The organism is Sphingobacterium sp. UBA7249 (genome assembly GCF_002472835.1).
GTDB classification, from domain to species: Bacteria; Bacteroidota; Bacteroidia; order Sphingobacteriales; family Sphingobacteriaceae; genus Sphingobacterium; species Sphingobacterium prati.
Window position 1 is genome coordinate 173,014 of record NZ_DKST01000004.1, and the last position, 56,606, is coordinate 229,619.

58 protein-coding genes, 3 tRNA genes, 1 pseudogene and 1 riboswitch (1 of these 63 running past the window's edge) are annotated in these 56,606 nt (G+C 40.5%); of the genes and pseudogenes, 35 read left to right on the plus strand and 27 right to left on the minus strand.

Annotated features, from left to right (window positions below; all coding sequences use genetic code 11):
• A protein-coding gene (gene katG / locus B4A24_RS03200) for a catalase/peroxidase HPI (protein WP_293942582.1) crosses the window boundary here: on the plus strand, positions 1 to 287 show its end. Its footprint begins 1,993 nt before the window's first position; only the last 287 of its 2,280 coding nucleotides appear in the window; its start codon lies beyond the left edge, outside the window; the stop codon is at positions 285 to 287.
• A gap of 110 nt (positions 288 to 397) precedes the next feature.
• Here katG and B4A24_RS03205 read toward each other — a convergent pair whose 3' ends face one another.
• Positions 398 to 1,144 (minus strand): YqjF family protein, encoded by a 747-nt coding sequence (locus tag B4A24_RS03205; RefSeq protein ID WP_293942583.1) that lies wholly within the window; start codon positions 1,142 to 1,144, stop codon positions 398 to 400.
• Between the two features lie 204 nt (positions 1,145 to 1,348).
• Between B4A24_RS03205 and B4A24_RS03210 the strand changes: the two genes are divergently transcribed.
• The 20 genes and pseudogenes from B4A24_RS03210 to B4A24_RS03305 all read left to right on the plus strand — a co-directional run bounded on the left by B4A24_RS03210 (position 1,349) and on the right by B4A24_RS03305 (position 17,892).
• Entirely contained in the window at positions 1,349 to 1,747 is a 399-nt protein-coding gene (locus B4A24_RS03210) for a hypothetical protein (RefSeq protein ID WP_293942584.1), read from the plus strand.
• Positions 1,748 to 1,838: 91 nt separating this feature from the next.
• Entirely contained in the window at positions 1,839 to 2,183 is a 345-nt protein-coding gene (locus tag B4A24_RS03215; protein WP_293942585.1) for a hydrogenase maturation nickel metallochaperone HypA, read from the plus strand.
• Between the two features lie 13 nt (positions 2,184 to 2,196).
• Positions 2,197 to 2,925, plus strand: a complete 729-nt coding sequence (gene hypB / locus B4A24_RS03220; RefSeq protein ID WP_293942586.1) for a hydrogenase nickel incorporation protein HypB — start codon at positions 2,197 to 2,199, stop codon at positions 2,923 to 2,925.
• An 81-nt stretch (positions 2,926 to 3,006) separates the two neighbouring features.
• The gene (locus B4A24_RS03225; RefSeq protein ID WP_293942587.1) at positions 3,007 to 3,486 is read left to right on the plus strand and encodes a hypothetical protein; all 480 of its coding nucleotides are present in this window, start codon (positions 3,007 to 3,009) and stop codon (positions 3,484 to 3,486) included.
• Positions 3,476 to 4,477, plus strand: a complete 1,002-nt coding sequence (locus tag B4A24_RS03230; RefSeq protein ID WP_293942588.1) for an ABC transporter substrate-binding protein — start codon at positions 3,476 to 3,478, stop codon at positions 4,475 to 4,477. Before B4A24_RS03225 ends, B4A24_RS03230 begins: the two co-directional genes overlap by 11 nt.
• Complete coding sequence (locus B4A24_RS03235) at positions 4,474 to 5,490, plus strand: FecCD family ABC transporter permease (protein ID WP_293942589.1); 1,017 nt, start codon at positions 4,474 to 4,476, stop codon at positions 5,488 to 5,490. The genes B4A24_RS03230 and B4A24_RS03235 overlap by 4 nt, the downstream gene beginning before the upstream one ends.
• Complete coding sequence (locus B4A24_RS03240; protein ID WP_293942590.1) at positions 5,487 to 6,311, plus strand: ABC transporter ATP-binding protein; 825 nt, start codon at positions 5,487 to 5,489, stop codon at positions 6,309 to 6,311. The genes B4A24_RS03235 and B4A24_RS03240 overlap by 4 nt, the downstream gene beginning before the upstream one ends.
• An 18-nt stretch (positions 6,312 to 6,329) precedes the next feature.
• Positions 6,330 to 6,995, plus strand: coding sequence for a GNAT family N-acetyltransferase (locus B4A24_RS03245; protein ID WP_293942591.1), 666 nt, complete (start codon positions 6,330 to 6,332; stop codon positions 6,993 to 6,995).
• Positions 6,996 to 7,142: 147 nt separating this feature from the next.
• Positions 7,143 to 9,581 carry a TonB-dependent receptor gene (locus B4A24_RS03250; RefSeq protein WP_293942592.1) on the plus strand — a complete coding sequence of 813 codons (2,439 nt, stop codon included), beginning with the start codon at positions 7,143 to 7,145 and terminating at the stop codon, positions 9,579 to 9,581.
• A 127-nt stretch (positions 9,582 to 9,708) separates the two neighbouring features.
• The gene (locus B4A24_RS03255) at positions 9,709 to 10,119 is read left to right on the plus strand and encodes a hypothetical protein (protein WP_293942593.1); all 411 of its coding nucleotides are present in this window, start codon (positions 9,709 to 9,711) and stop codon (positions 10,117 to 10,119) included.
• A gap of 157 nt (positions 10,120 to 10,276) precedes the next feature.
• Positions 10,277 to 10,579, plus strand: a complete 303-nt coding sequence (ureA, locus tag B4A24_RS03260; protein ID WP_293942594.1) for an urease subunit gamma — start codon at positions 10,277 to 10,279, stop codon at positions 10,577 to 10,579.
• 18 nt (positions 10,580 to 10,597) lie between these two features.
• Positions 10,598 to 10,903: pseudogene (ureB, locus tag B4A24_RS03265) on the plus strand (urease subunit beta); the annotation flags it as partial.
• A 65-nt stretch (positions 10,904 to 10,968) separates the two neighbouring features.
• Entirely contained in the window at positions 10,969 to 12,690 is a 1,722-nt protein-coding gene (ureC, locus tag B4A24_RS03270; protein ID WP_293942596.1) for an urease subunit alpha, read from the plus strand.
• A 156-nt stretch (positions 12,691 to 12,846) separates the two neighbouring features.
• Positions 12,847 to 13,431: an outer membrane beta-barrel protein gene (locus B4A24_RS03275; protein WP_293942597.1), complete on the plus strand. Its 585-nt coding sequence runs from the start codon at positions 12,847 to 12,849 to the stop codon at positions 13,429 to 13,431.
• 9 nt (positions 13,432 to 13,440) lie between these two features.
• On the plus strand, positions 13,441 to 13,947 hold the full coding sequence (locus B4A24_RS03280; RefSeq protein ID WP_293942598.1) for an urease accessory protein UreE: 507 nt from the start codon (positions 13,441 to 13,443) through the stop codon (positions 13,945 to 13,947).
• 45 nt (positions 13,948 to 13,992) lie between these two features.
• Positions 13,993 to 14,682, plus strand: a complete 690-nt coding sequence (locus B4A24_RS03285; protein ID WP_293942599.1) for an urease accessory protein UreF — start codon at positions 13,993 to 13,995, stop codon at positions 14,680 to 14,682.
• 12 nt (positions 14,683 to 14,694) lie between these two features.
• Entirely contained in the window at positions 14,695 to 15,333 is a 639-nt protein-coding gene (gene ureG, locus B4A24_RS03290) for an urease accessory protein UreG (RefSeq protein WP_293942600.1), read from the plus strand.
• A gap of 2 nt (positions 15,334 to 15,335) precedes the next feature.
• Positions 15,336 to 16,127: an urease accessory protein UreD gene (locus B4A24_RS03295; protein ID WP_293942601.1), complete on the plus strand. Its 792-nt coding sequence runs from the start codon at positions 15,336 to 15,338 to the stop codon at positions 16,125 to 16,127.
• Between the two features lie 42 nt (positions 16,128 to 16,169).
• Positions 16,170 to 17,051 carry an urea transporter gene (locus B4A24_RS03300; RefSeq protein ID WP_293942602.1) on the plus strand — a complete coding sequence of 294 codons (882 nt, stop codon included), beginning with the start codon at positions 16,170 to 16,172 and terminating at the stop codon, positions 17,049 to 17,051.
• A gap of 70 nt (positions 17,052 to 17,121) precedes the next feature.
• Positions 17,122 to 17,892 carry a DUF2490 domain-containing protein gene (locus B4A24_RS03305; protein WP_293942603.1) on the plus strand — a complete coding sequence of 257 codons (771 nt, stop codon included), beginning with the start codon at positions 17,122 to 17,124 and terminating at the stop codon, positions 17,890 to 17,892.
• Here the strand turns inward: B4A24_RS03305 and B4A24_RS03310 are convergent.
• The 12 genes from B4A24_RS03310 to B4A24_RS03365 form a co-directional block, all read right to left on the minus strand.
• Positions 17,889 to 18,776, minus strand: coding sequence for a helix-turn-helix domain-containing protein (locus tag B4A24_RS03310; protein ID WP_293942604.1), 888 nt, complete (start codon positions 18,774 to 18,776; stop codon positions 17,889 to 17,891). The two genes, B4A24_RS03305 and B4A24_RS03310, sit on opposite strands and share 4 nt — an antisense overlap.
• Before the next feature lie 282 nt (positions 18,777 to 19,058).
• Positions 19,059 to 19,589, minus strand: a complete 531-nt coding sequence (locus B4A24_RS03315; protein ID WP_293942605.1) for a DUF1572 domain-containing protein — start codon at positions 19,587 to 19,589, stop codon at positions 19,059 to 19,061.
• A 220-nt stretch (positions 19,590 to 19,809) separates the two neighbouring features.
• Positions 19,810 to 20,553 carry a GIN domain-containing protein gene (locus B4A24_RS03320; RefSeq protein ID WP_293942606.1) on the minus strand — a complete coding sequence of 248 codons (744 nt, stop codon included), beginning with the start codon at positions 20,551 to 20,553 and terminating at the stop codon, positions 19,810 to 19,812.
• A 232-nt stretch (positions 20,554 to 20,785) separates the two neighbouring features.
• Complete coding sequence (tenA, locus tag B4A24_RS03325; protein WP_293942607.1) at positions 20,786 to 21,439, minus strand: thiaminase II; 654 nt, start codon at positions 21,437 to 21,439, stop codon at positions 20,786 to 20,788.
• On the minus strand, positions 21,423 to 22,265 hold the full coding sequence (gene thiD, locus B4A24_RS03330; RefSeq protein WP_293942608.1) for a bifunctional hydroxymethylpyrimidine kinase/phosphomethylpyrimidine kinase: 843 nt from the start codon (positions 22,263 to 22,265) through the stop codon (positions 21,423 to 21,425). Before thiD ends, tenA begins: the two co-directional genes overlap by 17 nt.
• Positions 22,262 to 22,894 (minus strand): thiamine phosphate synthase, encoded by a 633-nt coding sequence (thiE, locus tag B4A24_RS03335; RefSeq protein WP_293942609.1) that lies wholly within the window; start codon positions 22,892 to 22,894, stop codon positions 22,262 to 22,264. Before thiE ends, thiD begins: the two co-directional genes overlap by 4 nt.
• Positions 22,884 to 23,687 carry a hydroxyethylthiazole kinase gene (gene thiM / locus B4A24_RS03340; protein WP_293942610.1) on the minus strand — a complete coding sequence of 268 codons (804 nt, stop codon included), beginning with the start codon at positions 23,685 to 23,687 and terminating at the stop codon, positions 22,884 to 22,886. The genes thiE and thiM overlap by 11 nt, the downstream gene beginning before the upstream one ends.
• A gap of 79 nt (positions 23,688 to 23,766) precedes the next feature.
• Positions 23,767 to 23,859, minus strand: a riboswitch (TPP riboswitch).
• A 244-nt stretch (positions 23,860 to 24,103) separates the two neighbouring features.
• Positions 24,104 to 24,934 carry a VanW family protein gene (locus B4A24_RS03345; RefSeq protein WP_293942611.1) on the minus strand — a complete coding sequence of 277 codons (831 nt, stop codon included), beginning with the start codon at positions 24,932 to 24,934 and terminating at the stop codon, positions 24,104 to 24,106.
• An 80-nt stretch (positions 24,935 to 25,014) separates the two neighbouring features.
• On the minus strand, positions 25,015 to 26,178 hold the full coding sequence (locus tag B4A24_RS03350) for a hypothetical protein (RefSeq protein ID WP_293942612.1): 1,164 nt from the start codon (positions 26,176 to 26,178) through the stop codon (positions 25,015 to 25,017).
• Between the two features lie 133 nt (positions 26,179 to 26,311).
• Positions 26,312 to 27,055, minus strand: a complete 744-nt coding sequence (locus B4A24_RS03355; protein WP_293942613.1) for a dienelactone hydrolase family protein — start codon at positions 27,053 to 27,055, stop codon at positions 26,312 to 26,314.
• Between the two features lie 167 nt (positions 27,056 to 27,222).
• Positions 27,223 to 28,071 carry an NAD(P)-dependent oxidoreductase gene (locus B4A24_RS03360; protein WP_293942614.1) on the minus strand — a complete coding sequence of 283 codons (849 nt, stop codon included), beginning with the start codon at positions 28,069 to 28,071 and terminating at the stop codon, positions 27,223 to 27,225.
• Between the two features lie 151 nt (positions 28,072 to 28,222).
• Positions 28,223 to 28,849: a Crp/Fnr family transcriptional regulator gene (locus B4A24_RS03365; RefSeq protein WP_293942616.1), complete on the minus strand. Its 627-nt coding sequence runs from the start codon at positions 28,847 to 28,849 to the stop codon at positions 28,223 to 28,225.
• Positions 28,850 to 29,219: 370 nt separating this feature from the next.
• Between B4A24_RS03365 and B4A24_RS03370 the strand changes: the two genes are divergently transcribed.
• The 3 genes from B4A24_RS03370 (at position 29,220) to B4A24_RS03380 (ending at position 33,571) form a co-directional block, all read left to right on the plus strand.
• Positions 29,220 to 31,832 carry a TonB-dependent receptor gene (locus tag B4A24_RS03370; protein ID WP_293942618.1) on the plus strand — a complete coding sequence of 871 codons (2,613 nt, stop codon included), beginning with the start codon at positions 29,220 to 29,222 and terminating at the stop codon, positions 31,830 to 31,832.
• Positions 31,833 to 31,919: 87 nt separating this feature from the next.
• A complete protein-coding gene (locus B4A24_RS03375; RefSeq protein WP_172394663.1) occupies positions 31,920 to 32,303 on the plus strand; it encodes a hypothetical protein in 384 nt (127 codons plus the stop codon).
• Positions 32,304 to 32,374: 71 nt separating this feature from the next.
• Positions 32,375 to 33,571: a tetratricopeptide repeat protein gene (locus B4A24_RS03380; RefSeq protein WP_293942621.1), complete on the plus strand. Its 1,197-nt coding sequence runs from the start codon at positions 32,375 to 32,377 to the stop codon at positions 33,569 to 33,571.
• A gap of 96 nt (positions 33,572 to 33,667) precedes the next feature.
• Here the strand turns inward: B4A24_RS03380 and B4A24_RS03385 are convergent, their stop codons facing one another.
• Together B4A24_RS03385 and B4A24_RS03390 are read right to left on the minus strand one after the other, a co-directional pair.
• A complete protein-coding gene (locus tag B4A24_RS03385) occupies positions 33,668 to 34,525 on the minus strand; it encodes a prephenate dehydrogenase (protein ID WP_293942656.1) in 858 nt (285 codons plus the stop codon).
• Positions 34,526 to 34,673: 148 nt separating this feature from the next.
• Positions 34,674 to 35,834: a pyridoxal phosphate-dependent aminotransferase gene (locus B4A24_RS03390; RefSeq protein WP_293942623.1), complete on the minus strand. Its 1,161-nt coding sequence runs from the start codon at positions 35,832 to 35,834 to the stop codon at positions 34,674 to 34,676.
• 270 nt (positions 35,835 to 36,104) lie between these two features.
• Between B4A24_RS03390 and B4A24_RS03395 the strand changes: the two genes are divergently transcribed.
• From B4A24_RS03395 to B4A24_RS03410, 4 genes are all read left to right on the plus strand, one after another.
• Entirely contained in the window at positions 36,105 to 37,928 is a 1,824-nt protein-coding gene (locus tag B4A24_RS03395; RefSeq protein WP_172394659.1) for an ABC transporter ATP-binding protein, read from the plus strand.
• A 134-nt stretch (positions 37,929 to 38,062) separates the two neighbouring features.
• Positions 38,063 to 39,262, plus strand: coding sequence for a radical SAM protein (locus B4A24_RS03400; RefSeq protein ID WP_172394658.1), 1,200 nt, complete (start codon positions 38,063 to 38,065; stop codon positions 39,260 to 39,262).
• A 17-nt stretch (positions 39,263 to 39,279) separates the two neighbouring features.
• Positions 39,280 to 39,906: a histidine phosphatase family protein gene (locus B4A24_RS03405; RefSeq protein WP_172394657.1), complete on the plus strand. Its 627-nt coding sequence runs from the start codon at positions 39,280 to 39,282 to the stop codon at positions 39,904 to 39,906.
• Positions 39,899 to 40,627: a menaquinone biosynthetic enzyme MqnA/MqnD family protein gene (locus tag B4A24_RS03410; protein ID WP_293942626.1), complete on the plus strand. Its 729-nt coding sequence runs from the start codon at positions 39,899 to 39,901 to the stop codon at positions 40,625 to 40,627. Before B4A24_RS03405 ends, B4A24_RS03410 begins: the two co-directional genes overlap by 8 nt.
• Before the next feature lie 88 nt (positions 40,628 to 40,715).
• Here B4A24_RS03410 and B4A24_RS03415 read toward each other — a convergent pair whose 3' ends face one another.
• The 6 genes from B4A24_RS03415 to B4A24_RS03440 form a co-directional block, all read right to left on the minus strand.
• On the minus strand, positions 40,716 to 42,020 hold the full coding sequence (locus B4A24_RS03415) for a DEAD/DEAH box helicase (protein ID WP_293942628.1): 1,305 nt from the start codon (positions 42,018 to 42,020) through the stop codon (positions 40,716 to 40,718).
• Positions 42,021 to 42,152: 132 nt separating this feature from the next.
• Entirely contained in the window at positions 42,153 to 43,160 is a 1,008-nt protein-coding gene (gene asnA, locus B4A24_RS03420) for an aspartate--ammonia ligase (protein WP_293942630.1), read from the minus strand.
• 292 nt (positions 43,161 to 43,452) lie between these two features.
• Positions 43,453 to 43,779: a HesB/IscA family protein gene (locus tag B4A24_RS03425; RefSeq protein ID WP_104382704.1), complete on the minus strand. Its 327-nt coding sequence runs from the start codon at positions 43,777 to 43,779 to the stop codon at positions 43,453 to 43,455.
• Between the two features lie 80 nt (positions 43,780 to 43,859).
• Positions 43,860 to 45,038, minus strand: a complete 1,179-nt coding sequence (locus B4A24_RS03430) for a cysteine desulfurase family protein (RefSeq protein ID WP_293942633.1) — start codon at positions 45,036 to 45,038, stop codon at positions 43,860 to 43,862.
• A gap of 26 nt (positions 45,039 to 45,064) precedes the next feature.
• Positions 45,065 to 45,490, minus strand: coding sequence for a DUF983 domain-containing protein (locus tag B4A24_RS03435; RefSeq protein ID WP_172394651.1), 426 nt, complete (start codon positions 45,488 to 45,490; stop codon positions 45,065 to 45,067).
• Positions 45,491 to 45,492: 2 nt separating this feature from the next.
• Positions 45,493 to 46,359 (minus strand): helix-turn-helix domain-containing protein, encoded by an 867-nt coding sequence (locus B4A24_RS03440; RefSeq protein ID WP_293942635.1) that lies wholly within the window; start codon positions 46,357 to 46,359, stop codon positions 45,493 to 45,495.
• 144 nt (positions 46,360 to 46,503) lie between these two features.
• Between B4A24_RS03440 and B4A24_RS03445 the strand changes: the two genes are divergently transcribed.
• Entirely contained in the window at positions 46,504 to 47,370 is an 867-nt protein-coding gene (locus B4A24_RS03445; RefSeq protein WP_293942637.1) for a mechanosensitive ion channel family protein, read from the plus strand.
• 145 nt (positions 47,371 to 47,515) lie between these two features.
• On the opposite strand, the gene B4A24_RS03450 is transcribed toward B4A24_RS03445, so the two are convergent.
• From B4A24_RS03450 to B4A24_RS03470, 5 genes are all read right to left on the minus strand, one after another.
• Entirely contained in the window at positions 47,516 to 48,490 is a 975-nt protein-coding gene (locus B4A24_RS03450; RefSeq protein ID WP_293942639.1) for a 2-hydroxyacid dehydrogenase, read from the minus strand.
• Between the two features lie 133 nt (positions 48,491 to 48,623).
• Positions 48,624 to 50,066: a serine hydrolase domain-containing protein gene (locus B4A24_RS03455; protein ID WP_293942641.1), complete on the minus strand. Its 1,443-nt coding sequence runs from the start codon at positions 50,064 to 50,066 to the stop codon at positions 48,624 to 48,626.
• A gap of 31 nt (positions 50,067 to 50,097) precedes the next feature.
• The gene (locus B4A24_RS03460; RefSeq protein ID WP_293942643.1) at positions 50,098 to 50,838 is read right to left on the minus strand and encodes a LytR/AlgR family response regulator transcription factor; all 741 of its coding nucleotides are present in this window, start codon (positions 50,836 to 50,838) and stop codon (positions 50,098 to 50,100) included.
• Entirely contained in the window at positions 50,831 to 51,877 is a 1,047-nt protein-coding gene (locus B4A24_RS03465) for a sensor histidine kinase (protein WP_293942645.1), read from the minus strand. The genes B4A24_RS03460 and B4A24_RS03465 overlap by 8 nt, the downstream gene beginning before the upstream one ends.
• Positions 51,878 to 51,881: 4 nt before the next feature.
• A complete protein-coding gene (locus tag B4A24_RS03470; protein WP_293942647.1) occupies positions 51,882 to 52,763 on the minus strand; it encodes a LiaF transmembrane domain-containing protein in 882 nt (293 codons plus the stop codon).
• 264 nt (positions 52,764 to 53,027) lie between these two features.
• Here B4A24_RS03470 and B4A24_RS03475 point away from each other — a divergent pair, with 264 nt between their 5' ends.
• Positions 53,028 to 53,363, plus strand: a complete 336-nt coding sequence (locus B4A24_RS03475) for a DUF3276 family protein (protein WP_104382695.1) — start codon at positions 53,028 to 53,030, stop codon at positions 53,361 to 53,363.
• Positions 53,364 to 53,461: 98 nt separating this feature from the next.
• On the opposite strand, the gene B4A24_RS03480 is transcribed toward B4A24_RS03475, so the two are convergent.
• Entirely contained in the window at positions 53,462 to 54,289 is an 828-nt protein-coding gene (locus tag B4A24_RS03480; protein ID WP_293942649.1) for an alpha/beta fold hydrolase, read from the minus strand.
• 187 nt (positions 54,290 to 54,476) lie between these two features.
• On the opposite strand from B4A24_RS03480, the gene B4A24_RS03485 reads away from it, so the two are divergent.
• The 5 genes from B4A24_RS03485 (at position 54,477) to obgE (ending at position 56,579) form a co-directional block, all read left to right on the plus strand.
• Positions 54,477 to 54,550, plus strand: a tRNA-Arg gene (locus B4A24_RS03485).
• Positions 54,551 to 54,579: 29 nt separating this feature from the next.
• Positions 54,580 to 54,654: transfer RNA gene (locus B4A24_RS03490), tRNA-Arg, on the plus strand.
• A gap of 171 nt (positions 54,655 to 54,825) precedes the next feature.
• Positions 54,826 to 54,900, plus strand: a tRNA-Arg gene (locus B4A24_RS03495).
• A 74-nt stretch (positions 54,901 to 54,974) separates the two neighbouring features.
• A complete protein-coding gene (locus tag B4A24_RS03500) occupies positions 54,975 to 55,544 on the plus strand; it encodes an adenylate kinase (RefSeq protein WP_104382693.1) in 570 nt (189 codons plus the stop codon).
• 36 nt (positions 55,545 to 55,580) lie between these two features.
• Positions 55,581 to 56,579 carry a GTPase ObgE gene (gene obgE, locus B4A24_RS03505; protein ID WP_293942652.1) on the plus strand — a complete coding sequence of 333 codons (999 nt, stop codon included), beginning with the start codon at positions 55,581 to 55,583 and terminating at the stop codon, positions 56,577 to 56,579.
• Positions 56,580 to 56,606: the final 27 nt, after the last annotated feature.

Here is a 56,606-nt window from a genome sequence, read left to right on the forward strand (position 1 = left end):
AACGCCCCGGACACTTGACCAATGATTTTTTTGTGAACCTATTGGATATGGGAACAGCATGGACAGCCATTTCTCAGGATCGGGAGCTGTTTGAAGGCACCCATCGTAAGTCTGGAACAAAGAAATGGGTTGCTGGACGAGCGGATCTGGTTTTTGGTTCTAACGCCGAATTAAGAGCAGTTGCTGAAATCTATGGTAGTGCTGATGCGAAAGAAAAATTCGTTAAGGATTTTATCGCTGCCTGGAATAAGGTAATGGAGCTGGATCGTTTTGATTTACACAGATAAATTGACCTGGCACTGCCTGTTAAAATAAGCTCAGAACACAAGGGCGGCATGTGACAAGCAATTGATAATGGGAGAGCCTGTACTTGATCGGAAGTACAGGCTCTTTTTTATTACAGAGATACGCGATCAAGACTAATCTCCATGGCTTCCCAGGCCAGTACAGGTACGCCGGGAGAGTAGTGTAAAAGTGCAATATTTTCGTTGTGGAGATGGATATCCCCTGTTATATAGTCCAGCTGACATTCCTGCAATTGCACGGAAAATAACGGCCATTCCGGATGATGGATGTCGAAACGATATATTCCATCTGGTTTGTCCAGGTAAAGACAATAGCGTTCAGTAAGCCAGCTGTCAAGGCTGGATTTTATTTTAATCTCATCGGTCACCTCAAATATCGTTTTCAACTTAAAACCTCTCTTTTGGTTAAGATTGTGGTATCCTTGGGCATCCCGTAGTATCATAGACTTTTCGTAAGGTAGCCCGGATAACTTTCTTGCGACTAATGCGGATAGATATTTACTCGCTTCAATATTGATAAAATAAACGCCCTTTTTGCCATCCTGATCAATGTAGGTGCGTACATTGATTTCATAAAAGTCCGAGATAGGCGAAAATGCAGGTAAATTTTTTGGGCGGATATCTTTCATTTTGAAAGCGACTAAAGATACATAAGAGCTGCCTTCGTGTTGATCAATCTGTAATTCGGCGGGTACTAAGGACCGCAACAGATCATAATCGACCTGAAAATGTAAAAAGAGCAAATCAAGCCATTCCTGATAGTACCGCCAGGAGCTAGTTGGTATAGGCCAGGGACGATGGCTATAATTGCTTAAAACTGTTTTAATTTTTTGTGCCAAAACCGTCAATTTATGCCTCTAAGATCATTTTAATCTGGCTTTAACCAAATTTTAATTTAATATATGAAGAATTATGGAATTTTCTTTGGGCTTTTCCGATTTTGTGTAATAAAATTCAAGATTTGTGCTACTTTTTGTTATTTGATCGGTAGTAACTTTGTATTGTTTTCAAAGGGAAACTTGTTACTTTGTTAGTTTGCAGTTATGTGGAAGCATTTTATTTTTCTAATTACAGTCCTGTTTGTTTCATTTATAAATTTAAGTGCGAACAGTATTGTACCGAAAAGTGATAGTTTTCAAACCAGCATTTCATCCTTTGGAACATCGCCTAGTAATACCGGTTTTCTGCTTTCAACCGATCAAGAAATAGACAACCAAGACTTACATCCTTTTTATCCATCATTACAATCTATTGCAGAATTGGATATCGAGAGTAATCAGGATTGGTTAACAGATCGCTGGTTAGTTACGATCGATCTGCTGTGGCACGACTTACTGCATTCGGTCTTGCAGGACGATTACCGATATCAGCATATTTTAGCTATTGAACCGATTCCCATCGCCCGATTCTTGCTTTTTGAGCAGATTAAAATTCCATTTTAACGATTTTTTTATTTTCCTTCTTATAGGAAATGGAGTAGAAAATCCTCACTTCTTTTCTAAGTTTATTTTATTGATTTCTTAACATATACCAATGCACGAGCTAAGTATAGTAAAGGATATCTTCGATACCTTGAACTCGCATTACGAGAACAGAGTGGATGATATCCAGAAAATTCAGGTGACAGCCGGATTATTATCCAATGTGCAACCTGTGCTGATTCAAAATGCTTTTGACGCATTTATCACAGAAAATACCCATTATAGGGATATGGAAATGGAAGTTGTGGTAAATGATATCATCGCCTATTGCGAGCACTGCCAGAAAAATTTTCCTGTTCATTTTCACCGATTTGTCTGCGATTGTGGACTGCCGTCGAGCACCATCGTTCAAGGAAATGAACTCTATATTTCAAAAGTAATTTTTAAACAAGATTAAAAAATCATTTATCATGTCAGACAATACTCAAAATCCTAAAAGCTTAGGTAACCGTGTCGGTTCAGTTCAATGTGAAAATACTACCCTGCATTTATTAAAAGCAAATGATTTCGTTGCAAAGAGTATCCGCGACAGGCTGAAGGATGTATGTGTAGTGAATGTATGTTCTTCTCCCGGTTCCGGAAAAACGACATTAATGCAAGAGACTGGAAAACGTCTTTCCAAGGATTTAAACATTGCAGTTTTAGTGGGAGATCCCGAAACCGAGCGCGATGCCATCCGTATGCGTGATGTTGGAATCAATGCTTTACAAATTGTGACTGGTGGTATGTGCCATATCGAAGCCCAGATGATTTTACAGGCGCTGGATCACATTGATGTCGAAGGGATTGATTTGTTATTTATTGAAAATGTCGGCAACCTTTTGTGCCCGTCGGCTTTTGATTTGGGTGAAGATTACCGGGTTACCTTATTGGCGACAACTGAAGGTGATGATAAACCTAAAAAATACCCGCGTATGTTTTTGACCAGTGAATTGATGCTTGTCTCAAAAGCAGACTTATTGCCTTATGTACCTTTTTCTGTCGATGCAGTAACAAAAGACGCGCGTGAAGTAAATCCAAACTTGGAAGTGATCACTATCAGTACGTTGAATGGTGACGGCTTGGACAGCTGGTGTGACTGGTTAAAGGAGAAAGTCCAATTGAAAAAGGAACAACAGAAAGTCGCTGAAGCGAAATAATAAATGCGCAATTTTGGTCTTCGGACGATAAGATGATTGCTGGTCACACAGCATAGCATACACGAAATATTTGATATAAAAATGAATAGATTGCCTGTACCCATAGATACCATTGTCCTCAAGGATCAATCGTTTGCTGATCAGGCGGACCGGGTCTACATTGAATGGTTTGAAATACATAAACGACGTTTGACCAGGAATACGCTGTCTGGCAAAACGATCTTAATGCAATTAGAGCAGGGGCAGGAATGGCATCACGGTGATGCGCTGTATCATAAGGGAGAATTGCAGGCAATCGTCGTGGTTAAACCGGTCTTAACAATCAGGTTTAACCCTTCAGATCTGGTACAGCTGGCAGATTTCAGTTATTTCGTCGGCAATAGACATCTTCCTATATTTCAGGTTGATCAGTGTAAATCGATTCATTTGCCCTACGATGGTCGGCTCTATGAACAGATTGCAGCGAAATATGGTGCATCGATTCAATTGGAAGAAGCGATATTGCTATCCGATAACATGATTCGTCGACAGTTAAAGAATAGGAGAAAGGATGAAAATTAGCACATATACATTGTTGTTGGCACTGATGTTGACTGTCTGTCTACAGGGCTGTCAAAATCAGCAGTCCAAAGCAAATAAAAATGGAGTTAGGGCCACGGACAGTCGCGGTAAGGAAATTATATTAGATCGACCTGCGCAACGTATCGTTGTTCTTTATCCCTCTCTTGTGGATGAGGTCTATATGTTGCAGGCGGGCGACCGGTTGGTAGGTATTCCTGAACAAGTTTATCAAATGGAGGATACCCATGCTTTTTTGGCGAAGCTTGATTCGCGTATCGCTCAGAAAAGCATCACGACACCGACTTTTGGCGGACAGGCCAATAATGTAGAAAGCATCGTAAGCCTGAATCCTGATCTTGTCCTGACTTTCAATACGGATCAGGATAATATTGCACAGCTCGAAAACCTCGGTATCCCCGTCTTTAGCTTTTCATCGAAAGATGAAACCAGTATTTTTAATGAACTGATCGGTGTGGGGGAACTATTGGATAGGAAAGCCCGCGCTGAGGAAATCGTACAATTTGTCAAAGCGGAGGTCAAAAAGATGACAGCTCCGATAGATCAGCAGCAAAAGAAAGTCTATTATGCCTGGTCAAAAGGACGGGTACTTTCAACCTCAGGAAGAGGCAGTCTCATTGATATGGCTATTCGTCTATCAGGAGCGGCAAATGCCTGTCCTTTGGAAATGGAAGCGCCAAATGTAGGTGCTGAAACGATCTATAAGTGGAATCCTGATCTTATTATTCTATGGAATTCCAAGGTCTCGGACGTCTATGATCTGAAGGAATTGGCGGCGCTACCTGCCGTAAAAAATAAACAAGTATTTGTGATGTCACCTTCCTTTCCATTTGATCCCCATACGGTGAAATTTATGCTGTTTGCCAAACAGGTGCGGCATTGGTGCTTTCCAAACTACACAAGGGAGCAGCTTGATCACGATATGTCAGTGGCATTTGAAAAATTATACGGTAAAGCAGGGCTCCTTCAATGATACTTCAATTAAAAAAGTTGGTATTGCTTGTGCTATTGCCACTATTGCTGCTACTACTTTCCTTGTTGATCGGTTCGAGTCAACATATTGGCGTTGTCGAACTCTGCCAACGTATTGGACTGGAACTGGGATTTTATAAGGGAAATGATACAACAGTACTGGTTAGTAATATAGATACGATTTTGTGGCAGGTACGTTTGCCGCGGATTCTACTAACCTTTATGGTAGGTGCAGCTCTGGCCTCATCAGGAGGTACATTACAGGCAATTTTCCGAAATCCCATTGTTGATCCTTTTACACTGGGGATATCTTCGGGCGCTGCTTTCGGTGCAGCATTAGCCATGCTGTTTCCACTGTTATCCGTCAATGTCTCTGCGTTTCTTTTTGGAGTATGTGCTGTCGCACTGACGTACTTTGTATCCAATGCAGGGTTAAAAACATCAATCATTGGGATGGCCCTGGCAGGGATGGTAATTTCAGGGGTTTTTACGGCAATGTTGACCCTGTTACAATATATCAGTGACCCTTATAAATTGCAGGCCATTGTACAGTGGACGATGGGAAACCTCCATATGGCCTCCTGGACAAAAGTGCAGAACGCTTTTTTACCAATATTGGCTGGCTTGATCATATTAATCCTTTTGCGCTGGAAATTAAATTTGTTGGCATTAGGGGATCAGGAGGCGATTGCAGTTGGTGTGAACCCCAGGTTATTGAAATTGGTGATGATTGGAGTTGCAACAATGATCACTGCATCAGCTGTCGCTGCGGTAGGGGTAATCAGCTTATTTGGACTTATTGTCCCGCATATCAGCCGTATGATTTTTGGACCCAATAATAATATTGTCGTTTGGGCAAATATCAGTATCGGCGGAACATTCCTATTATTGATTGACGATTTTTCCCGTGCAGTCATGCCTTTCGAAATTCCGATCGGCGTTTTTACGATGATTATTGGCGCTCCACTCTTTATCTACCTGATGCGCCGGAACGAAATTAACTGGAACTCATGAGCAAATCCATCCATATCGAAAATCTGTCTTTTGCCTATGGTAAAGAAACTATTTTGCGGGACGTCAATGTATCTTTTCCTGAAGGAAAGTTTTCGGTTATTCTGGGCAGGAACGGAAGTGGAAAGTCGACCCTGTTCAATGTTATTGCTGGACTGGAGAAACAGTACGATGGAGCAGTAATGATCGGTGAAACAGAGCGTAGAAAATGGAAAATAGGTAAGTCGAATACCCTGAAATTGGGCTTTTTGAACCAATTTCATCAGACGACTTTTCCGTTTCAGGTTGCCGATGTCATATTAACAGGGCGCGCTTCGTTCAGCCATTTTTCGCCGGGCCGCGAAGATTTTGAGGCCGTAGATAGAATCTTGGATAAATTTAATTTAACACATTTAAAGCATAAGTCTTATACCTCATTGTCGGGAGGCGAAAGGCAGCTGGTATTGCTTTGTCGGGTATTGGTGCAGCAGCCTGATTTGTTGCTTTTGGATGAACCGACAAACCATCTCGATTTAAAATACCAGATCGCAGTTTTGCAGACAGCAAAAGAGCTGGTAAACGAAGGAACGACAGTTCTCTGTGTCATGCATGACCCTAATATGGCCTTTCTTTTTGGTGATCACTTTTATTTGATGCAGGACAATACACTGGTGGATCTGCAAGATAAGGATAGAGAGCAAGTTCGGGAGATCTTGGAGCAGACTTATCAGTTACCATTGGTAAGTCTGGAAAATCAGGGCAAATGGATGTTCACCCCTATGCTTGGTTCCGATGACTCGGCATCGCTAAGATCACTTGAACTGGATGAAATATATAAACTATAATAATTATCAGTCCCAAAAATGCAAAAGATCCATAATGGCGATATGGATGCTAAAAACAAAAAAAATACGATGAAGACTATAGGTATTTCAAAAACGGATACTATCAAAAATATTTCGATAAGTGCAGTCACCATACAGGATATGAAGACTGTATTACCTTACGTTGTTGAATTCAGGAAACAGTTGTTTCCCATGCTGGATCCACAAAAGATGCCCAAAGATTTGCAGGATTTTGGGCAGGTGTATCTCGACGATCAAGCCGGAACATTCTTACAGGCAAAGGACAGTACTGGAAAATTGGTAGGGGTTATAGGAATGCTCGCTTATGACTACCGTTTCCCGCACTTGGATTTAGATTCGCGGAAAACGGTCGAGGTAGCGCGTCTTTTTGTCAATCCCGATTACCGTCGGTCCGGACTTGGGACGACTCTTTTTCACCGGTTAGCAACAGTTGCCTGGGATAGTGGTGTTGAAAGACTTTATTTACATACCCACCCATTTTTGGATGGAGCCTATGAATTTTGGTTAAAACAGGGGTTCTATCTCAAAGACTTTTGCGATGAAGCGGGTTTTCCGACAATTCATATGGAGCTTTTGGTAGAGCAGATCAATGGGCTGAAAGATTCGGCGGAACTAAAATCGTCTAATAGGATAAAATATTCTGATTACCAGTCTTGTATGTGAACTATGTTAATAAGTTGAGCGAAAAAAATAACCGATAAACAACAGAACTCCGGATGAAATCTCCTGGTTTAGATTCGCGCTTTAATAAACTGTTAAATGTGGATTAAGAAAGGGTAAATTCTATCTGAGCGATGAAAAAAAATATTGATGAAAGACACAATTAAAGCACTCGCTTTCGCATTATTAACAAGTGCTGTTGCACCGATAGCGGTCTACGCACAGCAAAGTGTTACGATCTTTGGGAAGATACAAGATGGAAATGGGAATCCGATTCCTGGAGTGACTATCACGCTTGTTGGTCAGGGGCAAAAGGTCAGCACGGTTCCGAATGGTGAATTTGCTTTTACCATAGCGGCAATCTTCCCGGTACAGCTGCGTGCCGAAGCGATCGGTTATAAGCCGCAGCTAGTTCAGATTGATGAAGCCACCTGGAATGCAAAGAAAGGGGTTCGACTGATGATGGAAGAGGGGGGACAGACGTTAGATGAAGTATTGGTTACCGGCCGGCGGAATAATTCTTATCTAACAAACAACATGGAATTGGGGGGCAAGTTTGCCGGAAAATTGAAAGATCTGCCGCAATCCGTTGCTGTACTGAGCAAAGAATTCATTGAAGATAAACAAGCCTTTACTACAGGAGCTTTGGTGCAGGATCTGGCGGGTGTAACCGAAGCGTCATCTTATGATGATGTGGTGATCCGTGGTTTTAAAAGCGGTTATGAGACCGGAGTTCGGTTGGTCAATGGGCTGCGCTCGGGCTATGGATATGGCAATAGTTATTATAATTCACCGTTAACGGTCAATCTTGAAAATTTTGAAGTACTGAAAGGCCCCGGAGCTTCGCTTTTTGGCGATATTGTACCCGGTGGTACGATCAATATGACCACAAAGAAGCCTTTGGAAGACTTTAAAGGTCATGTCAGTTTTGCTGGTGGAAGTTTTGAAACCATGCGTACCACAGTAGATCTGGGCGGACCACTGGATAGTGCAAAACGAATTCTCTATCGGTTTAATGCTGGATATGAAGATTCAAGGACTTTTCGCGATGTGAACCATCAAAAGCGGATGATGCTGGCACCCTCATTCACATTTAAACCTGCGGCAGGCACAACTGTAGATATTGATGTTGTATATAACCAATTCGACGGCTATCTGGATCGGGGAATGGGAATAAAGGAAAATAATTTTTACGCGCTCCCACGTTCGTTTACCTTGAGCCAGCCTTCTGATTTTTATAACTCCAAAACTTTTTCATTCAGCGGAAGGCTGACGCAAAGACTGACCGAAAATATTAGCTTGAATGTGAGCTATATGAAATCTATCTATCAGGAAAATGTCAATGAGCACCGTACGCTAAATATCTTTGCTGACGCGCCGCATAATACGATTATGAACATGCGGTTCTTTGATCGGCATGGTCGCGACTATACGGATAATGTTGTCGGCTATATCAAATGGGATCTGGCGGGGGACAATATAAATCATCATATTGTGGCTGGAGTAGACTTTGCACAGTATCGCGGTGATAAGGAGAACCAATTGCGGGAAGCACGACAACAGACCGTAGATGGCAAAGTAGTGCCCCTAACTTTTGATTTGAACAACCCGACTTATACCGCACATGATCTGACCAACTACGTCTGGCGTACACAGGTTGCTTACCCATTTTTGAGTCCTTATAAAACGACGGGTAAATATATTCAGGATCAGATCAGCATTGCAGACCGCCTGAAGTTAATTGTGGGGTTGAGACACGAGCATTATTCATCAGAAACTATCGATGGACAGAATCGTTTCCGGGCAACACAAAATGCTTTATTGCCGCGCTTTGGTCTAACTTATGGAATAAATAAACAGATCAATTATTTTGCAAGTTACTCCCGGGGTTTTGTTCCGGTAGGCGCTAATTTTATCCAGAATTATAAGGATTATGGTGCGGACATGCCTTTTGATGCCGAGCGCAGTTTTCAGATTGAAACAGGGCTGAAGACGGGCTTCTTTAAGGATCAATTACAAATGGATCTTTCTTTGTTTCGGATAGAACGTAGCAATATGCTTATCGCAACAGGGGTAATTAATGATTCGGGATTGCCAGAATATCGACAATCTGGAAATGCACTTTCACAGGGTGTTGAGCTGGATATCCGTGGACAGCTTACTAAAGAGTTTCAGTTAATGGCAAATTACACTTTTAACCATACCGAAGTGAAGGCTTCCTCCGTCGCATCCGAAGTGGGGCGGGCTTTGCCTGGAGCGCCAAAAAATATGGCTAGCACCTGGCTGAAATATGTGTTCTCGGAGACAGCCTTAAAAGGACTTGGCTTCGGTGCCGGTGTCTACTATGTTGATCGCAAGCGTATGGACAATAGCATTGGCAAAGACGTCCAGGGGAATGCGCTTTGGGGACAATGGCCTGCTTATACTACCGTCAACGCGGCGGCTTATTACCACATCGGTGCAATGAAAATGGCGCTCAACCTCAACAACGTGTTTGATAAATACTATTTTTTAGGAGGATTTGACTATACGCGTGCCTTCGCCGGAGCGCCAAGGAATGTGATGGTTTCAATCGGCTACTCCTTTTAACCACAAGAAAATGAAAAAAAAGCGATCAAAACTGGTTTTTTCGACGAATTTGGACTATTTAATTCAAGATTTGTACTAGTGAAGTGGCCTGTTTTGATTGTAAATTTGAACAACAAATAATAGGATTGTGAATACAATGATTAGGCATAGTTTGTTTTCTTTAGTTTTCCTTTTGAGCATCATGCTCCTGAGAGGGATAACGATTTTTGAACAGCCTGCAGTTCATAATCCTGTTGGTATTGCCATCGGTTTTTCCACTTCGGATAAACAAATTGACGAAGGTGCTGATCACCGTGTACGAGAAAATGTAGTTGCTGCTGTACACGAGCATGATCTTTATGATATCAGTGAACAGATGGATTTACAAGATGAATGGAGCAAATTACTGAGCTTGGTTGTATTGTCCATTTGTCTTTTTATAATCTGCTATCCTGTATGTCTCAACATGCAGAATAACAGAAAGCCTTACATGGATCGACTGATCCTACCACCCAAGTACATTCTTTTCCAAAGTTTAAAGATCCCATTTCAGGGATAACCCTTTCCTTTTCTTGCTACGCTGAGAACCGAAACGCTATGCCGTAAGTATTTGCTATGGGTTTAGTTTATCAGTTTTTCGAACGATTTTCTGATTCGTGTGGACGCGTAGTAACTTGTTTTTGATTGAAATAACAATAATTTAAATAATATTTTATATGCATTTATTACCTAGAGAGACAGAGAAGCTATTGCTTCATCTTGCAGGCGAACTAGCGAAAAAACGTAAAGCTAGAGGACTTAAATTAAACTATCCGGAGTCTATTGCATTGATTAGCAGTGAACTTCTGGAAGCTGCGCGTGATGGTCGTACTGTTGCTGATCTAATGCAATATGGTGCTACCTTATTGACACGTGAGGATGTTATGGTAGGCGTGCCCGAAATGATTCACGATGTACAGATTGAGGCGACTTTTCCGGATGGAACCAAATTGGTAACTGTTCATAATCCGATTCGATAATTGTTAAAAACAGAATATATGATTCCAGGAGAATTTTTTATAGCAGATGGCCATGTCATCTGTAATGAAGGTAGAGAAGTTACGAAAATCACTGTAACAAATACAGGCGATAGGCCGATTCAGGTAGGTTCACATTTTCACTTCTTTGAGGTAAACAAGATGATGGAATTTGACCGTGCAAAAGCCTTTGGCAAGCGGTTGAATATTATTGCCAGTACGGCTGTACGTTTTGAACCGGGAGAATCCAAAGATGTAGAGTTGGTCCCATATGCAGGTGCCAAAAGGATCTACGGTCACAATGACTTGGTAAACGGTGATACCGAGACCGAAGTGGCGAGAGAAAATGCATTAAAAAAAGTGAAAGAACAAGGCTTTAAAAACAAAGTATCATGAGTTTAAAAGTTAGCAAAGTTAATTATAGCGCCATTTTTGGTCCAACAAGTGGCGATAAGATCCGTTTAGGGGATACTGATATTATTATTGAAGTTGAAAAAGACTACGCCTATTATGGCGATGAGGCAAAATTCGGCGGTGGGAAGACAATCCGTGATGGAATGTGTCAGTCTTCTGTGCATACACGTGACGAAGGTACCTTGGATATGGTGATTACAGATGCAATTGTGATTGACCACTGGGGAATTGTGAAAGGTGATATTGGTATTAAGGATGGTAAGATTGTTGGTGTAGGCCGTGCAGGTAATCCTGACACCATGGATAATATTACACCAAATATGATTATTGGTGCTTCGACTGAGGTTCACGGTGGATCTGGCTATATCTTAACACCTGGGGGGATCGATACCCATATTCACTATATCAGCCCTACACAGGTGGAAACAGCTTTATACAGTGGTGTGACAACGATGATCGGTGGTGGTACTGGCCCAGCAGACGGAACAAATGCTACCACAGTGACACCCGGAAAGTGGAACATTCGCCGCATGATGCAGGCTGTGGAAGATCTTCCGATGAACTTCGGTTTCTTTGGTAAAGGAAATGTAGGTACCGAGCAACCTATTATCGAGCAAATTGAAGCTGGTGCATTAGGTGTTAAGATTCACGAAGACTGGGGAGCTACACCGGCAACAATCGATAGAGCCTTGACAGTAGCTGACAAATATGACGTTCAGGTCGCTATTCACACCGATACATTGAATGAAGCTGGTTTCTTGGAAGATACCATTCAGGCGATTAATGGACGTGTAATCCATACATTCCATACGGAAGGTGCTGGTGGTGGTCACGCTCCGGATATCATTAAATCTGCGATGTACCCGAATGTTTTGCCTGCTTCAACAAATCCAACACGTCCATTTACAAAAAATACGATTGACGAGCACTTGGATATGCTAATGGTTTGTCACCATTTGAGTAAAGAGATTCCTGAGGATGTGGCATTCGCAGATTCACGTATCCGTCCAGAAACTATTGCTGCTGAAGATGTATTGCAAGATCGTGGTGTATTCAGTATCATGAGTTCGGATTCGCAAGCAATGGGTCGTGTAGGTGAAGTCATCACACGTACTTGGCAGACTGCTGACAAGATGAAGAAACAAGTAGGTCCTTTACCTGAGGATGAAGGAAAAAACAGTGATAACTTCCGTGCGCGCCGTTATGTGGCAAAATATACCATCAACCCAGCCATTGCACATGGAATCTCAAAATATGTGGGTTCTATCGAACCAGGTAAAATTGCCGATATGGTCATTTGGCGTCCAGCATTATTTGGCGTAAAACCAGAAATGATCATCAAAGGGGGGATGATCATCGCATCTAAAATGGGGGATGCAAATGCATCCATTCCTACACCACAACCGATCATCTTACGAACAATGTTCGGCGGGTTAGGCAAAGCTGTTCATCATACCTGTTTCAACTTTGTTTCGAAAATTTCATTCGAAAAAGGCATTAAAGAGGAGTATGGGTTGGCAAAGGGCTTGCTTCCGGTAGAAAACTGTAGAAATATCTCCAAAAAGAGTATGATTCACAATGATGCTACACCTGAAATTGTCGTTAATCCTGAAAACTATGAAGTGAGTCTCGATGGAGAGATTTTGCGTTCAGAACCGATTGACACGGTGTCATTGGGACAATTGTATTTCTTGTTTTAATCTGCATAAAACGTACCATGCCCTGATTGTATATCAGGGCATAATAAATGAAAAACATATTGATAAAACGTTCATGGCATAATATAGCGCTAATTACCAAGGAGCGATATCGTATTTATGAATGGTTTAATGCCCTTAAGATCAATAATATTATCAATGAAAAATTTAAAGACATTTTTGGGCTGCTGTCTGGCAATAGCATGCTTTTCGATACAATCTGCCCATGCCCAAAAAGGTGGAATCATGCTGTATGGTTCACTTAATTATCATGAAACTACCGCTGGGCATCAATTTGGTGCGGCGCCGGTGGGCGTGGGATATTTTTTTAACGACAACATGAACGTGGGGATAAATTACGGATTCAACAGTGCTTACAATAAAGCACTTGACTTTACCGATCACTCACATGAAGTCGGACCATTCTACAGCAATACCTGGCCATTGGGCGAGCATTTTATGTTAATCGGTCAAGTGGATGCACATTACCTATGGGGGGATCAACATGTTGTTAATGCATCCGGATCCATGGTAGATGGAAGCTATAACGGTTTCCTGTTTAGAGTATATCCACTGGTAGGTATCAATCTTGGAAAAGGCTGGGCTTTGAAAGCAAAGGTTGCGGAGCTTTCTTACAAAAAGACCCACGGTAAAGATGCTGCGATTCCAAACGATCACGAAGTGATTACTGGGATCAATGGCTCAACAGTGGGACTGGGATTGTCAAAAAATCTATTTTTTTAAACAATTACAATGATTATCACAGAAATTACAAGGAATATCAATCGTGAGCAGATCAATAAGCGCCGTGATCCGCTCGCGATTGAGTGGTATGAATCGACCAAACGAATTCAACGTCTACGTACAGTGGAGGGGATGGATATTGCTGTAAAATTATTGGGTAATACTTCCTGCTTACAGGAGGGCGATATCTTGTATGAAGATGAAGAAAAAATCGTTGTGGTGACCATCAAACCTTGTGAAGTCATCAAAGTGACTGCAATTGATTTCCTTGAGGTTGCTTTTGTCAGCAGTGAAATCGGAAACAAACATTTGCCTCTGTTCGTAGAGGCAAATGAATTGCTTATGCCTTATGAACGCTCAATGTATGAATGGTTGGCTAAAAATGGGTTTGCACCAGTATGTTGCGTGCATCAGCTGCTGCATCCGCTTAATGCGAATGTGGACCCAAAGCATCATCAAACGTTGAAATTTTCAACAAAAAATATTCCCTTGTTCGTTAAAGAACATGGGGTATAGCGCCACAGGTCGCGTCAACAAATAATGAATAAATAATTTATGTCAATGAAAAATACTTTTCTGGGCAAGTTGCTTCATCTCGCAGACCCGACTCTACCGATCGGTGGATTTACCCATTCAAATGGACTGGAGACCTATGTACAGCAAGGGTTGGTCTGTGACAAAGTGACTACTGACAAATATGTGCGCCATAATTTATGGTATAATCTGAAGTACAACGATGCTGCGTTGATGAAATTGGCGTATGAAGCCACTGCATCACAAGATCTCAATGCATTGATTTCATTGGATGAGGAATGTACAGCCTTGAAGAGTCCAAAGGAGATACGTGAGGCCAGCAAAAAATTAGGTGTGCGGATTTACAAGATATTTAGCCGCTATCAACAACAGGAGTTTGTCGTTGCCTGGGGAAAATTAATTCAGAAAAAGGAAGTGGATAGCCACTATTGTCTGATGTATGGAATGTTAGCTTCCTTATTGGAAATTCCTTTAGAGGAAGCATTACATGGCTTTTACTACAATGCAGCCATTACAATGGTGACGAATGCCGTAAAGCTCGTGCCATTAGGACAACTGGATGGACAGGATATTCTTTTCGGCCTGCATGATAATATACTTGAACTCTGTCAGGAGACTTTAGCAGTGGAACGAAATTTAGTGGGGCTTTGCAATATCGGATTTGATATTCGCTGCATGCAACATGAACGATTATATTCTAGGGTTTATATCTCTTAAAATCGAATAAAAATGGAAAATAGAAAATATGTTAAAATAGGAGTCGGTGGCCCTGTAGGTTCCGGCAAAACAGCATTATTGGAAAGACTGAGCAGACGCTTGATGAATGAGTTGGATCTGGCAGTTATCACGAATGATATTTACACAAAAGAAGATGCGGAGTATATGGCCAAAAACAGTTTGTTGGCCCGTGAACGCATTATCGGTGTTGAAACTGGTGGTTGTCCACATACAGCAATACGTGAAGATGCGAGCATGAACCTGGAAGCAGTGGACGAGCTTGCCAGCCGTTTTCCCGATCTTGAACTCATTCTGATTGAAAGCGGAGGTGATAACCTGACTTCTACCTATAGCCCGGATCTCGCAGACATTACCATTTTCGTGATTGATGTTGCCGAAGGTGAAAAAATGCCGCGTAAAGGTGGACCTGCAATTACACGTTCAGATCTGCTATTGATCAATAAAAAAGACTTGGCCCCTTATGTGGGCGCAAGTTTGGAAGTCATGGAACATGATGCGCGTAAGATGCGTAAAGGTGCCCCGTTTTTATTTTCCAATTTGAAAACTGGTGAGGGGCTGGAGGAGATCGTGGGATGGATAAAGAAATATGCACTGCTTCGGGATATTGAAGAACCTAACTTACTTCGATAATTATGATTTGTTCTTTAGCTGTCAAAATAGCGCATCGTGAAGGAAAATCCTTTATGAAGGACGCTTATGCCACTCAACCTTTTCGTATTGTCCCTGTCGGGCAATATCAAAAAGACAATGCAGCTTATTTGATGATCATGAGTTCCTCTCCGGGATTATTGGATGGTGATGATCATCAGATCAAGGTTGATATTGCGCCAGGGGCAAAGTTACAATTGCAGACGCAGGCTTATCAGCGCCTGTTTCATATGAAAGGACATTCCTCGCAGACAATGAATGTGACGTTGGGCGAAGGTTCCGTTTTTTCCTATGTTCCCCATCCAGTAGTGCCACAACATTCTTCTCACTTTTTGAGCCACAACGTTATCCATCTTGATTCCAACTGCCATTTATTATTGAGCGAAATCGTGACCTGCGGCAGAAAGATGTCCGGGGAAGAATTTCAGTACAATCATTTTCAGAACCTGACGGAATGTTATGTGAACGGAAAGCTGGTGGTGAAGGATAACGTCTTGTTACAACCAGACCGGATGCCCATTCAGGAGTTGGGTATTTTGGAAGGGTATACGCATCAGGGAACATTGATTTATCTGAATAGTGCTGGCTTAAATCCCTCCGAATGGATTGAGACATTTTATGAGAAATACGGAGAAATCAAGGATGTAGCTTTCGGTATCAGCGAATTGCAGCACGATGGTTTTATGGTACGTGTGCTGGGGTATGGTGCGGAACAACTTTACCTTCTTTTTAAAGAAATGCAAAGTGCATTATGGGGAAAATTATTCCTTAATTAAATAAAAGGGAAAGATTACGGTTTTTAAATAACAATTATTCTAATGAAAAATAACATCCTAGCTTTTGTTAAAGCAATTTTTAAAGGATTTGGACAGATTATGTTACAAGGTAATATATGGACTGGTATCCTGTTTATTGGCGCTATTATTTATGACTCTTCACTCATGGGGTTTGCCGGGATACTTGCCAATCTTGTTGGCGTAATAACCGCTAAATTGATGAAATTTGAAGAGGATCATATCAATGATGGACTATTTGGTTTTAATGCGACACTTTACGGAATTGCGCTGGTCTTTTATTTTCAGGCTAATATTTGGGTTTGGGCAGCTCTGATTATAGGCTCGGCTTTGACCACGATATTGATGGGTTTTGCACTAAAGAAAAATATTCCTGTATTTACCTTTCCGTTTATCATGATTACCTGGATTGCGCTATACCTATTGAGCATTCCCGAACTGGCCTTACGTACGGTACCAGAACATTTTGTTGATATTGAGGAAATGGATGATTTTCTTATTGAAGGGCATGCTTTTGGACAGGTTATATTTCAGGGTAGCTTAATTGCAGGACTAATCTTTTTCATTGGTGTATTTATCAGTAAACCGATTGGCGCATTGTATGGCTTTGCCGCTGTCATCATCAGTGTTTACATTTCGCATCACGGCCATGAATCAGCTAATATGACCAATAATGGCATTTTTAGTTTCAACGCTGTATTATGTGGAATTGGTTTAAGCGGTCAGCGGGTTAGGGATGGTGTGTATGTACTGATTGCGGTTATTATAGCAACTTATTTCGACCATTTCCTGATTCATAATGGTTGGACGACCTTAACTTTTCCTTTTGTGGTCGCGATGTGGGCAATGGAGCCTGTTAAGCGGTTTGACAATTGGTTGGTCGCTAAGTTTTCGGGAACGGCATAGATTGCCTGGTCTTTTTTTTACTTAAACTTTATCTATGTTGAAATTTCGTTTCATAAAACTAGTCCCAATAATGCTTTTTTTGGGAACTCATATCAATACAGTATATGGGCAGGTAAGCCCACCCGGGCTTGGTAAGGCTAAAACAGCGTCATGGTCGGTATTGGGGCTGCGACATAAGCTGGATAGTGCTGGAACAAAGGAAGCACTGACTTATATTGGTCTAGGAACAAAGAGTACACCTGATGATTCCAATCCATTTCACAAACAGGCGATCTGGGTACTGAATCATGAGGTTTATCATAAATTTGCTCCAAACCAGCAATATAGCTATGCCTTGAGCTATCGACGTCAAAATGTATATGACGAGAAGACACCTTATCACAATGAAGGCGTTGAGCAAGAGTTCAGATTGTATGGACGTTATGCATATACGCTTAAACTGAGTGAGCGCTGGAAATGGAAAAACACGCTGCGGCAAGAGTTTCGGAAATTTTTTACAGCAGACTTTCACAAGGCTGAAGAGAACTTTCAGTTTCGGACCCGTTTGAAATCGCAATTAAATTTTAAAATTTCAGATAGGAATAAGCAGGAGTTGGCCTTGAGTGCCGAGGCACTTTTTGCGATCAGTAAATTAAATGAACCTGATGCCTGGTCGAGTTTTGGGTACAAGGAAACACGATTAGGCTTCTACTATATGACCGACATTCCAAAGACCCCTTTACGATTGGATGTGGGCTATATGAATGACCTGATCAAAGGCTACGATCAAGTGGATTTTGGTGTGCATTATCTGGCGGTTGATCTGATCTGGAATCTGCCTTATCATAAAAAGAAACGTTAGTCCGCCATAAACTTATGTTTTCGATAATCACTGGGTGAATACCCGGTGATTTTTTTGAATAACCTTGTGAAATACGAAGGTGACTGGAACTTTAATTCGAAAGCTATTCCTGCAATATCCCGTGTCGCATCCTGCAATAAGATCTGACTGTGTAAAATACTGATCTCTGTAATCCATTGCTTGGGTGGTTTATTGGTTGCTTCCTTCACGCATTTGTTCAGGTAGTTTTCTGAGATATGCAATAGATTGGCATAAAACAATACATTTTTATGGTCAATATGGAATTTTTGTACATACTCCCGAAAACGGAATGCGATATCTAGCTGCCTGCTCATCGGGGCTTTTGTTTCGATATCCGACTTTATCACCTTCAATAAGATACACTGCATCATCGAGATGCATACTTCCATCACACGGCCTTCGGTAAAAAGTTCTTCTTCAAGGAGAATTAGCATTTGCTGTATCCAGCTGGCAACATGTGGCTTTAATGTGGTGAATGGATGAGAATTGAAAAACTTAATATCGTTGATCCCAAGTTCGATATCGGTAACAATTTCATTTTCATAGACCACAAAGAAACCTTCCACATCATCCGAAATAGCAAGTGTTGCGGTAATATTGCCTTGTTTGATATTGATAACTTGATTTTCTGTGAGTGTATAGGAGGCTGATTCCAGATGTTGTGTCAGCGAACCTCTTGTTACGAAAATAAGAAAATTGAAAGTGGTGCGATAGGGTATGACCGGCATTAAAATGCTCCGAAGATAATTTTCGATTCGATAAACTTGGATTTTATTTTCGTTAAATAGATTGTGCTCAGAAACATCGGGTAAGAATAACTTTTTATACTCGTAATTGTTGATGATCTTAATCGAATTTTTCATCTGCAAATAAATATTTTACTGCTCTTTTATTCTCTATGGGATAACTGAGCTTCCCATATTTGCTTTTTTTTGTATTACTCTAAGCAAGCGGATTCACTAATGACGTTATGAACCAACAATGGTAGATTATACAAATATAATCAAATGTTTGCAAATACAGGATTAAACAATTGCTTTCCATGGAATGTTTTATACAGATTTATAGTTTATTATTTCGATTGAAAAGGAGAAGAAAGCAATACTGCCCAATAGTTTGTTGGGCAGCGAAAATTGATAGATGTGTTATACATTATTGCTTTGACCAAATTTTTCCTGGTTAAACGCAGCGGACTTTCCTTTTGGAATGGATAAAGAGGACCATTGTTCATCCATACACATTTTTCCGATATAAACAATTTGTCCAACGTGGTATGGGTAGTGTGCGAGTTGCCTATGGATAGCCCCCAATACAGTATGTCCTTCACCCCGAATAAAGATTGTTTTTGTTAGATCTTCCTCATTCAAGGACTCAAGCGCTTGAAAGAGACAATCCCAACCGGCGTTCCACATTGCGATAAGTTCCTGTCTATTCAATGCCGTATTTTCGAATTCCATATCCCGGTTTCGTCCTTCTTTTTCGCCATCAGTAGTTAAAAAATCAGTCCAGCGGGACAACATATTGCCATGGAGATGTTTTACTATGTGCGCGATACTGTTGCTGGAGGAATTAAACTGCCAAAATAGTTTTTCATCACTTAACTGGTCAAAAGTTTTGTCCCCCAGTGATTTAAATTCCCTAAATTGTTTGAGGCTGCTCGCTAAAAAATTATTCATTGGAATGTCTGTTATATGTGCATGGTGATTCTTAGCACAAGATACGAAAATAACGGATATCGGGTGACCTCGTTCCAATTAAAAGGAGGATAGGGGGAGCCTACTTTACTTATTGGCCTGGCCAGTGAGAAAAAAAGGTGACACTGGGGAGGGTGCCACCTTTAACTAACTAAACATTAAACATAAATAAACAGTCTTTCTTTAAAGACCTAAACTAAAATTACATAACGACTCGGCCACTTGTCGACTTGTCAACCCGGACATTTCGCGGCTGATTTTTTAAGGCGATCTTTGCTGAGGTAGACACTTTACCCTGCAGATTGTCCTTAACACTTAGGGTAACACCCGCGGATGAACTTGCATCCACTTGTGCATTGGTTGTTGTAAAAGAAGCCATGTCCACCGATGTAGAGGAATTGGCACTTAAACTCAGATTCGTCGCGCTTCCTGCAATCTCCTGTTTGGACGAACTTGTTGAATTAACCGTTAGATTTTTTGCAGTTACATCCGTCGTTAACCTACTTGAAGAACTTGTAGAAAGTAGAATATCATCCGCAATTAATTTTTTAAGCGAAATACGGGCGGACGAAGAAACGTTTACTGATATTTTGCTGGCTTTTATCGTTTCGTTGCTGTAGATTGATCCACTCGAAGAAGCGGAAAAAGTTGTCGGAATTTTACTTGAATATACCGTTACGCGATTGTTTCTCGCATTTCTGACCTGTGAATTCCGTTTATATTGTATCTTTAATATGCCATTTTTTACATTCGTTTCGATCAGCGACAGATGCGTTGCATTGTCAGCTTCAACAACAACTTCATTACGGTTGGAGTGAATGTAGTCAACACGTAGCGAAGTAGCTGCCGAAATGCCATCCGGAGCGGAAATCTTACGGGTCTCACGCTCTTGGGCCTGAGTAACATATAAAAATGAAATAAAGGCGATGGTTAGGATTCTTTTCATGGTTTTGTCTATTATTAGTTTTTAATTTTATGCGTTTACTATTTCTATTTTTCAATTTTCATTTCGAAAAGCAGCCTCATTTCTTCCTTACTTATATAATAGTGATGCCAAAAAGTAAAAACTGCGTAAATCGTTGATAGACATTTCTTTTTGTTTTAAGGCATTTTTAACTATTGCCCATTTATGAACAATCGGTGTTCACTATCGAACAATTTATTGTTGTTTTTGGTGGCTACCACATTCTTTTCTCATACGCTGCTTGCCAGAAATGATATTCCAATCGAGAAGCCGTTATAAATGCTTGTCGCATTTTCTCTCGATTTGTTGCACTACTTTGTTCAGAAATCTGATCAACATAATTTTTCGCTTTGTTCACACCCTCAGCAAACTCGTCACCACTATAGGTATCAATCCACCTGGAATAGGGGTTTTGGCTGCCATTGGTGATAGACAGGATGTGATCGCCAACTTCCTTATAAATCCAAAAGCAGGGCAATGTTGCGGCCATAGCAACTTCTATGGGTTCAAATGCGGCGACGCTTTTCAGAAAATGGATATAGTGATGGCAAATAGGTTCAATTTTGCTTCCGTCTTCTGGAGCTAGGCCAAATTCTTTAAAATAGTTTTCATGGAGGGCTTTTTCGACAATGAGTGCATTGCGTCCGAATTCAAAATAGTCAAGGGCCTGCTGGTTGTTGGCGCTTTTTGCTCCGATAAAAGCTAAGACTCGTCCAAATTCCTCTAGATAGAAAGCATCCTGGCGCATGTAAAATTGAAATTTATCCAGGGGTAAGCTGCCATCGCTTAGTTCTGAAATAAAAGGCATCGTTATGATATCTGCGTAGATAGGTTTGATCGTATCCCATGTTTTATCGCTCCATTTCATGAAAAATAAGTTTAGAAGGGTTGTGGAAATGATTAAGTGGCCCATTTCCTTTGCCAATAACGAGATCTTTACTTCCTTTGATTGCCTCGTGGACATAATCTAGTGCGATCGCAACAGCCTGATCAAGTGTTTTTTTTTGCGCCAACTGACTGGCTATTGCCGAAGAAAGCGAGCAACCCGATCCATGCGTGTTTTTGCTTTCAATTTTTTGTGATTTAAACACCTTTGGCAATGTATTTTGCTGAAAAAGGAGGGAGGTAAGTTCAGTGCTTTGCAGGTGTCCACCTTTGATAAGTACTGCTTGGCATCCTTTTTTAAGGAGTGCAATACCTGCTTCCTCCATCGCTGGAACGTTGTCTATGGTTTTTCCTACAAGTACACTGACCTCATCCAGATTGGGGGTGATCACTGTTGTTTGTGGGAAAAGTAGGTCCACGCAAGCCTGTATCGTATCGTCATGAATTAATTTATGGCCACTTGTAGCTACCATTACAGGGTCAAATACAATTGTTCCACGGTAGTCTTTCAGGTAGTTGCTGATGAGTTCGACGAGTTCAATGTTGTGAACCATCCCGATTTTGATCGCATCCGGATAAATATCGTCGAAGATTGCATCCAGCTGCTCTCGGACTGCTTGAGTAGGTATTTCGTAAATATTGCGTACTCCCTGTGTATTTTGTACTGGTAAAGCTGTCAAGACGTTCATTGCATAGCATCCCAGGGCCGATATGGTTTTCGTATCCGCCTGGATGCCAGCTCCGCCGCTACCATCAAATCCCGCTATGCTCAGTACAGTGGGTACAGTGTATTTTTTTGTTATGTTCATGTTAATAATTCCTTTAATTGGGCACTACGTTCCCTTGGATCTTTACTTTTGCAGATCGCTGATACGACAGCAATTGAATTTGCTCCTGCTTGCCACGTACTTTCGATCGTATCCAGGTCCATGCGTCCAATGGCGATCAGGGGTTTTTCGGTTAAATTCCGTACCTGGCACAATCCGCTGATTCCCCATTCTGTAATGGTATCTGTTTTTGTTTTCGTTGCAAAAATGGGGCTCACACCAAGCTGATCTACCGCCCGCATCTGTTCACTGTCCAGTTGTGCAAGATTTTCAAGTGACCAGCCAATTTGAATCTGCTGTCCATATTTCTCCCGTATTTCCAAAGGTCGACAATCATTCTGTCCAACATGTACACCCCAAGCTTCAATTTCGAGCGCTATACCAACGGCATCATTGATGATCAATGGGATCCCATAGTGGTCGGTGATTCGCTTTAGCTTCTTCGCTTTTTCTAGAAATCGCGCCGGAGTTTCGTTTTTCTCACGCAACTGAACAATATCCACACAGCCGTGGATGGCTTCCTCAGCAACATGAAGCCAGGATTGTGGGTAGCAATCCTGTTCAGAAATAACTAGATACAGTGGATAAGGAAACAAGGGATTAATTGCCATATTGTTTAATGTTGAGATCAGTTTTGATGCGATCAGCATTCAGCTGATAGAGCTCATCATAGATATTCACCTGTAGGGAACCAGGCCCCAAGGACTTGGCCGCTGCCAGTTGACCCGCGAGACTCAAAAGGGCGACTCCGGCTGTTGCTGCTTCAAATGGTTGGTCTGCAACACCTAAAAATGCGCCGATCAGTGCAGTTGAACTACAGCCCAGTCCTGTCACCTGGGTCATCATCGGATGCCCATTGTGTACTTCGACTGTATATTGTTCAGATAGGATATAATCTACCTTTCCGGAGATGCAGATGATTGATCCCACTTGTTCCTGCAGTGCTTGGCCATATCCAACAGCAGCTTTACTGTCTGCGGTGCTGTCGACACCTTTGGTATTGACTTGGTTGAAATTGTAAAGGCTCATGATTTCCGAAGCATTGCCTCGTATGACCGTTGGCTTTAATTCCAGCAGATTTGCTAACAGATCATTGCGAAAAGCCGATATACCAGCTCCTACAGGATCTAATACCCAGGGGCGGCCAATGTTATTGGCATGTTCAGCTGCGACAAGCATGGACTCGGCGGTGAGTTCACTCAATGTACCAATATTAAGAACCAGCGACTGGGCAAGGTCTACCACCTCGCGTACTTCTGATGGACTATGTACCATGACAGGGGAGGCGCCGAGGGCAAGTAGTGCATTGGCAGTACTGTTCATGACAACCAGATTCGTGATATTATGTACAAGCGGTTTTTGTTGTTTGACCTGTGTTAACAGGTTGATAATTACATCTTCCATTTCTTTTTGATCGCTATGTTTGTAGGTGGCTTTGTCGGGAAGAAATGAGACAGATAGGCTGTCAGGTATATCGCAATATACATAAGCGGTTGCTTTTCCCTACGCCGGTATAAACCGGATCAGGTTCGAAGGGACTATCTCAATTCTATACAGAATACCCCCAAAGCCATATCAAATTTAGGCAAAAAAAAGGACTTTTTATAGGTGCTTTATTACATAATCTCGGAATAGTAAAATAAGCTATTAACCAATAGGCCCGTGTAAGAACGCATTCTCGATCCAATCAACTGAGGAGAAAATAGACCATGTGCATGCACAGTGAAACGATGTGCCAGAGATGATTAAAGGGCGGCAGGTCTTTTGCTAAAAAATTGTATTGCTCTCAACGCTGCATTCGGTGTACTTAGGATAGCATCCTATTTTTCAAGTGGTAATTCCATATAGTCGGAAGGGATATAGGTAACGCGTGCAAAATTTTTTGTCAGGAGTTCTGTGTCAAGAACCTTTCCGCCCTGAAATTTTAGGAACTTTTCCCGCCAGATTTCATTTTTCCGGTAAAATTGATCTCCTATTTTAAGGAATTGATGTTCTTTTTCAAAAACATGGTAAGCGAAATCGAGTTCCTTATTGACGCGTAATTCACCTTCAAGACATTTTTCAGTAAACCAGAGGTTGATCTGAAATGTATAGTCCGTGTTGTTGGTGAATTGATAGTCACGATAGTTATAAAATACCGTCGCACCGCTTCCGAAGGGCAGCACACGGCCATCGTCAGGAAAAGGGTCAAACGAATGATGATAGCGCTCTGTAACTGTCAGGGGGCTATGGATAACAAGCCAATGGATTAGGTTGGAGATCTGGCAGATTCCACCGCCAATACCTGCCCGCGCTTCACCGAAAGACAATTCCATCCCCGGAAGATAACCTTTCTTTTGTGTGGGCTGGCCGACCAGTTTACAGAAAGAAAACGTTTCACCCGGGCGGATCAGAACACCATTGATTTGCTTTGCCGCGATCTTTAGGTTGGTCACTTTGTTGATTTGCAGCTGCATATTGTTTTCTCCTAGCTTCTTTAATAAAACAGACTGGTGCTTTTTTATGCGGTACTGCAACGCTGTTGTAGACTTGGTTTTTGTATAGTTTTTATTGTCCAGCAACCAAATGGCCTTTCTTTGTATTCTTCTTGCCCAGACAGCAAGAAAATACAGCAAAGGGTGACGTTGACTTATTAATTTCCGTTTTTTCACTAATGACGAATAACTGTTTATTGCGTTGAAGAAAAGTTGGTCATAGGACAATGATTTACTTTTATTTCAGTTCGCGAGTTTTAATTATTAAGAATTGGATTAACTTTTCTTTGTATTGTTTTAGAAGTGATTTTATTCTGTTTGTCAAATACAGTGCTCTCATATTGGTAGTCGCCCAGTTCTTTTGAGACTATTTTCATTTCCAATGTACCATCACGATAAAATAGGTAGGTAGTTTCGTTGCCTTGTACAGCTATTTTGGTTTCAGCAGTGAGCTTACCCGCTGCGTCAAATTCCTGCCACGAAGAGAAATCGCTTGCTTTTGGATCATCATAGTAATACAGTCTACGGTTTTCGATGGCATTATTTAGCCCCGAAACTTCTTCAATAAGCTGACCATTTTCATTGTAACGGTGGTCGATCCAATTCATCCGTTGGTAAGCGAAATGAATGGATTCCTCTCGGACCAGTTGATATTGATTATTTAAATGATAGATGGATACGCTTTGTCGTTCGGCATCGCTAATGAGAATAGTATGCGGTAGGTATTGGTAAATTGTACTGTATGTCCATTTGCTGTTGTGAAGCTGCTGTATCGAATCGATTAATCCCCATTTGTTGTAAAAATATTTGGTGTAATAGTTGACTCCATTAGATAAATTGTTGGTTGATAGCTCTTTGCCTTTCTGATAAACAATCGTCATAATGCCGTTGGGTTTTTCGGGGTTCTCCGCTGTAAAAGTCTGCGAAATGTAGGTTCCGTCATATCTGCCTTTTTTCTGATTGGAGTAGATCGGAAGACTAGATCGGGAAATGATGGCCTTCGCATATTGTTTGGAAGGTTTAAACGGAATAGCAGCTATGGAATCGAAGAATAGTTTTGCGTCATATTTAAGTGCTTTTTGAGATGCACTTGTCTCCTTATTGTCCGTCAATATTAGCTTTGCGGCCTGGAGATAGCTTTGGCTACCATAGATCACTTTTGGTCGGCTTTGACCATCAAATAGTATCATGGCATTTCTTTGCTTTAGTTTGGGTACATCCACTGTCCATTTACTTTTGTTGACCACAAAAGTAAGTAGTTGGGCATCTGTCTTTGTAACCAGGAGTTTAGTCGTGCTATAGGGAACTTGTCGAATAATTTCATTAGCCTTTTGATCGTGAAGGCGCATCATAAAATCCGTTGATTTATCAGATCCATTGATAACGAAGAGTATGGCTTGGGTAGGTGCTGCGATTTCCATTGATTTTTTTTCCTGCGGTTTTGCTGGGAGCACACAGGTCAGCAATACCAATAGCTGGAAAATCACATGATGCAAAACTGTTGATTTCGAAGGACAGCTCATTTTGACCGGGAAAGACGAGTTGTGCTGACTTTTAGTGTAACACTTCTCTTAGGAATAATAAAGTATGCTCCCAGGCACGTTTGGCCATGACAGGATTATATTCTGGTGATTCCGGATTGGTAAAGGTATGGCCAGAATTGGCATAGGTAATGATCTGCCAGTCCGCTTTTCCTTCATTAAGTTCCTTAATCAATCCATCATAATCTTCTTTTGATACACTTTTGTCAGCTGCGGGATGTTCAACCAATACTTTCACACCGATCGCAGTATTGGGTCTGTCGGGTGATTTGGAGAGCCCACCATGAATACTGATCACAGCTGCAACGGGTAAACCAGCGCGCGCTGTTTCGAGAGCTCCTGTTCCACCGAAACAATAACCAATTACTGCAATTTTTTTAGGATCTGCTCCAGTCTTCTTCAATTGTTCCAGAGCAGCTGCAATCCGCTGCTGATAGGCTTTGTAGTCTGCTTTGTAATGGGCCGAAATTTTCGAGGCAGCGGTATTGTCCGCTGGAATATTTCCTTCTCCATAGATATCGGCAATGAACGCAATGTAGCCCGCTTTTTCAAGTTGCAAAGCGGCTTGTTTCGCCTCATTATCTATGCCTTTCCAAGCAGGTAAAATAAGGACCGCAGGCCCTTTTTTATCTGCATTGGACGTGACGAGCCCATTCAATTGTTGTGTTCCGTCGTTATAGGATACCTGTTTTAACTCCTGTGATTTCATGCTCATGGTAACAATAGTCAATAGAAAAAATGTTAAAGCTGTTTTCATCTGTTCCTGTTTTATTCGACAGATGTTGTTCGCGATTAAATGAAGTTTTAACTTCCGCCAATTCATCTGCTATTCGATTTGATTAAACCATTTGTTTATGATTGTCCTTTAAGGTAACTGCCTTGTGTGAGGTAGGGGCCTTAATATGTTTATTAACCCTTATAAACTCAGGATTGTTTTATAGATTCAATAATTCCGATCACATCCAATTGTCCCAAACCTTTTTCATGTGCTGCCTGGTAGGTGTCAAGAAGGGTTCCGAGTAACGGATAAGCTGCACCCGCCTTTTGGGCCAATCGAATATCTTTTAACATCAGGTCCAGCGCAAATGCTGCGCTATAATTTCCTTCGATGAGCAACGGTGTTTTTACTTTTGTTGCTCCGCTACCACTGGCGCTATCGTTGATAATCTCTAGCATTTCACTGCGTTCAATCCCCAATTGATCGGAGAATAAGATAGTTTCGGCTAACCCCTGATAGATGATTGATAGAAAGTAATTGATGGCAAGTTTTGCAGCAATACCTTTGCCATTTTCACCAAGATGTTTAATGGATTTTCCCATCTTTTCTAGGTAAGGTCTGGCACGCTCAAGGTCTGATTGTTCTCCACCCACCATAATGATCAGTGTACCTTCTGCGGCAGGCTTGGTACTTCCGGCCACAGGTGCATCCAGAAAAGTGGCCCCTTTTTCTTCTAGCTTTCGGGCAATATCAATACTTGCATCCTGTGAAATGGTACTCATATCCACAAATAATTTTCCGCTGATAGGCTGTTCAAGAATTTTACCATAAACCTCCTGAACTGCAGTATCGTTGGTCAACATCGTAAACACAATAGCATTGGCATTGACCAGATCAGAGACTTTTTCGTAAACAGCTGATTGCGCTTCGAAATCTGTTGTTTTTGTTATAGTTCTGTTATAAACGGAAAGAGGGAAACCTGCTTTTTCTAGGTTTTTTGCCATGGGGTGGCCCATATTTCCCAATCCGATAAATCCTACGTTTTCTGTTCTCATATTAAATTAAATGGTGTGAATCGAGTATTCTCTTACCAATAAAGATACAAATGTTTTTGGATTCATATGGCTCAAAGCAGTAATAGGACTTTGCAGCTTTGAGATCCGCCCGATCGGCCACGATATTCGCTGGTATAATGCGATTTTGGATCTAGATCAATACTCTGATTTCATTCCTGAGCAGTACAATTTTATCTTCATTCTCCAATTTTTTTAAGATCCGCGAGACCACCACACGTGAGGTGGTCAGATCGGATGCAATATCTTGATGAGTGAGGGTAAGAATCCGGTTGTTGGTAAGGTTTACTTTGGCTTTCAGGTAATTTAGGATACGTTCTTCCGTATTGGAGAATGCCAGATTATCTACCGCCTGGAGCATCTCATTCATCCGGCTGGCATAACTTGATATAATGAAATTCCGCCAGGAAGGATATTTTTCCATCCAGTTATTGACCTGTTCATTAGGGATCATCGCTACGGTAGTATCTTTTTCCGCCCACGCACGGATTTCACTTTTTTTATTACCCATACAACAGGCAATGGACATGGTGCAAGTCTGTCCTTGCTCAAGATAGTATAGCAGGAGTTCACCTTTCGTTTCATCCTCCCGAACCACTTTGATCGCACCTTCTAGCAGTAGGGGCATGGCTCTGATATATTGATCAGTATCAATAATCAGATCACCTTCATGGAATGTTCTGATTCGCGCAGTCTGTGTGATTTCTTCAATTAATGCAGGTTCAAGAACGCCCGCGTAAGCTTGCTCAATGGACAACATAGTTTTTTATTAATACTTAAATATAGCCATTTCGACCTTATTCTTTGCTGTAGTAATAAAGGCAACCTTAGGTAGATATCCGGATAAAAAACAGAAATAAAAGAATATGCTGACTTATTCAAAGAAGACAAAATTTTATTTTGTCTTCTTTTCGTATATTTCCATTGAAACCATATTTTTATTGTATTTCTATTAACGAGCTGATTTTTGATTTGCTGTTTTGATCTTAAAATCACGCTTAATCTATGGAAGTGTAAAATTCGAAGTGAATATAAATGGACTGATTATAGTTATGCTCATGTTAAAATTAGTTAAAAAGACAATCAATTCCTAATTTTGCGGCACAAAAAACAAAACAATCACATCTAACATGAAAAAGTCTTTACTTTTTTTTGCACTTGTTTTTGCTAGCTATGGATCAATTCATGCACAAACGGCAAATACTAGTTCGATTTCAGGAGTTGTTAAGGAGGCTGCTGGACAAACAGTTAAAGGAGCAACCATTAAAATCACCCACATCCCAAGTGGACAGGTAGTAAGCGGTTCTGCCGATGCTCAAGGAAAATTTCAAATTTCAAATCTTCAAGAGGGTGGTCCCTACAAAGTGGAAGTGACCTACATTGGTGAAAAACCAGTTGTCATTGAAAACATCATGTTGAAATCGGGCGAATCGTTGAATATAAATCCGACTTTTTCGGAAGAATCTTCAACGAATTTAGATGAGGTTGTTATTGTTGGGCATGGTGTTATTGATATCGCTGTGGGTAGAAAAACACCGATTGCAGTATCAACAATCCACAAAAAGGATTTAGAAGAAAAAGTAGGGGCACAGGATATTACTTCAGCTTTGGCCAATACACCGTCTGTTTATATTACTGGCCAGGCAAAAGGTTTTGGTGAGTCGTCTATGACTACACGTGGTTTTGACCAATCTAATACCGCATTTTTATTGAATGGTCAACCGATCAATGGCATGGATAATGGGAGTGTTTACTGGTCAAACTGGTCTGGGCTTACTGATATTGCCTCATTGGTGCAAATTCAACGTGGTTTGGGCGCTTCCAAATTAGCGATCTCGTCTGTTGGGGGGACTGTAAACTATGTAACGCAATCTACTTCAATGAAAGAAGGTGGCTTTGTAAGGACAACTGTCGGTAATGACATGTTTATGAAAGCCACTGTCGGTTATAATACTGGCCTCATGAAAAATGGATTTGCTGTTTCGGCAATGTTCACCCAATGGTCTGGTAATGGTTATATGGATCATACCGAAGGTGCGGGACAGAGCTATTTCCTATCTGTAGGTTACAAAGCTAGCGAGAAGCACAACTTTAACTTTATGGTAACTGGCGCTCCGCAATGGCATAATCAAGGGTATACCTCAAAACTGTCAAATTATCTACAATTTGGTAAACGATATAATGATAATTACAAAGATGCCAATGGCGTCATGATGAATGCACAAAAGAATTTTTATCATAAACCAGTGGCTAATTTAAACTGGGATTGGACTATCGATGATAAATCTTCATTATCTACTGTTGCGTATGCTTCTTTAGCTGCAGGTGGTGGCCAAGGACTAAAAAGTGATAAATATAACAAAGAAAAATACCTAGCTGCTGATGTGAACAATCATCAATGGTTTGGCGTTGTTTCAAACTATAACCGCAAGCTTTCAGAGTCTTTGAATTTTAATATCGGTTTTGATGTGAGGGATTATAAGGGAACGCATTACCGTAAATTGACTGATCCACTTGGCAATACAAATGGTGTACTGCTAGGAGGAAATATCAATATTACTGATCCGGTATATCTGACTAATACGTATTCAACGAACCCTTGGAAGGCATTCTCAAGCAAACCGGATTCGCGCGATGAGCGACTCGCTTGGGACTATAACCAATACATCCGTTATGGAGGTTTGTTTGGCCAATTGGAATATGCTAAAAATGGATTTACCGCATTTTTCCAGGGATCCGTCTCTGAACAGCAGAACAAACGCTATGATTATTTCCAATACACACCTGGAAATGAAAAGTCCAAAACAGTAAACAACTTTGGATATAACACGAAAGGTGGTGTAAGTTATACTTTGGGTCAACACAGTATTTTTGCTAATGCCGGATATTATTCCCGTCAGCCTTATCAAAATAATATTTTCATGAATTATGCAAATGATATTAATGAAAATGCTGAAAATGAAAAAATCCTTGGTTTAGAAGCCGGTTATAAATTTGCTTCACGATTCTTGGATGTCAATTTGAACGTTTATCGCACGACTTGGGAAAACCGTGTTACAGGTAGTTCAAGATTGGCAACGGATAAAGATGTTGCTAAATATAATCCAACGAACGATCCGAATATTCTGCTTGCCGGACAATTTATTTATACATCAAATTATGGTGTTAAACAGGATCATAAAGGAGCGGAATTAGATGTTGCGGCACGTCCATTCCATGGTTTGACTTTAACAGGATTCGCATCAATCGGTGATTGGAAATACGATGGAAAAGTTACGGCTATTGAACGTAATGATAACCGTGTTGAATTGGGTAGGGAAGAGGTTGATTTGACTGGAGAACATGTTGGGAATGCCGCACAAACAACATATGGCTTTGGTGCAAAATATGTTGTATTCAAAGGTTTTTCTGTGGATGGTAACTACAGGCAGTATGATCGTTTGTACTCGTCAAGACACAGGACAGTTGAAGAGGACGGTAAAAAAGTTGGACGTGTAATGGAACTTCCTTCGTTCAATCTATTGGACGCCGGATTATCCTATGAGGTTAAAGTAAGCGATAAAAATACGATGAGCTTCCGCGTTAACATGAACAATGTGTTAAACAAATTCTATATCTCTGAAGCAACCTCAAGTACAGTGACAACAGACGTCAACAATACCTGGAATGGCATCGATACCTCCAATTTCGTATTAATTGGTCAAGGTAGAACTTGGAATGCTTCTGTTAAGTTTACATTCTAATAAAATCTTATTAAAAAACAAAAAAAAGNNTTTTTTTTGTTTTTTAATAAAAACTTAATACTTTTAGGTGATCTAACTGTCGACCTGATGTTGCATAAATTAATTTGTCTGGAAAATTTACAGATAGGTACCGTTTATTTTTCTGCTTTTGTCGTAAACCTGGATGGTGGAAATACAGGTTTTGCTTTATTTATTAACCAAGAAAATGATCCGATTTTTATTTTTCGAAAAGAGAAGAAAAATGAAGTGTCTTTTCATGTAAACGAAGAACAATTCTTCTGGATTGTAAAAAATAGTCAGTTTACAGCTGATGAACGCCAAAGTTTTTTTGCGGAATTTGTGGAATTTCTCCGTTTAATGGAGGATAAAGTTTCTAATTATGTCTTTAAGCGTGAAAAACTTGTCAGATTTACTAATTCAAGGGATATCGTTCGGTATAAATATCTTTATTTGACCGGTGAACTGAATTAAAACTGTTTTCTTAAACTGGTATTGCAGGTTGTTAAATTTCTTTTCTATCGAAATTTAGCTTAGTTTTGGGTATGAAGCAACTGATATCAAATCTATCTGTTACCCTCCGGGGCAATGCTTTTACAGAAGCGGATTTTAAACTTCCGTCTCCTGTATTACTTGCTAAGTTTTCTTTTTTGCCAATTTCGTCTTTTTTTCCAACGGATATCATTTCCTTCTCCCAAGATGAGTTTGATCACATTCACCAAAAGGATATTAAGCTCTTATTAAGGGGATTTTCTATCGGAATCATTGGTGGTGGTGATCCTGTACAGCTTTTGGAAGAAGCGATTGATTTGGCTAACAGTGTGTTGGCTTATAGTTACCTTGGGCTCTATTATTTTAAAATACAGGCTTATGATCAAGCTATCGCCGTCTATACTAGAGCAATTGAATTATTTAAGGAAGAACCCTATTTTTATGCAAGCCGCTGTCTAGTCTATCGCATTATTGGCGAGGATGAAGGTGCATTTTATGATTACCAAATCGCTAAACGATTGGATTTTAATTATCACAGTGTATTGGAATGGCAGGAAAACCAGGCTGAGGTAAGCTATTTTGAAGCAGAGAATCTGGTCATTCAAGAATTGGAATCTACACAGAAAAATCTCAGTACGGATGAATTGAACTCGTTGGGACTCGAATATGTACATTGTTACGATTATCTGAAGGCGATCGAATTGTATACCATGGCCATCAGTAAAAATACGACAGATGATAGTAATCTCTTCGTTTTTAGAGGAAGTCTCTACTTGAAATTAACCTGTTTTGAACTGGCTTTGAATGATTTTAACCGGGCGATCGAATTGGATGGAAATCAAACTGCGGCCTATGTATTCCGGGCCAAGGTATTTGAATCATATCGTTATTCCGAAAAAGCACTACAGGATTACGCAAAAGCCGAAGAAAATGACCATAACTCATCGATCGTCTATGAAGAACGGGCTTCTCTATTCGAGCGTCTAGGCTGTCTACCCGAAGCATTGTCTGATTTTGACCGGTTGGTCGAACTGAATCCTGAGGACTTTTATGTGTATTCTCTACGGGCAGATCTTAAGGAAAAACTAGAGGACATGCACGGCGCGTTGGTTGATTATTCAATGGCTATCGAGTTAAATCCTTATTATTCAGATCTATATTCTTATCGGGCTGCGATTAAAGAAAAGTTGGGCGATTTTGCGGGGGCAAAACTGGATTTAGATAAGTTTAACGAATTGGAAGATGAATAAATAGCAAAGGTTCCGGCAATGACGAAGGAACCTTTGCTATTTTATGTTTTATCCAAAAAGGATCAACAGCTGTTTTTTTGAGTCATATTTCGATCGCTATTTAATGATTCGTTTAATCTTATTTGAACGCTTGATCAGTTTGTGCAACTTGTCATAATCTTCACTGGCGATCGAATCATGTAAGGACTGCAGCTGTTTGATATGTTCCTCCAGTACTTCCAGTACATTTTCCCGATTCTGTTTGAAGATAGGGGTCCACATGTCGGGTGAACTTTTTGCTAGGCGCACGGTAGATTCAAAACCTGAACCTGCCAGCTCAAAGATACGTCCCTGCGATTTCTCCTTCTCTAGGACCGTTAGGGCTAATGCGAATGAAGTGAGGTGAGAGATATGTGAAACATAGGCTGTATGTACATCGTGCTCGTCCGCGTTCATGAAGCAGGTGCGCATCTCCAGTTGATCGGTGATTGCATCGGTGATTTCGAAAGCATCTTCGTCTGTCCTGAAGGCCTCGACATAAACCATCATCTTCCCTTTAAAAAGACCGGCAACAGCAGCCTCCGGACCCGAATATTCTGTACCCGCCATTGGGTGGGCAGCAATATAGCGACCTCTATTTGGATGATCTTTGATTTTGTTGAGTATGTTAGTTTTAGTTGACCCCATATCGATAACAACTTGATCGGTGACCTGATCAAGAATCTGTGGAACAACCTGCAAAATAGCATCAACAGGAATAGTTAATATAAGTACCTTACATGTTTTTATTGCTTCTTCCAAGGTCATTGCTTCGTCGATAAAGCCTATCTGCTTGGCTTTGTCAAGATTTTTCTCGCTTTTATCTACGCCGATAATCTTACTGCAGAATTTTGTTTCCTTTAGGCGAATGGCAACTGAGCCGCCAATTAAGCCTACGCCTACGATGGCAATATTCATATGTGAATAATTATTAATTCGTGTTTATTGTATGTATAAATGCTTCACATTTATTTTACGGGCTCTTGAAGCCCGGTCTTTTTTGGTATCAAATGAAATAGCTGTTTTGTTTTTCGTCATCACGGGCTATTTCATCTGATTCAAATGTTAACATTGAAAATTACCGTTAAAAGCTTTCTTTGATACGTTGTATGGATTCTTCAAGAACTTCAACTGTGGCACAGAGACTGATGCGGATGTACTGATCTCCACCATTCCCAAAAATGCCTCCGGGTGTGATAAATACCCGAGCTCTGTCCAATACAGCATCGCTAAGTGCATAACCATTTATGTAGGAATTTGGAATCTGAGCCCATACAAATAAGCCTACCTGATCTTGTTGGTATGAACAGCCCAATAGTTCCATGATTTCATATACCTTCTGACGCCTATCAGCATAAATTTTGTTTAAATCCTGGTACCAGGATGCGTCCAGCTGCAAGGCTTTTGCCGCCGCTAGCTGGACGGGGAGGAACATCCCCGAATCCATGTTGCTTTTGAATCGTAGCACCTGATTGATCCGTTCTTCCGCACCAACCAATACCCCGACTCTCCAGCCGGCCATATTGGATGATTTGCTTAAAGAATTTAATTCGATCGCAACCTCTTTGGCGCCGTCCACGCTCATGATACTACGTGGTTTATCTGTCAGGATAAAACTATAGGGATTGTCATGACAGATAAATATATTATATTCTTTTGCAAACGCAATCAGTTCATTATAGAACGCATCCGAGGCCGAGGCACCCGTAGGCATGTGCGGATAATTGATCCACATCAACTTGACCTTCGATAGATCTTGTTTGCGAAGTTCGCTAAAGTCAATCAGCCAATTTTTTTCCTGTGTAAGCTTGTAAGTTATTGCTTCTGCTCCACTTAATCTTACTGCTGCAGCGTAGGCAGGATAGCCGGGATTAGGGATTAAAGCTTTGTCTCCTTCTTGGAGGTAAGTCATGCAAATATGGACGATTCCTTCTTTCGATCCAATGAGCGGTAAGATCTCCGTATTCGGATTAAAGGTAGCCTGATAATAACGTTGATACCAATCTGCGACTGCTTGCCTTAAGGCCGGAGCTCCTTTATAATTTTGATAGCCATGTACATTTGGAAGTTGAGCATTATCGTTCAATGTCGCGATTACCTCCGGATGAGGGGGTAAGTCAGGACTTCCGATCCCTAGATTGATTACACGTGCACCCTGCTTGTTTAATTCATCTATTTCTCTTAATTTTTTTGAGAAATAGTATTCTTCAGTGTGCTGCAATCTTTTGGCAACGTCTATTTGCATTTTATTTTTAATAATTTTGGTATTTGAATGAAGCTAAATTAGGGAATTATCTATAAAATGTAACTATTTTTGTCGTTTTTTCAAACGAGTATCCCATTTGTCATTTATCACTGAGGTGCAACAATTTTATTGAAAAGAAGTGTATGAGTACTTTTCTTGATTAATTTGTTATTTTTGTTCAATTTCCTCGCTAAAAGAAATCTTAATGGAAGAGGAGAGATCGACAAATTACTTTTTTGTATAAAATAAATTTGTCTTAGTTCAAAATTAATGAAAACATATTTTAGGCTCTTATCATTCGCTAAACCCATTGAGAAATTTGCAATTCCGTATGTAATCTGCACGTTGATTACGGTTGTTTTTAGCACATTAAATTTAGCATTACTCGCTCCATTACTCCATACACTTTTTAATACAGGCGAAGCTACTGTCGAAGCAATAAAACCCGAGACTTACACCGATATTTTAGCGTGGTTTAATTACTACGCTAGTATGGCAAATGAACAATTGGGTGCTTACGGCGCATTAAAGTACGTTTGTATTGTTATTGTAATTTCTGTATTTATAAGCAATCTTTTCCGCTATTTCTGTCAGCGGATCATGGAGAATTTTCGGATTCATACCTTGTTAAAGCTCCGTAGAGCTGTATTTGATAATGTAATGGACCTACACGTTGGCTATTTTACAGGGCAACGCAAAGGGGATATCGTCTCAAAGGTGGCATCCGATGTACAAGTGGTGCAGTATTCGGTCACAGGTACATTGCAAGTGGTATTCAAAGAACCTTTGCAATTGATCGCTTATATCGTGATGCTGTTTAATATTTCAGCAAGACTGACCTTCTTTTCGTTGCTGGTAATTCCTATCTCGGCATTTTTTATAGCCAGGATTGTAAAGAATCTGAAAAGTCAGGCGCGCTCGGCACAGGAGTCCTATGGAAACATGATTTCCTATCTGGATGAAGCATTATCAGGTGTCAAAATCATCAAAGCCTTTAATGCGGTTTCTTTTATCAAAAATAGATTTCACAACGAGAATGAACGCTACGCTAATATCGGGCGTGCGATGGCTAAGCGACAACAAATGAGTTCACCTGTCTCGGAGTTATTGGGGGTCATCATGGTGGCAATCATTTTGTTATATGGTGGACATCTGGTGCTTTCAGGAGATCAGAGTTTAACTGCCCCTGCATTTATTGCTTACATTGCTATTTTTTCACAGGTCATGCGTCCTGCAAAAGCATTGACCGATGCCTTTAGTGGTATTCATAATGGTCTTGCGGCTGGAGAACGGGTATTGGAACTGGTCGATGAGCGGAGTGAAGTGACCGACAGGCCTAATGCAAAAAAAGTTGAAAGTTTTGCACGAAATATTGTTTTTAAGGACGTGAATTTTGCTTACACGAAGGATAAGAAAATCCTTCAGGGAATAGACCTGACGATTGAAAAAGGGAAAGTAGTTGCTTTAGTCGGTCCTTCTGGTGGAGGAAAATCAACATTGGTTGACCTCATCCCTCGGTTTATGGATGTTACCGATGGTCAGATCCTTTTTGACGGCATTGATTTAAGAGAGCTGGATCAGGATTCTTTGCGTAATATGATTGGTGTGGTCAATCAGGAATCAATTTTATTTAACGATACCATTTTTAATAATATCGCATTTGCTAACCTGTCTGCCAGTCAGGAGGAGATCGAAGCTGCAGCGAAGATCGCCAATGCACATGAATTTATTCTAAAAACAGATCATGGGTACCAAACGAATATTGGCGACAGAGGGGGGAAATTGTCCGGTGGACAACGCCAGCGGATCTGTATCGCACGTGCAGTGCTGAAAAATCCACCGATCATGCTACTGGATGAGGCAACTTCGGCTTTGGATACCGAATCTGAAAAATTGGTACAGGATTCACTCTATAAATTGATGGACAATCGGACAACAGTCGTTATCGCCCACCGTTTAAGTACCATTCAGAATGCGGATAAGATCGTTGTGATCGAAGCCGGAAAGATTGTCGAAGCGGGGAGCCATAGTGAACTATTGCAGCATGATGGCTTATATAAGAAGTTGATCGAGATGCAGCAATTTACAGATTAAGGATATTGTTTTGATAAAGTTTTAATCGTCTTTATAACAGGGAAAGGATACACTGCTTAATAAGTGTTATCACATTTTTTATTATAACTTTTGTTGCCTTTTCGGTACATTTGTTTAAGAAAGGAGATACATTAATGAACGCATTAGATAAATTAAATTTCTTGATCAACGATAAAAATTTAGACGTTGAGTTAAGAAATATAGCGGAGAAAGTTTTGCGAGAGGAGCGTATCACTTTTGATGAAGGAGTTCTTTTATATGAAAAAGGTGAATTGGGGTATCTTGGTGTCTTAGCCAACTACATTCGTGAGAAACGTCATGGAGACCATACTTTTTTTAATCGTAATTTTCATATTGAGCCGACCAATGTCTGTGTATATGACTGTAAATTCTGTTCCTATTCCAGATTGATCAAAGAACGCGCCGAAGGCTGGGAGATGGAGGTCGATGGTATGATGGACATTGTGAGAAAATATGACAATGAAGCTGTTACAGAAGTGCATATTACAGGTGGTGTGGTTCCGAAACAAAATCTCGAATTTTATGCAGATTTTTTCAAAAGATGCAAAGCGCACCGACCGGAACTGCATATCAAGGGACTGACCCCGGTCGAATATTATTACATTTTCAAGAAAGCGAAGTTGAGTCATTATGACGGCCTGAAATATTTGCAGTCTTGTGGTCTGGACTCAATGCCTGGAGGAGGAGCAGAAATTTTTCATCCGGAAATCAGGGAGCAGATTGCGCACGACAAATGTACTGCAGAACAATGGCTGGACATTCATGAGCAGGCGCATCGCTTGGGGATGCATACCAACGCAACGATGCTATATGGTCACATTGAGCAGTTTTGGCATCGGGTGGATCACATGGAACGTTTGAGACAACTTCAGGACAAAACGGGTGGATTTCAAACATTTATTCCGTTGAAATTTCGGAATAAGGAAAACCAAATGTCACACATCTCCGAGGTTTCGGTGATCGAAGATTTAAGGAACTATGCGGTTGCACGGATCTACATGGATAATTTTGACCATATCAAAGCTTATTGGGCGATGATATCGAGAGACACGGCGCAATTATCGTTGGCTTTCGGTGTAGATGATATTGACGGCACCTTGGACGATACGACCAAAATTTACAGTATGGCCGGTGCGGAGGAACAGAAACCCGGAATGACTACACAAGAGGTGGTGGAATTGATAAAGAAGGTAGGACGCCATCCCATCGAACGGGACACATTGTATCATGTCGTAACTGATTATAATGATGTGGTCTTTGACGAAGACTCCAAAAAGAAAAGTTATTACGCCCTACCTGTTGTGAACTCATAAATTAGATTATACTCATTTTGAAAAAGACATTTTATTTTATACGACACGGACAGACTGATCTAAATTTAAAAGGCATTGTGCAAGGAAGAGGAGTTAATTCCCCATTAAATGAAACAGGCATGGCCCAGGCTCAGGCTTTCTTTGAACGGTACAATACAGTGCCTTTTGACAAAGTATATACGTCTACATTATTGCGTACCCATCAGACCGTAAAAGGGTTCATCGACCAGAATTTACCCTGGGAACAACTTGTTGGACTCGACGAGATTAGCTGGGGAATCTATGAAGGAAAGGAGCAAACGCCCGAATTACTGTCTGGCTTTGAACAATTGGTTGCTGCATGGCGCAACGGAGAATTGGATGTCAGTATTGAAAATGGAGAGTCTCCGCAAGCGTTGATGCAACGTCAGCAAGTTGCACTGGATCATATGTTAGCTCAGACAAATGAAAAAAATATCCTTGTTTGCATGCATGGTCGTGCGCTGCGTATTATGCTTTGCCTGATGACAGGTATTGATGCCCGATATATGGATGATTTTCCACATACAAATACTGCTTTATATAAATTGCTGTACGATAATGGTCAATTTGAAATTATAGATCATTACAATACAGATCACTTAGAAGCATTAATGAATGAATAAAATTAGAGTTTCAGCCGTATCTTACACAAACACTTATCCGTTTTTGAACGGAATACGTAAATCAAAGGTTATGGATCAGATTGATCTCAGTGTCGATTATCCGAGTGCCTGCGCACAAAAAGTAATAGATGACGAGGCAGATATGGGAATTATTCCTACTGCCGCACTATTAAGTCTCCCTGAATATTACATCAATACGGATTTTTGTATCGGAACCGAGGGAGCTGTGGATTCGGTGTTTATTTTTTCTAATAAACCCATTACAGCGATAGACACGCTCAGACTGGATAAGCAATCGCGTACATCAAACGGTCTTGCCCGCGTGCTGTTAAAGAATTACTGGAAAAGAGATGTTCAGTTAATTACAGACGATGAGGTGGAGCCCGATGCTTATGTTCTGATCGGTGATCGCACCTTTGGAAAAAAAAATACAGTACCCTATGTTTATGATCTGGGCAAAGAATGGTTTGATTTTACTGGATTACCTTTCGCATTCGCCCTGTGGGTAAGTAACAAAAAATTGCCCGAATCTTTTGTGAAAGATTTCAATGATGCGCTCGCTTATGGCGTAGCGCATGCAACAGATGTTATTAAAGGACTTCCTGAATTTGAAGGATTTGACTATACAAAATATTTGACGGCACATCTTGATTTTCACCTAACGGATAGAAAACGGGAAGCTGTACAACGTTATCTGGGCTATTTAAAAGATCTCGATTGATCAATTAAAGCTTAGCGTGTTAGAAATAAAAAAAGAGGTTTGCCGGCAAACCTCTTTTTTTATACCCAGATACACGTCGTTATGCTTTCTAAGTTCTCCCAACTTTCACTTTTCGACCTTTGACCTTTTGTCCGTTTGCGGCATTAATGATCGTTAAAGCAAGTTTGCGTTTAACCGCAATATAGGCGACTTTGTCTTTGACTTCGATAATGCCAATATCGTCTTTTTCGATTCCGCCCAGATTCAGCAGAAAGCCAACGATGTCAATTTTGTTGATTTTGTCCTTCCTTCCCGCGCTGACATAAAGTGTCGCAAAAGGAGAGTTTTCGGGTAGATCATAAAAATCAGGGAATTCTTCTTCAGCTGTATCAGCGGAAATATAGGGATAATTTTCTTCGGGTTTTAATATCACATACACATCACCTTTGGCCTGCATACGTGCAGTCCTTCCGTTGCGATGGGTAAAGTCATCTTCCTTGTGCGGAAGTTGATAATGAATGATGGCGTCTACCTCGGGAATATCCAGTCCCCGGGCAGCAAGGTCTGTTGTAATCAGGACATTGTTGGAGTGGTTTCTGAATTTTAGCAGCGCCAGTTCTCTGTCCTGCTGCTCCAAGCCGCCATGAAAAATGTCATGAATAATATTGCGATTGTCCAATAATTCACTGATATGCTCTACAGCATCGCGGTGGTTGCAAAAAATAATCATTTTTTTTGTGCCGATCTTGCAGATAAGTTTTAATAGTGCTTCGAGTTTCTTTTGGCTGGTCGCGACTACTTTTTTTATTGTGATCCGTGGGATATTGTTTGCATTTTTCAGGAAATCGACAGTAATGGGATCCTGAATCTGTGTAAAGGCCGGAATCGTTTCCATTGTTGTCGCAGATGTCAATACGCGCGACTTAATTTTGGGCATATGCCGAATGATAAAATCCATTTGCTGATGAAATCCAAGTTCCAGTGACTTGTCAAATTCATCCAGTATTAGGGTATGGATCTGTGTCGGATCAAAATTTCCTTCTTCAAGATGCTGTTTTATTCGACCGGGGGTACCGATGAGAATAGATGGCGCATCTTTGAAAGCATTTTTTTCGATCCGGGTACTATGTCCGCCATAGGCGCAGGTTACTTTGTATCCGGATGATAGTTTTCGGATCACCTGTTCAATCTGTAAGGCAAGCTCACGGGTAGGCACTAAAACCAAAACCTGTACTTCACGGGCAATATCTTTTAGCTGTTGTAGTATTAATAATGAAAAGGCCAATGTTTTTCCTGACCCCGTAGGGGAGAGTAGGATGAGATCTTTATCTTGTTTATAGGCGTCCAATACCTTTTGTTGCATTTCATTCAGGGATGAAATACTTAATTTGTTTAATATAGCTTCTAGCTGCATGGCACAAAAGTACGAATTAAAACGAAAAGGTAACCCCCTTAGCTGGATTACCTTTTTCGTCTATTTCGCAGGCTCTCGTGTAAACAAATATTGTTAACAGTCTACAAATAACGATACTTAAGATGTATTAATTTAGAGTATATCGATACCTTGTTCGCGTAAAGCCTGTTTTTTATCTTCTTCCCAGATACTGACCTGTACTTCACCGATATGTTGTTTTTTTAGCATAAACATGCATACGCGTGATTGACCGATACCGCCGCCCATCGATTCAGGCAATTCATCGTTAAGTAGCATACTGTGAAATGTCAGTTTGGACTTTTCGCTGCAGTTTCTGATTTCCATCTGATGGGCTAACGCTTTTTTGTCGACACGGATTCCCATCGAAGAAAGCTCGAATGCAGAATTTAGAATAGGATTCCACACGAGGATATCGCCATTTAAACCCAGATAACCAGCATCATTCGCTGTACTCCAATCATCATAATCTGCTGCTCTGCCATCATGTGCCACACCATTACTCAGTGCGCCGCCGATGCCATATAAGAATACCGCGCCATATTCTTTTGTGATTGCATTTTCCCGTTCTTTGGCACTTAAATTAGGATATCTTTGTAGTAATTCTTCGGAGGAGATAAATGTAATGGTGTCCGGAAGAATCGCTTTTATCTGTGGGTATTTGCGCTCCACCTGTAATTCTGTAAATCGAAGTGATTCGTAGATGCTGAGTACGGTAGCTTTCAGCAAATCCAAATTACGCTGATCTTTGGCGATCACTTTTTCCCAGTCCCATTGATCCACATAAATGGAATGTATAGGCGTGTAATCTTCATCTGGACGAAGGGCTTTCATGTCGGTGACAATACCTTCACCAGGTAACATTTCAAGCTCTTTTAAGCGGACTCTCTTCCATTTTGCCAATGAATGAACAACGACAGCTCTTTTTTCATTTAAAGATTTGATCGGAAAAGAAACTGGACGCTCGATGCCATTCAGATCATCGTTTAAACCTGTACCATCCAGAACCACTAGCGGTGACGAAATTGGAATCAGATTTAATTTGTTCTTTAATTCTTGGACAAATGTATCTTTAACGAAGCTGATAGCAACCTCGGTATTTAAAAGTTTTCTTCCCTCCATATGAGTCAATTGAAAAGCCATGTACGGATCATTGTACATCGCATCATTTTTTCTTTTTCAGTTATTTGATACAAAAATATGAAAATATCATTTGTTTATATGTTTTGTTACTATTTTTGATATTTATCCATTAAAATGTTGAAATAATATAAATTTTATAAGAAAGTAGGGATTGGTCAATATTTAATTATAAAACTATTAATTTGACAGCAGAACTAATCCTGGTGGGGCCAATAAAAAAGCCCTGAAATTATTTTTCAGGGCTAATTTTGTTCTATTTAAATGGGGTTCCCTATACAGAGAAACTTTCACCGCAAGCGCATGTCCGGCTTGCATTGGGATTATGAAATTCAAATCCTTTGCCGTCCAACCCATCGGAGTAATCAAGTTCTGTTCCTGCCAGATAGAGGAATGATTTAATATCCAAACAGATTTTCACTCCTTTATCTTCGAAAAACTGATCCCCCTTCTTCTCCTCATTATCGAAATTCAGTTTATAGCTTAAGCCTGAACAACCGCCACTCTCTACAGCAACACGCACAAAGTAGTTGCCGTCATATTGCTCATCCTTCATGATTTCCTCGATACGAGTTTTTGCTTTATCAGTAACTGTAATCATAGTTGTATCTTTGTCTACTACAAAGATACATACAATCCTGCTATATTTTGCCTGCGCTTAAGTTTTTAGAATGTCATAAATTAACTGAGCAAACCCGCCTTGTAAAGTTGCCATATGGGAGATTGATCCCTTATTTTTTGCACCGCTGCTGTAATCAATTGTGCGCATTGCAGCACTTCTTCACGGGTGGTTAGAACACTTAAACTAAATCTAATGGCCGAAAGCGCGTCTTCTTTGGATACACCCATGGCAAGCAAAACATGGGACGGTTCCCTTGATCCCGTGACACAGGCAGAACCGGATGATAAGGCCAATGTAGGACAGGCAGTCATAATTTCGCTGGCAAGTATATGTTTGAAACTAATATAACTTGTTGTAGGCAGACGGAGGGTCTGTTGTCCATGTATTATAATTTCAGGAATCTTTGCAAGTTCGGTCTCCAGCAGGTCTCGATACGCCTCAACAGGCTCATAGGCTTTTGGGCTTAGTTTGGAAATCGCTTTTCCAAGCCCGACGATAGCAGGAACATTGTAGGTACCGCCACGGAAGCCATTTTCTTGACCACCCCCCAAAACTAAAGGCGTAAGCTGAATGGGTTTTGATTTACGCCGGATATATAACGCACCTGCTCCTTTAGGACCGTGCATTTTATGTGCACTTAAACATAAGAGATCGACGGGGAGCTGCTGCAGATCAATCGTAATTTTTCCGATTGACTGTGTGGCATCGCAAAAAAATAGAATGTCCTCTTTAGCGCAGATAGCAGCTATCTCTTCAAGCTCAGATAGTACACCTGTCTCATTGTTGGCAGCCATCAGGCAGATCAGTATGGTCTTGGGAGTAATCGCATTTTTAAGATCAGCTAAGGAGATATGACCCTGCCTGTCGACAGGGAGATAAGTGATTTTCCCGCCTTGCTTTTTCAACTGCTCACAACAGCTCAGCACCGCTTTATGTTCTGTAGCTGCTGTTATGATGTGATTCCCCCGCGACTGATATTTGTCAAATACCCCCCGTAGTACCGTATTGATACTTTCTGTCGCTCCGGAATTAAAGAAAATATCCTTCGGACTACAGTGTAAAGCCTCGGCAACTTGCGATCTGGCCTGCTGGACAGCAGCATTTGCTGCCCTTCCCATCTGATGGTAGACGCTGGATGCATTGGCATAATTTTGGATGAAATAGGGTGTCATTTCCTGCCATACCTCATCCAAAATCCGGGTGGTTGCATTGTTGTCCAAATATATGGTATCCTTCATCCGTATAAAGGTAGGTATAATGACGTTTATGTAGAAGCCTTTACACCAACTTCTTTCTTTTTGACATTCGGATCATAACGTAATCCCGGCGTCAGCCAATACATCAAAATGACACGTGAATAACGGTAATTGAATGGTGACATCAAGACCACACTTAATATGGCAACTGTTGCATACAGTACAAACGATGAATCATTTCCCGTAAGAATGTAAGTTGCCATACAAGCCGTTACCATCTCGGCAATTGCGAATGCATAGGTTACGTACATTGCTCCATAAAAATAGCCTGGCTCACGCTCGTAACGAAGACCACAGTATTCGCAGTGGCTATTCATTTTTTGCACTTTTAAACCGTAGGCCGGACCTTTGTATACATGACCGACTCTACATCTTGGACATTTTGCCTGCCATGCTGCTTTGAATTCGGATAATTCGTATTTAACTTCTTCCATAGTTATAATTGTTTTCTGAACTCTTCAGGTGTGAGATCAGTTGATTTTTTAAAAAATTTGGTAAAATAAGAGTTGTCTTTAAACTGCAGTTCATTTGCAATTTCAGTAATATTTAAATTTTTATTGATCAACAGACGTTTTGCTTCAAGGACGATCCGGTTGCGGATGATCTCACCCGCGGACTGACCGATATAGGATTTACAGATCGCATTCAGGTGATTGGCTGTGATAAAAAGTTGATCGGCATATATACTCGGTAATTTGGTAGATTTAAACTGTTGCTCCACCAATTGTTGAAAGCTATTGAATATTTTATGATTATAAGGATTGCTGCCTTCTTTTTGTTCTTTTTCCGAACATATAGAAATATACAATAAAAATTGGAGCAACAGCGTACGAATATAGTCTTCAGATAGACCTGTGGACTTGGCTGCCAGAATTTCATCAAGGATATTCGTCGCCTGAGCACGGCAAGACTCCTCCAATTCAAAAATTAAATGTTCAATTTTACCCTGTAAGAAACTGAAACGCTCTAGATAGTCCGTACGTAACAAAAAGGATTGGAAATAGTCTGTCGAAAAATTGACCACATAACCTTCTTCATCACCTGCAAAATTCCAGGTATGTACTTGACCGGGGACCATAAAATAAATCTGAAAAGGTTGGACTTTATAGTGATTGAAATCAATAATATGACTACCTGAACCTTTCGTAAATAATACAAAATGAAAAAAATTATGCTTGTGAGGAAACACCATATTATCGTGTTTAATGACATATTTACTTAAATCATCAATATGGATAGTTGTTTTATTGTTGAGGTCAAGACTACAGCTATCTATAATAGGAATGGTGTTTTTTCTATTCATAATACAAAGTTAGCTTAAATATCCTTTTTATCGTGGTGTTTATTTGTTGTTTTGTGGTATTTTTCAACGATTTGAAATTTTGCGTGTCAAATGTAGATGTTGGAATGATCCTTGTTTCAAAAAGTGTGGAAATATAAAAAACATATGGAAAGTAATTTAAATAGCCTAGGGACTAGGTTCGAGCGATTGACTGATATTGTTATCGATTCAATACCAGGTATTATTGGTGGTGTTATTTTATTAATTATTGGTAAATACGTTATTGACTTAGTCAATCGGTTATTGCATAAGCGTTTTGAGAAGAGGAATGTCGATCCATCAATCCGGGCATTTATCTCCAGCATTGTAAAGATCGTTATGTGGGTGATGTTAATGTTGACCGTGGCCAGTCAAATTGGTATACAGACAACTTCATTTATTGCGGCCTTGTCTGCCTTCGGTTTGGCCGTTGGTATGGCACTTCAAGGGAGTCTAAGTAATTTTGCGGGCGGGGTATTGATTTTAATGTTTAGACCGTTTGAAGTCGGAGATTATATATCAAGCGCCAATGGTACTTCAGGGACAGTAGAGCGAATTGATATTTTATACTCAACATTGATCGGTGATGATGGTGTAAGAATCTTCAGCCCGAATGGCCCATTAGCCAATTCAGTGATCAAGAACTACACAAAAATCGTTCAACGGATGTTTGAATACACCGTGAGCATATCATACGATAAGAATGTGAAGGACGCAAAGGACATTATACTCAGGGTGCTGCGTTCTAATGAAACTGTGCTGAATGCACCTGAACCTACGGTATTTGTTAAAGAATTGGGAACGAATTCCATTGTGTTGACGGTAAGAGCATGGACAAAGCGTGAGCATTATTGGCCAGCACGCAATTCCATGCAAGAAAAAATTATGCTTGAACTGGAACGCAATGACATTAGTGTAGCACCCAATCCGGCACAGATTAGCATCGTCTCGAACACAAATGATCCAAAGGGTCCGGTCAAAACAGATGCTTAATCTTCTTTCAAAGCCCGGATAAGAATAAAGTACCGGTAGGCTAATATGGCCTGCTGGTACTTTTTTAGTTTCAAGGGGTCTTTTCTCCCATATTTGGGGAGTATCGCTTTATTTAGCTTATTTAGGAACTGAAAAAATTGACGTGTCATGGGTATACTTCGGGATTGATCGTTTGAGGCATCTTTTCACCTTTGATCGCTGCTAATAAATTGCTTGCCGCCATTAAAGCCATGTTGTCCCTGGTTTCCACTGTTGCAGATCCAATATGCGGGAGAATACAGACATTTTCAAGATTCAATAGAGGGTCGTCAGGTGTCATTGGTTCGGGGTTTGTCACATCAAGCCCAGCTCCCCATAATTCTCCTTCACGCAGCGCTTTCGCTAAATCTTCTTGTTTCACTAATCCCCCGCGTGCCGTATTGATCAGGATCGACGTATTTTTCATGCGTTTAAATGTATCCTGATTGAATCTATTGGCTGTCTCCGCAGTAAGTGCGGCATGAATGGAAAGGACGTCACTTTGAGTTAACAGGTTATCAAAATTGACATATCTAGCGCCTAGGGTTTGTTCGGCTTCCAAATTGCGCCCACGGTTATAATAGATGATTTCCATGTTATAGGCGGCTCTTGCTTTTCGTGCAAATTCAAAACCGATCCGTCCCAAGCCATAGATTCCTAATGTTTTGTTGTTGAGTTCAATGCCTAAATGAGCAGTTGGGTCAAAACCTTTCCATTGTCCCTGAAGAATCTGTTTATGATTAAAAAAGGCTTTTCTAGAAACAGCTAGCATCAATAGGAAGGCAACATCAGCTGTTGCTCCAGAAAGCACACCCGGAGTGTTGCTGACTGGTATGCCGTATTGGGTTGCTGCGGAAATATCAACGTTATCATATCCAACACTCATTAGGGATAGTGCTTTAAGATTAGCACAGCTTTTGAAAAAATCCGCATCGAACTTTTGCATGCCACCATTCAGCACGTAGTCCGCCTGTTGTCCGGCTTGAATGAGTTCGGCAGGGGAGAGTGGATTGATTGATTCGTGTACAGTGACTTCATGTCCGGAAGCTCTTAATAGATCTATACCTTTTTGTGGAATTTTTTTTGTAATAAATATCTTCATGTAAAAGCTGTTGCAAATAAAATTAAAACGACCGGATGTGTCCCGGTGTTAGTCAAAGTTAATCGTTTTTTATTACAACAAAAAAAGCTATACCGTTGTTTCGATATAGCTTAGATATATACATGCCTTGCTTTTATTTCGAATGTAACAAGTAGTCCAAAATACTTTTTCCTTGGTCGTCGACAGCAATTGCTGCATTTGCCAGTACGACTACGGCACTTTTTTTATCTGGGGATAAGGCTAGATAAGAACTGCTTCCTGCAGTCCCGCCATTGTGCCAATAAAAAGTAAGATCATCGAGGAGGTTCATGTGCCAGGCCAATCCCAAATCCGTATCTGGCGGAAGAAAGAAGGTAAATAATTTGGTATTCGCCATCGCATTCTCCAACGGGCTCTGTGGCATTTTAAACTGTGCATTAGCAAATTTAAGTAGATCTTCCACGGTCGATTTTAGTCCGCCGGCCGCAGCGAAGGAGTCGAAAGACCAAGAATTTACTTCACGTCCTTCTTTGTTGTATACTTTAAAAGTATCCTTTCTCTTAGGGTCTAATGCTTGGAAGGTATTGTTCATTTCGAGCGGTTTGCAGATGATATCACGGACAATTTGGTCGTATGGCTTTTTATAGATATCACAGATGATATCACCCAGTATTGCATAACCCAAATTGCTGTACTCGTACTCCTGTCCTGGTTCTTTCTGATTTTTGAAGCTGGATAAATAGCTATAGAGTGCTTTTTTATCGTATCCTTTGTATGGGTCAGTTTCACTGTAGCCCTTTACTTTTTCAAAGTTGTCCGGAAGTCGGGGGAATCCGGATGTATGATTGGCCAGCATCTGAAAGGTTATTTTAGCCAAGTCTTGATTTTTTTTGAGTGTATCCGGAAGAAATAAGGATATGGGCTGATCCAATGTTATTGTTCCCTCCTCCACGAGATTTGACAATAAGATCGCGGTAAAGACTTTAGTGAGCGAGCCGATTTCGTAAAGTGAAGCCTTTGTTGGTAATGTCTGGTTACCCTGTGCTGTCTCGCCATAAAAATAGCTCTTGGCCTGTCCATTTTTGATAATACCTATTGCGAGGGACTGTGTGTTTTGTTGCTTGAGGTAAGAATTTGCAACGGAATCGATGAAAAAGTCATCTTTGTCAACGGCTTTTGATATGATGGCTTTCTCGATCGGTTGTTCATGAATAGTTGTGTCGGCAGCAGGTTTGTTCAGTTGGCTGAAATGTAAGGTGTTAAATTTTAGCGTTGAGTCTGTAGCAAATAATACCTGATAAGTCTGGCTATCAAAATCTAAACGATAGGTTGCTGCACCTTTTTCAAAACGGATGATTTCAGAACTTTTTACCCTTCCCAAGGGGTAGATCTGCGTTAACATCTGTGTGAATTTTGGAAGGCTATATTGTTGTTTATAGGAATCACTCGCAAGATTATAGGCAGAGTCTGTCATCTGGGAATTGATGAAAAATTCCAATTTATTATACACCCCTTTGTTGACTTGTTCTGCTTGATTTGTCTGGGCAAAGGAGTAAGACGTGATGCCCAACAATATTGTAGTATAAAAATGTTTCATAATCATTGTTAGGCACAAATCTACGGAATGTTTAAATTCCAATCAATTGTTTTAGTCGGGCATAGCCTGATTTACTGATATTGAGCTTTTCTCCAGATACCAATGCCGCGATATAAGAGTCTTTTTCATAGGGTTCCAATTTAGCTAGTTGATCTACTTTGATGATAAACGATCGATGAATACGTACAAATTGATTAGGATCCAAGGATTTTTCAAAAAATGCCATGGTTTTGTTTTTGAGGTACATCCCATCTTTGGTATGAATCTTTACATAGTCGTCATAAGACTCCAGATATTTAACGGTGTCGATAGGGATAATCTTGATCTGTGTACCAGTTTTTACAACGATACGGTCGATCTTTGTTTCGTCTTGAGCCGACAGCACCTCATAGTTGGGTTGTACCTTTTTCTCAGGGGCGGAATAGCTGGACCTAAACTTTTCCAGTGCTTTTTTGAAACGCATGGGGGATACCGGTTTTAATAGATAATCCAAGGCATTCTTCTCAAAAGCTTTTAAGGCATACTCATCAAATGCTGTTGTAAAAATAATGGCAGGAGGATTGTCTACCAGTTCGAGCATTTCAAAACCGGTCAATTTAGGCATTTGGACATCCAGAAACACCAGATCGGGTTCGTGTATCTGGATTGCTTTAACGCCTTCGAAGCCATCACCACACTCGGCCATGACGCTAATATCGGTTTCGGTTTTTAGATAGCCCGCTATAATAGAGCGTGCCAGTGGTTCATCATCAATGATAACGACTTTAATCATATTGAGGTATTTTTAGGGTGCTAGTAAATATATTGTCCTGAATCTGAGTCTCAAGAAGATCATTTCTACCATAAAGCAGGTATAATCTACGTTGAATACTGGAGAGCCCGAATCCGGTTCCTTTTTTTGGTTTAGATTGTTCTTCTACATCAAATGGATTCGTGATCTGGATAAGAAGTTGACCTTCGTTTGAGATACATTTAATTTGTATTTCGACTTGATCTGTTATATTGTACAATCCATGCTTTATGGCATTTTCCACCAAAGGCTGGATGATCATTGCTGGCAATTTAGTGGTAAATATTTCCTCGGAGGAGGAAATGGAGGTATTTAAGCGATGACCGAAGCGTACTTTTTCAATGTCAAGATAAAGTTGCAGATGGTCTAACTCTTCCTCCAGTGTGATAACCTGATTGTTTTCCTTTCGCAATGTGCCTCTTAAAAAATCAGATAGTTGAAATGTCATGTTACGCGCTTCATCCGGATTTGCCCCAATGAGGGCGATGATCGAATTCAAGCTGTTAAATAGAAAGTGTGGCTGCAGCTGTTGCCGCAAATTATAGAGTTCTGCTTCGCGAAGCAGATTTTCGGACTCTTGTTTCCGTTTGATATTATTGATGTTATCTTCCTGAATATTCCATACAATATTGATAATAGCAACAGAAGTAAGGATAAGGAAGTTAACGATACCCCGAAACGGTAGTGTCAAATCCAGCAATGTAATAAAGTTGGGCTGGATAAAATAGTTCATTAAAAAACGGCTTAACCCAGTGCTAATGGCAGCCATAATTAGCCCTATAATCAACACTTTCCATATTTCCCGCGGTTGCGGTGTATAGAAATTCAAAGCTGAGGACATGCCGTAACAGCAAAACATCATCACGCCACTATTGATCAGCGAATCTTTAAATGCTAATTGAGAGTCAAAACCAGAACGCAGCATTAATAAGTATTGTAACGCAAGATATCCGATAAATACGGATATACAAATAATGCCTATTAATCGACTTTTGATGCTTAGAGATAACTTATTTTTCATCTATTTAAGCATTTTTTATCGTTAAATTGCCCAGAATACATGTGCCAGTGATATAAATCTTTTTATCTGTGTCAGGGTTGTAGATCGTCTGAAATCTTCTGTCGTCAACCGACCCTAAGATAGAGGCCACATTGCTGAATACCGTCCAATGTGGAGGGATAATGATGCGTGCACTACCAAATAATTGAAAAGTGTCGATAACGATTGCTTGTTGAATGTCTGCTTTCGTTAGATCTAATTCGATACTTCCAAAAACATTGGTCAAATTACCGCCTCTAAAATGTTTGGAATAGATTACCTTCTTTTGGCCCGCAAAAATCGTGTTCAGATTAAGGCTGTCCTCAAAAGACTGGTGAAAAGAGTTGTCCTCTTTGTTGCCAAAAGCCTGCGCGTTAGGCGAGGCTTGTTGGCTTGGTCCATATTGTTCGTTAAAAGGTTTTGCGTCCGCATCGGGTGCTGTGGCGTCCGACGGAGTATCTGTTGGACTATTGACGCGTTTATCCCAATCGTAGGGGTTTTGCGGGGGATGAGGGTAAGCCGGCGGAACCATTGGTGGCTTCCGCTTACTCATGATAAAATAAATCCCGAGCGAAATGATGATAATAGGGACGGTTACTGAACCAAAATCCGTGCGCATCATTCGGGAAATCAGACTGGCGCCGCCAATAATCAAAAGGATAATCGCTGATTTTTTCTGAAATTGGGAGTTTACGCCAATCACTAAGCCTATAATGATTAATATTGTAGGCCAACTAAATAACCAGTCCGGAAACCAGTCTCCTAAATTCAGGTTATTCAATAATAAGAATATACCTACGATGATGACAATGGCGCCCACGATATTGCGGCTGTTATTGCTGTTTGGTATGATAGGTTCTTTTTCCATAATGTTTTTACTATTTATGACTCAAAGATAGAGGCACAAATAAACTATACATATTCGCTTTAGGTAATACAACTTATATTTTCGGTAAATGTACTGATTTCGTCGGTAAAAAATCTTGTTGTTTGATTTTTATCCAATGTCGGTTGAATGAATATATCATTTTTGCTGTTTATTGTCTTTTTTTTTAATATTATTTGGTGTATTAAAATGAATTATTATATATTTATCAAAGATTAAGATTACTTTAAACTTAAATAACAACCAATGGGAGATTTTGAAAACAAAGAGCGTGAAGAGGTTTTTTCAAAAAAGGTGAGAGCAGGTAAGCGAACTTATTTTTTTGATGTAAAAGCAACTCGATCGAACGATTACTACATTACTATCACAGAAAGCAAGAAGCGCTTTGAGGATGGACAGTTTATTAAGCATAAGATTTTCTTATACAAAGAAGATTTTGAGAAGTTTGCGGAAGGTTTGACAGATGTTGTAAATTACATTAAGTCTAACCAGGAGGTAATCGAAAAACGTTATGAGCCTAACTTTGACGATGCGTATGCTGAAGAAGCTGATAGTCGCTCAAAAGATGATTTTTCGTTCTAATGTATTATAGGATGAAATCTCAATGAAAAAAGAAATAAGCCACTAACGTGGCTTTTTTTATTTCAATAAATATTCCCTTGATCGTTGAAATTTCAGTACTATACAGTGGCTAAAAATTCATTCAATACCCTATTGAATTTTTCAGGTTCTTCGAGATTTGGTAAATGCCCTGATTCTTTAAACTCCAGGAATCTAACATCAGGAATGTTTTCAATAAGGATATTTGTCTGTTCCTCACTCATTAACTTGTCATACTTGCCTTTGACCACTAATGTTGGGATAATAATCGTTTTTAGGGAATGTGTTGTATCTGTACGGGAAGCAAGGGCAAGTTGTGTTGCACATATACTTGAAACTTCATTTCTGCGAATAGAGCTCTTGATGAGTTCGATAGCCTCTGGGTTTTCCCGAATGGTTTTTTCGTAAAATACATTTTCAGTAAAACCAATGGCAAATGGCCGCCTGCCGTATTTAAGCAATGCCTGTATAGAATCAAAACGTTTTTGTTTGGTTTTATTGTCGTCAGCAAGGGAGTTGGTGTCACATAAAATCAGTCCGGCTAACTGTTGACCGATCAGCTCATAGGTGCGTAGCGCAATATACCCCCCCATGGAAATGCCGCAGAGTACAACATGGTTGAGGTCCAACTTGCGGATAAATTCAACAAGATCTTTGGCAAACACATCAACAGAAAAAAAGCCATGGCCATTTGTACTGAGACCATGCCCCCTGACGTCGATGGCAATCCCTGTATATTCTTCGTCAAGATCCAGCAATTGTTGTTTCCAGGTATTCTTGTTAAAAGGGAATCCGTGGATGAATAAAACGGTTTTAGGGACAGGGTATGATTTGCTGGGACGGATATAATAAGAGATGCTGATATCTCCAATGCGGATTTTGCTGAGTTTTAATTCTCTTTTGCTCATGAATAATAACATTTGTCAGTGTCTGAAAAAAAAAGTTGATATTTTAAATATAATATTATCAACGAGATAAATGAAATGTTGTTTCATAAAGTTAAAAAAAGAGAGAAAATGTTTGCTAAATCCATAAATATACCGATATTTGCAACACCAAAACGGAAAAAGGATACGGATCTGTTTTGGTTGCCCAGCGCACCTAGCTCAATTGGATAGAGCATCTGACTACGGATCAGAAGGTTAGGGGTTCGACTCCCTTGGCGCGCACAATATACAGTTTTGTATTATTAAAAGAGGCATTCCTAGCTCAATTGGATAGAGCGTCTGACTACGGATCAGAAGGTNNAGGGGTTCGACTCCCTTGGAGTGCACAAAAAGCCAATCTTTAAGATTGGCTTTTTTAATGAAAGGAAGTGATGCGAACGGTGATTATTGGGGATATGGAAACTTCTTTTTGAAAAAAAGTTTGTAAAAAAATGAATTCTGACTATATTTGCGTCACCAAAGCAAATGGGACAGAGTTCTAAACGTAATGGTTTACTGCGCTCCTAGCTCAATTGGATAGAGCATCTGACTACGGATCAGAAGGTNNAGGGGTTCGACTCCCTTGGAGCGCACGACTGAAAAGCCTAGTCATCATCTGTGATTAGGCTTTTATTTTTTAACTCGTTTTAATTTCTTAAATAAAACTATGCTAAACCTTGTAATATTTGGCCCTCCGGGTGCAGGTAAGGGAACTCAATCTGCTAAGCTTATTGAAAAATATCAATTGATACATATTTCAACTGGTGATATTTTTAGAGCACATATTAAAGGTCAAACGCCACTTGGTCAACAAGTAAGCCAGATTATTGCTGAGGGAAATTTAGTGCCAGATTCGATTACGATAGCAATGCTGGAGGAAGAAGTGAAAAAGAATCCTGATGCAAAAGGATTTATTTTTGATGGATTTCCACGTACTGTCGCTCAAGCAGAGGCTTTGGATGCTTTTTTGGAAGGTATCAATACGTCAATCTCAGTTGTAATCGCACTGGATGTAAATGAAGACGAATTAAAAGCGCGCATCGCTAAACGTAAAGAGATTTCTGGTCGTTCGGACGACGATGCTGATAAATTAGTGAAACGCATTGATGAGTATTTTACAAAAACTATTCATGTATTGCCTTATTACGAAGCACAAGGTAAATTATCCAAGGTGGATGGTATTGGCGAGATCGATACAATCTTCAAAAGCCTAACGGATATTATCGATAATTATTAATTGAAATAAATACATTTTAGACTGTAATAGATTGTAATGGCGCAAGGATCGAATTTTGTTGATTATGTGAAAGTGTGTTGTCGTTCAGGACATGGTGGGGCAGGTTCGGCTCATTTGCATCGTGACAAGCACACAGCGACGGGTGGTCCGGATGGTGGTGATGGTGGCCGCGGAGGGCATATCGTCCTAAAAGGAACGACGAATATCTGGACACTGCTCCATCTGAAGTATCGTAAACATATCATTGCTTCTAATGGTGAATCTGGGGGTAGTTCTTTACGGACTGGTGCTACAGGTCGTGATGAAATATTGGAGGTGCCATTGGGTACCATTGCCAAGGATGCGGAGACCGGCGAGGTTTTATTTGATATTACCGAAGATGGTGAGACGAAGATCTTGGTTCCGGGAGGAAAGGGCGGATTAGGTAACTGGCATTTTAAGTCACCTACACAACAAACACCTCGATTTTCACAACCTGGAATGCCAGGGAAAGAGCAATGGATGATTCTCGAATTAAAAGTACTCGCTGATGTTGGTTTGGTAGGTTTTCCGAATGCTGGTAAATCAACCTTATTGTCTGTCGTTTCGGCTGCAAAACCTGAAATTGCGAATTATCCATTTACCACGTTGGTACCCAATCTAGGTATGGTGAGTTACCGCGATAACCGTTCATTTGTAATGGCGGATATTCCTGGGATCATTGAGGGGGCTTCGGAAGGCAGGGGACTCGGTTACCGCTTCTTAAGACATATCGAGCGGAATTCAGTGTTATTATTCATGGTGCCAGCTGATACTGATCGGACAATAGCCGAGGAGTATGGTATTTTGCTGAATGAGCTGACAGCTTATAATCCCGAATTGGCGGATAAACCCAAGTTGTTGGCAATCACAAAATCGGATATGCTTGATGATGAGCTTGAAAGGGAAATGGAAAAGGAACTTCCTGAAGGACTTCCCCATATTTTCATTTCGTCTGTTGCCGGTAAGAATATTTTGCCATTGAAAGATATGATCTGGAAAGCAATTAACTCGTAATAGTTGAATAATATAAACAGGAAAGGC

Excerpts from the sequence above, each read along its gene's own strand:
- B4A24_RS03355 (WP_293942613.1), bottom strand. The coding sequence starts at position 27,055 with ATGAAAACAGCTTTAACATTTTTTCTATTGACTATTGTTACCATGAGC.
- B4A24_RS03300 (WP_293942602.1), top strand. The coding sequence starts at position 16,170 with ATGAAAAATAACATCCTAGCTTTTGTTAAAGCAATTTTTAAAGGATTT.
- B4A24_RS03320 (WP_293942606.1), bottom strand. The coding sequence starts at position 20,553 with ATGAAAAGAATCCTAACCATCGCCTTTATTTCATTTTTATATGTTACT.
- B4A24_RS03395 (WP_172394659.1), top strand. The coding sequence starts at position 36,105 with ATGAAAACATATTTTAGGCTCTTATCATTCGCTAAACCCATTGAGAAA.
- B4A24_RS03315 (WP_293942605.1), bottom strand. The coding sequence starts at position 19,589 with ATGAATAATTTTTTAGCGAGCAGCCTCAAACAATTTAGGGAATTTAAA.
- B4A24_RS03430 (WP_293942633.1), bottom strand. The coding sequence starts at position 45,038 with ATGAAGGATACCATATATTTGGACAACAATGCAACCACCCGGATTTTG.
- B4A24_RS03230 (WP_293942588.1), top strand. The coding sequence starts at position 3,476 with ATGAAAATTAGCACATATACATTGTTGTTGGCACTGATGTTGACTGTC.
- B4A24_RS03380 (WP_293942621.1), top strand. The coding sequence starts at position 32,375 with ATGAAGCAACTGATATCAAATCTATCTGTTACCCTCCGGGGCAATGCT.
- thiE (WP_293942609.1), bottom strand. The coding sequence starts at position 22,894 with ATGGCAATTAATCCCTTGTTTCCTTATCCACTGTATCTAGTTATTTCT.
- B4A24_RS03285 (WP_293942599.1), top strand. The coding sequence starts at position 13,993 with ATGAAAAATACTTTTCTGGGCAAGTTGCTTCATCTCGCAGACCCGACT.
- tenA (WP_293942607.1), bottom strand. The coding sequence starts at position 21,439 with ATGAAATGGAGCGATAAAACATGGGATACGATCAAACCTATCTACGCA.
- B4A24_RS03425 (WP_104382704.1), bottom strand. The coding sequence starts at position 43,779 with ATGATTACAGTTACTGATAAAGCAAAAACTCGTATCGAGGAAATCATG.
- B4A24_RS03410 (WP_293942626.1), top strand. The coding sequence starts at position 39,899 with ATGAATAAAATTAGAGTTTCAGCCGTATCTTACACAAACACTTATCCG.
- B4A24_RS03310 (WP_293942604.1), bottom strand. The coding sequence starts at position 18,776 with ATGAAAAATTCGATTAAGATCATCAACAATTACGAGTATAAAAAGTTA.
- B4A24_RS03370 (WP_293942618.1), top strand. The coding sequence starts at position 29,220 with ATGAAAAAGTCTTTACTTTTTTTTGCACTTGTTTTTGCTAGCTATGGA.
- B4A24_RS03415 (WP_293942628.1), bottom strand. The coding sequence starts at position 42,020 with ATGCAGCTAGAAGCTATATTAAACAAATTAAGTATTTCATCCCTGAAT.
- B4A24_RS03360 (WP_293942614.1), bottom strand. The coding sequence starts at position 28,071 with ATGAGAACAGAAAACGTAGGATTTATCGGATTGGGAAATATGGGCCAC.
- obgE (WP_293942652.1), top strand. The coding sequence starts at position 55,581 with ATGGCGCAAGGATCGAATTTTGTTGATTATGTGAAAGTGTGTTGTCGT.
- B4A24_RS03390 (WP_293942623.1), bottom strand. The coding sequence starts at position 35,834 with ATGCAAATAGACGTTGCCAAAAGATTGCAGCACACTGAAGAATACTAT.
- ureG (WP_293942600.1), top strand. The coding sequence starts at position 14,695 with ATGGAAAATAGAAAATATGTTAAAATAGGAGTCGGTGGCCCTGTAGGT.
- B4A24_RS03450 (WP_293942639.1), bottom strand. The coding sequence starts at position 48,490 with ATGAAGATATTTATTACAAAAAAAATTCCACAAAAAGGTATAGATCTA.
- hypB (WP_293942586.1), top strand. The coding sequence starts at position 2,197 with ATGTCAGACAATACTCAAAATCCTAAAAGCTTAGGTAACCGTGTCGGT.
- B4A24_RS03245 (WP_293942591.1), top strand. The coding sequence starts at position 6,330 with ATGCAAAAGATCCATAATGGCGATATGGATGCTAAAAACAAAAAAAAT.
- thiD (WP_293942608.1), bottom strand. The coding sequence starts at position 22,265 with ATGAACATAACAAAAAAATACACTGTACCCACTGTACTGAGCATAGCG.
- B4A24_RS03215 (WP_293942585.1), top strand. The coding sequence starts at position 1,839 with ATGCACGAGCTAAGTATAGTAAAGGATATCTTCGATACCTTGAACTCG.
- B4A24_RS03445 (WP_293942637.1), top strand. The coding sequence starts at position 46,504 with ATGGAAAGTAATTTAAATAGCCTAGGGACTAGGTTCGAGCGATTGACT.
- B4A24_RS03480 (WP_293942649.1), bottom strand. The coding sequence starts at position 54,289 with ATGAGCAAAAGAGAATTAAAACTCAGCAAAATCCGCATTGGAGATATC.
- B4A24_RS03225 (WP_293942587.1), top strand. The coding sequence starts at position 3,007 with ATGAATAGATTGCCTGTACCCATAGATACCATTGTCCTCAAGGATCAA.
- B4A24_RS03350 (WP_293942612.1), bottom strand. The coding sequence starts at position 26,178 with ATGGAAATCGCAGCACCTACCCAAGCCATACTCTTCGTTATCAATGGA.
- ureA (WP_293942594.1), top strand. The coding sequence starts at position 10,277 with ATGCATTTATTACCTAGAGAGACAGAGAAGCTATTGCTTCATCTTGCA.
- B4A24_RS03400 (WP_172394658.1), top strand. The coding sequence starts at position 38,063 with ATGAACGCATTAGATAAATTAAATTTCTTGATCAACGATAAAAATTTA.
- ureC (WP_293942596.1), top strand. The coding sequence starts at position 10,969 with ATGAGTTTAAAAGTTAGCAAAGTTAATTATAGCGCCATTTTTGGTCCA.
- B4A24_RS03475 (WP_104382695.1), top strand. The coding sequence starts at position 53,028 with ATGGGAGATTTTGAAAACAAAGAGCGTGAAGAGGTTTTTTCAAAAAAG.
- B4A24_RS03235 (WP_293942589.1), top strand. The coding sequence starts at position 4,474 with ATGATACTTCAATTAAAAAAGTTGGTATTGCTTGTGCTATTGCCACTA.
- B4A24_RS03295 (WP_293942601.1), top strand. The coding sequence starts at position 15,336 with ATGATTTGTTCTTTAGCTGTCAAAATAGCGCATCGTGAAGGAAAATCC.
- B4A24_RS03365 (WP_293942616.1), bottom strand. The coding sequence starts at position 28,849 with ATGTTGTCCATTGAGCAAGCTTACGCGGGCGTTCTTGAACCTGCATTA.
- B4A24_RS03440 (WP_293942635.1), bottom strand. The coding sequence starts at position 46,359 with ATGAATAGAAAAAACACCATTCCTATTATAGATAGCTGTAGTCTTGAC.
- B4A24_RS03465 (WP_293942645.1), bottom strand. The coding sequence starts at position 51,877 with ATGAAAAATAAGTTATCTCTAAGCATCAAAAGTCGATTAATAGGCATT.
- B4A24_RS03460 (WP_293942643.1), bottom strand. The coding sequence starts at position 50,838 with ATGATTAAAGTCGTTATCATTGATGATGAACCACTGGCACGCTCTATT.
- B4A24_RS03280 (WP_293942598.1), top strand. The coding sequence starts at position 13,441 with ATGATTATCACAGAAATTACAAGGAATATCAATCGTGAGCAGATCAAT.
- B4A24_RS03210 (WP_293942584.1), top strand. The coding sequence starts at position 1,349 with ATGTGGAAGCATTTTATTTTTCTAATTACAGTCCTGTTTGTTTCATTT.
- B4A24_RS03375 (WP_172394663.1), top strand. The coding sequence starts at position 31,920 with ATGTTGCATAAATTAATTTGTCTGGAAAATTTACAGATAGGTACCGTT.
- B4A24_RS03435 (WP_172394651.1), bottom strand. The coding sequence starts at position 45,490 with ATGGAAGAAGTTAAATACGAATTATCCGAATTCAAAGCAGCATGGCAG.
- B4A24_RS03305 (WP_293942603.1), top strand. The coding sequence starts at position 17,122 with ATGCTTTTTTTGGGAACTCATATCAATACAGTATATGGGCAGGTAAGC.
- B4A24_RS03455 (WP_293942641.1), bottom strand. The coding sequence starts at position 50,066 with ATGAAACATTTTTATACTACAATATTGTTGGGCATCACGTCTTACTCC.
- thiM (WP_293942610.1), bottom strand. The coding sequence starts at position 23,687 with ATGGAAGATGTAATTATCAACCTGTTAACACAGGTCAAACAACAAAAA.
- B4A24_RS03275 (WP_293942597.1), top strand. The coding sequence starts at position 12,847 with ATGAAAAATTTAAAGACATTTTTGGGCTGCTGTCTGGCAATAGCATGC.
- B4A24_RS03470 (WP_293942647.1), bottom strand. The coding sequence starts at position 52,763 with ATGGAAAAAGAACCTATCATACCAAACAGCAATAACAGCCGCAATATC.
- B4A24_RS03240 (WP_293942590.1), top strand. The coding sequence starts at position 5,487 with ATGAGCAAATCCATCCATATCGAAAATCTGTCTTTTGCCTATGGTAAA.
- B4A24_RS03500 (WP_104382693.1), top strand. The coding sequence starts at position 54,975 with ATGCTAAACCTTGTAATATTTGGCCCTCCGGGTGCAGGTAAGGGAACT.
- B4A24_RS03250 (WP_293942592.1), top strand. The coding sequence starts at position 7,143 with ATGAAAGACACAATTAAAGCACTCGCTTTCGCATTATTAACAAGTGCT.
- asnA (WP_293942630.1), bottom strand. The coding sequence starts at position 43,160 with ATGGAGGGAAGAAAACTTTTAAATACCGAGGTTGCTATCAGCTTCGTT.